The 57,671-nt window shown below is 32.1% G+C and carries 58 protein-coding genes and 1 pseudogene (2 of these 59 running past the window's edge); 42 read left to right on the top strand and 17 right to left on the bottom strand.

What is annotated here, in order from left to right:
- On the top strand, positions 1-340 hold the end of the coding sequence (locus BM319_RS19025; protein WP_091024182.1) for an acetyl-CoA C-acetyltransferase. 851 nt of this gene lie to the left of the window's left edge; the window shows 340 of its 1,191 coding nt (coding positions 852-1,191); its start codon lies beyond the left edge, outside the window; it ends in the stop codon at positions 338-340.
- A gap of 221 nt (positions 341-561) precedes the next feature.
- Here BM319_RS19025 and BM319_RS19020 read toward each other — a convergent pair whose 3' ends face one another.
- Together BM319_RS19020 and serC are read right to left on the bottom strand one after the other, a co-directional pair.
- Positions 562-1,722 (bottom strand): phosphoglycerate dehydrogenase, encoded by a 1,161-nt coding sequence (locus BM319_RS19020; RefSeq protein ID WP_025568524.1) that lies wholly within the window; start codon positions 1,720-1,722, stop codon positions 562-564.
- Complete coding sequence (serC, locus tag BM319_RS19015; protein ID WP_025568525.1) at positions 1,719-2,813, bottom strand: 3-phosphoserine/phosphohydroxythreonine transaminase; 1,095 nt, start codon at positions 2,811-2,813, stop codon at positions 1,719-1,721. Before serC ends, BM319_RS19020 begins: the two co-directional genes overlap by 4 nt.
- Positions 2,814-3,072: 259 nt before the next feature.
- Here serC and BM319_RS19010 point away from each other — a divergent pair, with 259 nt between their 5' ends.
- The 9 genes from BM319_RS19010 to BM319_RS18970 all read left to right on the top strand — a co-directional run bounded on the left by BM319_RS19010 (position 3,073) and on the right by BM319_RS18970 (position 11,597).
- On the top strand, positions 3,073-3,957 hold the full coding sequence (locus tag BM319_RS19010; RefSeq protein WP_025568526.1) for an HD-GYP domain-containing protein: 885 nt from the start codon (positions 3,073-3,075) through the stop codon (positions 3,955-3,957).
- Between the two features lie 864 nt (positions 3,958-4,821).
- Entirely contained in the window at positions 4,822-5,238 is a 417-nt protein-coding gene (locus BM319_RS19005; protein WP_025568527.1) for a MerR family transcriptional regulator, read from the top strand.
- 163 nt (positions 5,239-5,401) lie between these two features.
- Entirely contained in the window at positions 5,402-6,718 is a 1,317-nt protein-coding gene (locus BM319_RS19000) for a hemolysin family protein (RefSeq protein WP_025568528.1), read from the top strand.
- A 381-nt stretch (positions 6,719-7,099) separates the two neighbouring features.
- Positions 7,100-7,981 (top strand): hemolysin family protein, encoded by an 882-nt coding sequence (locus BM319_RS18995; protein WP_025568529.1) that lies wholly within the window; start codon positions 7,100-7,102, stop codon positions 7,979-7,981.
- Between the two features lie 667 nt (positions 7,982-8,648).
- Positions 8,649-9,446: an amino acid ABC transporter substrate-binding protein gene (locus BM319_RS18990; RefSeq protein ID WP_025568530.1), complete on the top strand. Its 798-nt coding sequence runs from the start codon at positions 8,649-8,651 to the stop codon at positions 9,444-9,446.
- Positions 9,433-10,119 carry an amino acid ABC transporter permease gene (locus BM319_RS18985; protein ID WP_025568531.1) on the top strand — a complete coding sequence of 229 codons (687 nt, stop codon included), beginning with the start codon at positions 9,433-9,435 and terminating at the stop codon, positions 10,117-10,119. Before BM319_RS18990 ends, BM319_RS18985 begins: the two co-directional genes overlap by 14 nt.
- Positions 10,120-10,133: 14 nt before the next feature.
- Entirely contained in the window at positions 10,134-10,868 is a 735-nt protein-coding gene (locus BM319_RS18980) for an amino acid ABC transporter ATP-binding protein (RefSeq protein ID WP_025568532.1), read from the top strand.
- A gap of 190 nt (positions 10,869-11,058) precedes the next feature.
- On the top strand, positions 11,059-11,268 hold the full coding sequence (locus tag BM319_RS18975) for an alpha/beta-type small acid-soluble spore protein (RefSeq protein ID WP_025568533.1): 210 nt from the start codon (positions 11,059-11,061) through the stop codon (positions 11,266-11,268).
- A 77-nt stretch (positions 11,269-11,345) separates the two neighbouring features.
- The gene (locus tag BM319_RS18970; RefSeq protein WP_025568534.1) at positions 11,346-11,597 is read left to right on the top strand and encodes a hypothetical protein; all 252 of its coding nucleotides are present in this window, start codon (positions 11,346-11,348) and stop codon (positions 11,595-11,597) included.
- Positions 11,598-11,645: 48 nt separating this feature from the next.
- On the opposite strand, the gene BM319_RS18965 is transcribed toward BM319_RS18970, so the two are convergent.
- The 6 genes and pseudogenes from BM319_RS18965 to BM319_RS18935 form a co-directional block, all read right to left on the bottom strand.
- Positions 11,646-12,743, bottom strand: a complete 1,098-nt coding sequence (locus tag BM319_RS18965; RefSeq protein WP_025568535.1) for an ABC transporter ATP-binding protein — start codon at positions 12,741-12,743, stop codon at positions 11,646-11,648.
- Between the two features lie 131 nt (positions 12,744-12,874).
- On the bottom strand, positions 12,875-13,804 hold the full coding sequence (locus tag BM319_RS18960) for a PucR family transcriptional regulator (protein WP_091024176.1): 930 nt from the start codon (positions 13,802-13,804) through the stop codon (positions 12,875-12,877).
- A 237-nt stretch (positions 13,805-14,041) separates the two neighbouring features.
- Complete coding sequence (locus BM319_RS18955) at positions 14,042-15,217, bottom strand: YheC/YheD family protein (protein ID WP_069033857.1); 1,176 nt, start codon at positions 15,215-15,217, stop codon at positions 14,042-14,044.
- Positions 15,214-16,251, bottom strand: a pseudogene (locus BM319_RS25260) (YheC/YheD family endospore coat-associated protein). Before BM319_RS25260 ends, BM319_RS18955 begins: the two are co-directional and overlap by 4 nt.
- Positions 16,252-16,568: 317 nt before the next feature.
- On the bottom strand, positions 16,569-17,654 hold the full coding sequence (locus tag BM319_RS18940; RefSeq protein WP_069033856.1) for a YheC/YheD family endospore coat-associated protein: 1,086 nt from the start codon (positions 17,652-17,654) through the stop codon (positions 16,569-16,571).
- A gap of 18 nt (positions 17,655-17,672) precedes the next feature.
- Complete coding sequence (locus BM319_RS18935; protein ID WP_091024169.1) at positions 17,673-18,767, bottom strand: YheC/YheD family endospore coat-associated protein; 1,095 nt, start codon at positions 18,765-18,767, stop codon at positions 17,673-17,675.
- A 173-nt stretch (positions 18,768-18,940) separates the two neighbouring features.
- Between BM319_RS18935 and BM319_RS18930 the strand changes: the two genes are divergently transcribed.
- From BM319_RS18930 to BM319_RS24830, 6 genes are all read left to right on the top strand, one after another.
- Entirely contained in the window at positions 18,941-19,297 is a 357-nt protein-coding gene (locus BM319_RS18930; RefSeq protein WP_069033854.1) for a YlbF/YmcA family competence regulator, read from the top strand.
- Positions 19,298-19,505: 208 nt separating this feature from the next.
- Positions 19,506-20,375, top strand: coding sequence for a Cof-type HAD-IIB family hydrolase (locus tag BM319_RS18925; protein WP_069033853.1), 870 nt, complete (start codon positions 19,506-19,508; stop codon positions 20,373-20,375).
- A gap of 124 nt (positions 20,376-20,499) precedes the next feature.
- A complete protein-coding gene (locus BM319_RS18920; RefSeq protein ID WP_069033852.1) occupies positions 20,500-21,987 on the top strand; it encodes a coproporphyrinogen III oxidase in 1,488 nt (495 codons plus the stop codon).
- Positions 21,988-22,059: 72 nt separating this feature from the next.
- Positions 22,060-22,848 carry an enoyl-CoA hydratase gene (locus tag BM319_RS18915; RefSeq protein ID WP_091024167.1) on the top strand — a complete coding sequence of 263 codons (789 nt, stop codon included), beginning with the start codon at positions 22,060-22,062 and terminating at the stop codon, positions 22,846-22,848.
- A gap of 373 nt (positions 22,849-23,221) precedes the next feature.
- Complete coding sequence (locus BM319_RS18910) at positions 23,222-23,770, top strand: YrrS family protein (protein WP_286143830.1); 549 nt, start codon at positions 23,222-23,224, stop codon at positions 23,768-23,770.
- Positions 23,771-23,802: 32 nt separating this feature from the next.
- Complete coding sequence (locus tag BM319_RS24830; protein ID WP_175403491.1) at positions 23,803-23,970, top strand: hypothetical protein; 168 nt, start codon at positions 23,803-23,805, stop codon at positions 23,968-23,970.
- Here the strand turns inward: BM319_RS24830 and BM319_RS18905 are convergent.
- On the bottom strand, positions 23,956-24,141 hold the full coding sequence (locus BM319_RS18905) for a YhzD family protein (RefSeq protein WP_069033849.1): 186 nt from the start codon (positions 24,139-24,141) through the stop codon (positions 23,956-23,958). The genes BM319_RS24830 and BM319_RS18905 overlap by 15 nt on opposite strands.
- A 338-nt stretch (positions 24,142-24,479) precedes the next feature.
- Here BM319_RS18905 and yhaM point away from each other — a divergent pair, with 338 nt between their 5' ends.
- Positions 24,480-25,418: a 3'-5' exoribonuclease YhaM gene (gene yhaM, locus BM319_RS18900; protein ID WP_069033848.1), complete on the top strand. Its 939-nt coding sequence runs from the start codon at positions 24,480-24,482 to the stop codon at positions 25,416-25,418.
- A 68-nt stretch (positions 25,419-25,486) separates the two neighbouring features.
- Positions 25,487-25,690, top strand: a complete 204-nt coding sequence (locus BM319_RS18895) for a sporulation YhaL family protein (protein ID WP_056472082.1) — start codon at positions 25,487-25,489, stop codon at positions 25,688-25,690.
- Between the two features lie 27 nt (positions 25,691-25,717).
- On the opposite strand, the gene BM319_RS18890 is transcribed toward BM319_RS18895, so the two are convergent.
- The gene (locus tag BM319_RS18890; RefSeq protein ID WP_069033847.1) at positions 25,718-26,539 is read right to left on the bottom strand and encodes a peptidylprolyl isomerase; all 822 of its coding nucleotides are present in this window, start codon (positions 26,537-26,539) and stop codon (positions 25,718-25,720) included.
- A 430-nt stretch (positions 26,540-26,969) separates the two neighbouring features.
- On the opposite strand from BM319_RS18890, the gene BM319_RS25255 reads away from it, so the two are divergent.
- Positions 26,970-27,053: a YjcZ family sporulation protein gene (locus tag BM319_RS25255; RefSeq protein WP_084006891.1), complete on the top strand. Its 84-nt coding sequence runs from the start codon at positions 26,970-26,972 to the stop codon at positions 27,051-27,053.
- Between the two features lie 98 nt (positions 27,054-27,151).
- Positions 27,152-27,241, top strand: coding sequence for a YjcZ family sporulation protein (locus BM319_RS18880; RefSeq protein ID WP_097973758.1), 90 nt, complete (start codon positions 27,152-27,154; stop codon positions 27,239-27,241).
- 283 nt (positions 27,242-27,524) lie between these two features.
- Here the strand turns inward: BM319_RS18880 and BM319_RS18875 are convergent, their stop codons facing one another.
- Positions 27,525-28,085: an HTH-type transcriptional regulator Hpr gene (locus tag BM319_RS18875; protein WP_069033846.1), complete on the bottom strand. Its 561-nt coding sequence runs from the start codon at positions 28,083-28,085 to the stop codon at positions 27,525-27,527.
- Between the two features lie 353 nt (positions 28,086-28,438).
- Positions 28,439-28,876, bottom strand: coding sequence for an HIT family protein (locus tag BM319_RS18870; RefSeq protein ID WP_069033845.1), 438 nt, complete (start codon positions 28,874-28,876; stop codon positions 28,439-28,441).
- 1,898 nt (positions 28,877-30,774) lie between these two features.
- Here BM319_RS18870 and BM319_RS18865 point away from each other — a divergent pair.
- From BM319_RS18865 to BM319_RS24405, 4 genes are all read left to right on the top strand, one after another.
- Complete coding sequence (locus tag BM319_RS18865) at positions 30,775-31,512, top strand: ABC transporter ATP-binding protein (RefSeq protein ID WP_069033844.1); 738 nt, start codon at positions 30,775-30,777, stop codon at positions 31,510-31,512.
- Complete coding sequence (locus BM319_RS18860) at positions 31,509-32,729, top strand: ABC transporter permease (protein WP_091024163.1); 1,221 nt, start codon at positions 31,509-31,511, stop codon at positions 32,727-32,729. The genes BM319_RS18865 and BM319_RS18860 overlap by 4 nt, the downstream gene beginning before the upstream one ends.
- A gap of 12 nt (positions 32,730-32,741) precedes the next feature.
- On the top strand, positions 32,742-33,470 hold the full coding sequence (locus tag BM319_RS18855; protein WP_069033842.1) for an EcsC family protein: 729 nt from the start codon (positions 32,742-32,744) through the stop codon (positions 33,468-33,470).
- A gap of 397 nt (positions 33,471-33,867) precedes the next feature.
- The gene (locus tag BM319_RS24405; RefSeq protein ID WP_175495652.1) at positions 33,868-34,041 is read left to right on the top strand and encodes a hypothetical protein; all 174 of its coding nucleotides are present in this window, start codon (positions 33,868-33,870) and stop codon (positions 34,039-34,041) included.
- A gap of 16 nt (positions 34,042-34,057) precedes the next feature.
- Here BM319_RS24405 and BM319_RS18850 read toward each other — a convergent pair whose 3' ends face one another.
- A complete protein-coding gene (locus BM319_RS18850) occupies positions 34,058-35,257 on the bottom strand; it encodes a M20 family metallopeptidase (protein ID WP_091024161.1) in 1,200 nt (399 codons plus the stop codon).
- Between the two features lie 197 nt (positions 35,258-35,454).
- On the opposite strand from BM319_RS18850, the gene BM319_RS18845 reads away from it, so the two are divergent.
- The 4 genes from BM319_RS18845 to hemY all read left to right on the top strand — a co-directional run bounded on the left by BM319_RS18845 (position 35,455) and on the right by hemY (position 41,441).
- Positions 35,455-37,590, top strand: a complete 2,136-nt coding sequence (locus BM319_RS18845) for a transglycosylase domain-containing protein (protein ID WP_069032932.1) — start codon at positions 35,455-35,457, stop codon at positions 37,588-37,590.
- Positions 37,591-37,992: 402 nt separating this feature from the next.
- Positions 37,993-39,036: a uroporphyrinogen decarboxylase gene (gene hemE, locus BM319_RS18840; protein WP_091024159.1), complete on the top strand. Its 1,044-nt coding sequence runs from the start codon at positions 37,993-37,995 to the stop codon at positions 39,034-39,036.
- A 23-nt stretch (positions 39,037-39,059) separates the two neighbouring features.
- Positions 39,060-39,992 carry a ferrochelatase gene (gene hemH, locus BM319_RS18835; RefSeq protein WP_069032934.1) on the top strand — a complete coding sequence of 311 codons (933 nt, stop codon included), beginning with the start codon at positions 39,060-39,062 and terminating at the stop codon, positions 39,990-39,992.
- Positions 39,993-40,019: 27 nt separating this feature from the next.
- A complete protein-coding gene (gene hemY, locus BM319_RS18830) occupies positions 40,020-41,441 on the top strand; it encodes a protoporphyrinogen oxidase (protein ID WP_069032935.1) in 1,422 nt (473 codons plus the stop codon).
- Positions 41,442-41,583: 142 nt separating this feature from the next.
- On the opposite strand, the gene yhfH is transcribed toward hemY, so the two are convergent.
- Positions 41,584-41,703 carry a protein YhfH gene (yhfH, locus tag BM319_RS18825; protein ID WP_407920504.1) on the bottom strand — a complete coding sequence of 40 codons (120 nt, stop codon included), beginning with the start codon at positions 41,701-41,703 and terminating at the stop codon, positions 41,584-41,586.
- A gap of 192 nt (positions 41,704-41,895) precedes the next feature.
- Between yhfH and BM319_RS18820 the strand changes: the two genes are divergently transcribed.
- The 7 genes from BM319_RS18820 to BM319_RS18790 all read left to right on the top strand — a co-directional run bounded on the left by BM319_RS18820 (position 41,896) and on the right by BM319_RS18790 (position 51,056).
- A complete protein-coding gene (locus BM319_RS18820) occupies positions 41,896-42,627 on the top strand; it encodes an MBL fold metallo-hydrolase (protein WP_091024157.1) in 732 nt (243 codons plus the stop codon).
- A 13-nt stretch (positions 42,628-42,640) separates the two neighbouring features.
- Positions 42,641-43,630, top strand: coding sequence for a lipoate--protein ligase (gene lplA, locus BM319_RS18815; RefSeq protein ID WP_091024155.1), 990 nt, complete (start codon positions 42,641-42,643; stop codon positions 43,628-43,630).
- Positions 43,631-43,778: 148 nt separating this feature from the next.
- Entirely contained in the window at positions 43,779-45,311 is a 1,533-nt protein-coding gene (locus BM319_RS18810) for a fatty acid--CoA ligase family protein (RefSeq protein ID WP_091024152.1), read from the top strand.
- Between the two features lie 543 nt (positions 45,312-45,854).
- Positions 45,855-47,132, top strand: coding sequence for a M48 family metallopeptidase (locus BM319_RS18805; RefSeq protein WP_069032939.1), 1,278 nt, complete (start codon positions 45,855-45,857; stop codon positions 47,130-47,132).
- 413 nt (positions 47,133-47,545) lie between these two features.
- Entirely contained in the window at positions 47,546-49,132 is a 1,587-nt protein-coding gene (gene aceB, locus BM319_RS18800) for a malate synthase A (RefSeq protein WP_091024150.1), read from the top strand.
- Between the two features lie 18 nt (positions 49,133-49,150).
- Positions 49,151-50,440 carry an isocitrate lyase gene (gene aceA / locus BM319_RS18795; protein ID WP_091024148.1) on the top strand — a complete coding sequence of 430 codons (1,290 nt, stop codon included), beginning with the start codon at positions 49,151-49,153 and terminating at the stop codon, positions 50,438-50,440.
- Between the two features lie 292 nt (positions 50,441-50,732).
- Positions 50,733-51,056: a competence protein ComK gene (locus BM319_RS18790; RefSeq protein WP_091024146.1), complete on the top strand. Its 324-nt coding sequence runs from the start codon at positions 50,733-50,735 to the stop codon at positions 51,054-51,056.
- Here BM319_RS18790 and BM319_RS18785 read toward each other — a convergent pair.
- The 3 genes from BM319_RS18785 to BM319_RS18775 all read right to left on the bottom strand — a co-directional run bounded on the left by BM319_RS18785 (position 50,982) and on the right by BM319_RS18775 (position 53,596).
- Positions 50,982-52,424 (bottom strand): recombinase family protein, encoded by a 1,443-nt coding sequence (locus tag BM319_RS18785; RefSeq protein ID WP_091024144.1) that lies wholly within the window; start codon positions 52,422-52,424, stop codon positions 50,982-50,984. The two genes, BM319_RS18790 and BM319_RS18785, sit on opposite strands and share 75 nt — an antisense overlap.
- A 162-nt stretch (positions 52,425-52,586) precedes the next feature.
- Positions 52,587-53,258 carry an ImmA/IrrE family metallo-endopeptidase gene (locus BM319_RS18780; protein ID WP_091024142.1) on the bottom strand — a complete coding sequence of 224 codons (672 nt, stop codon included), beginning with the start codon at positions 53,256-53,258 and terminating at the stop codon, positions 52,587-52,589.
- On the bottom strand, positions 53,255-53,596 hold the full coding sequence (locus BM319_RS18775; protein ID WP_091024140.1) for a helix-turn-helix domain-containing protein: 342 nt from the start codon (positions 53,594-53,596) through the stop codon (positions 53,255-53,257). The genes BM319_RS18780 and BM319_RS18775 overlap by 4 nt, the downstream gene beginning before the upstream one ends.
- A 194-nt stretch (positions 53,597-53,790) precedes the next feature.
- Here BM319_RS18775 and BM319_RS18770 point away from each other — a divergent pair, with 194 nt between their 5' ends.
- The 7 genes from BM319_RS18770 to BM319_RS18750 all read left to right on the top strand — a co-directional run.
- Entirely contained in the window at positions 53,791-53,988 is a 198-nt protein-coding gene (locus tag BM319_RS18770; RefSeq protein WP_091024137.1) for a helix-turn-helix transcriptional regulator, read from the top strand.
- A 143-nt stretch (positions 53,989-54,131) separates the two neighbouring features.
- Positions 54,132-54,269 carry a hypothetical protein gene (locus BM319_RS24825; RefSeq protein WP_175495649.1) on the top strand — a complete coding sequence of 46 codons (138 nt, stop codon included), beginning with the start codon at positions 54,132-54,134 and terminating at the stop codon, positions 54,267-54,269.
- Positions 54,269-54,937, top strand: coding sequence for a Rha family transcriptional regulator (locus BM319_RS18765; RefSeq protein WP_091024135.1), 669 nt, complete (start codon positions 54,269-54,271; stop codon positions 54,935-54,937). Before BM319_RS24825 ends, BM319_RS18765 begins: the two co-directional genes overlap by 1 nt.
- A gap of 65 nt (positions 54,938-55,002) precedes the next feature.
- The gene (locus BM319_RS24820; RefSeq protein WP_175495648.1) at positions 55,003-55,152 is read left to right on the top strand and encodes a hypothetical protein; all 150 of its coding nucleotides are present in this window, start codon (positions 55,003-55,005) and stop codon (positions 55,150-55,152) included.
- A gap of 127 nt (positions 55,153-55,279) precedes the next feature.
- The gene (locus tag BM319_RS18760; RefSeq protein ID WP_091024133.1) at positions 55,280-55,489 is read left to right on the top strand and encodes a hypothetical protein; all 210 of its coding nucleotides are present in this window, start codon (positions 55,280-55,282) and stop codon (positions 55,487-55,489) included.
- 12 nt (positions 55,490-55,501) lie between these two features.
- A complete protein-coding gene (locus tag BM319_RS18755; RefSeq protein WP_091024131.1) occupies positions 55,502-57,031 on the top strand; it encodes an AAA family ATPase in 1,530 nt (509 codons plus the stop codon).
- Positions 57,024-57,671: the 5' portion of a RecT family recombinase gene (locus BM319_RS18750; protein ID WP_091024129.1), read on the top strand. It continues 231 nt past the right edge of the window; only the first 648 of its 879 coding nucleotides appear in the window; it begins with the start codon at positions 57,024-57,026; its stop codon lies beyond the right edge, outside the window. Before BM319_RS18755 ends, BM319_RS18750 begins: the two co-directional genes overlap by 8 nt.

Here is a 57,671-nt window from a genome sequence, read left to right as displayed (position 1 = left end):
CGTTGATCCGAGCATAATGGGAATTGGAGCAGCATTTGCAGCAAAAAAAGCACTTGAAAAATCATCGATTGAATTAAGTGAAATAGGCTTGATTGAAGCAAACGAAGCATTTGCTGTGCAATCGCTTTCTGTCATGAAGGAATGCGGATTTGATGAAAATATTGTCAATGTAAATGGAGGTTCGATTGCACTCGGACATCCAATTGGTGCAAGTGGAACTCGAATACTAGTTACATTGATACATGAAATGAAGAGAAGCGAGACACAGTACGGACTTGCAACCCTATGTATTGGTGGAGGAGAAGGCGTTGCGACAATTATTGAAAATTGTTTTGAATAAATAATAAGTAAAAGGCGGTAGGACTCTTGTAATGAGACCTACCGCTTCATTGTGTAGACAAAAAACACAAAAACACAAAAAATCTGAGTTTCAGACTGATTGCAAGCGCTTGTCTTTCGAGGCGCGAAGCCTGGTGAGGAGCGGAGTTACCCTAGACGGTAATGAGCACCGCTCAACAGGCGAAGTAACGAAGAAAGCGAGCGTTTGTCAACAGTCTGAGGTTAGATGATTCTTACTGAAATAACACCCTCAATATCTTTTAACAGCTGTTCAACTGGACCATTGATCGTTTCATCAAGGTCAATCATTGTATAAGCAAAAGCACCTTTACTTCGGTTAAGCATATCAGCAATATTTACTTGATAGTTTGCTAGTAATCCTGTAATTTGACCGACCATATTTGGAATGTTTTTATGCGCAATCGTAATACGTTTTTTGCCTGTATAAGGTAATTCTACATTTGGAAAATTAACAGAGTTCTTAATATTACCTGTTTCCAAATAATTTTTTAATTGTTTTGCAGCCATTCGGGCACAGTTTTCTTCTGATTCAGCTGTTGATGCTCCTAAATGAGGAATTGGAATGACATTCTTCATGCCAATCACTTTTTCATTTGGAAAATCTGTCACATAAACTCCTACAGTCCCATTATTCAGCGCATATTCAAGCGCAGCATCATCTACTAATTCAGAGCGTGAGAAATTAAGTAATCTTGATCCCTTTTTCATGCCTGATAAAAGTTTTTCATTCACAAATGCTTTTGTTTCAGGTGTTAAAGGCACATGGATTGTTATATAATCGCATGTTGAAAAAATCTGCTCTAAATTATCGATTCGCTGCACATTCCTAGATAATCGCCATGCAGTTTCGACTGAAATATAAGGATCATAACCATATACTTCCATATCTAATGCAAGAGCGTCATTTGCTACAAGTGCACCAATTGCACCTAAACCAATAATACCTAATTTCTTTCCTGCAATCTCTGCTCCTGCAAATTCTTTTTTACCAGCTTCTACAATTTTGGATACATTTTCTTCACCAAATAAAGAACGTGTCCATTCAATTCCTTCAATAATTCGTCGTGAAGAAAGAAATAAACTTGTCAGAACTAGTTCTTTAACTGCATTTGCATTTGCACCAGGCGTATTAAATACAACAATTCCTCGTGAAGTACATTCATCAATTGGAATATTATTTACACCAGCGCCAGCTCTTGCGATTGCTTTAACACTGTTTGGTATGTTCATTTCATGCATACTATGGCTTCTTAAAAGAATTCCATCTGGTTCATTTAATTGATTGTTAATTGAATAGTTTTCCAAAGGAAATTCTTTTATTCCGTGCTCAGAAATATTATTCAATGTTTGAATTTTTATCATCTTACAATCTCCTCTACTATTTTCTTTTCAAATTGACTCATAAAATGAACTAATTTCTCAACGCCTTCTAATGGCATCGCATTATAAATACTAGCTCGCATTCCCCCAACTGATCGATGACCCTCAAGGTTCACCAAGCCGGCTGAATTTGCCTGAGCAAGAAATTGCTTATTTAATTCATCAGAAGTTGATGTAAATGGAATATTCATAAGTGATCTGTTCTCTTTCTTAACTGGTGAAGAGAACAAGTCAGATTGATCGATAAAATCATATAACAATTGAGCTTTTAAAAGATTAGTTTGATAAATAGAATTTAATCCACCTGATTCTTTAATCCATTCTAAAACTAGCTTCGCTACATAAATGCTGAATGTAGGAGGTGTATTATAAAGTGAAGAAGCTTCTACATGTGTTTTGTAGTCGAGCATTGTTGGACAATTTTTATCTGCACTTCCAATGAGATCTTCTCTAATAATGACAATTGTTAATCCTGCTGGACCGATGTTTTTTTGAGCACCAGCATAAATTAAACCAAATTGAGACACATCAATTGGTTCAGAAAGAATATTTGAAGAAAAGTCTGCAACTAATGGAGAATTTGTTTTAGGGTAAGTTGAGTATTTTGTCCCCTCAATCGTGTTATTCGTTGTAATATGTAAATAATCGTATTGTTCAAAAAGGGCTAAATCTTCTAAATTAGGAATATATGAAAAATTTTCATCCTCAGACGAAGCGATTACATCAACATCTCCATATTTTTTTGCCTCAGAGATTGCTTTCTTTGACCAAGTTCCTGTATTAATATAAGCAGCTTTTTTATACTTACTTAATAAGTTCAATGGAATCATTGAAAACTGAGTTGATGCTCCACCTTGTAAAAATAACACTTTATAATTTGATGGAATTTCTAAAAGTTCACGTAATAAGCTTTCACATTTCTTAATAATTCCTTCAAACTCAGCCGAACGATGACTCATTTCCATAACTGACATACCAGAAGTACCATAAGAAACTAGTTCTTTTTGTACTTTTTCCAATACTGGAACAGGCAAGACAGATGGACCAGCGGAGAAATTAAAGACGCGTTCCATAATAATCATCCTCACTTGTTATTTTTATAATATTCTTACTTTAAACCACCGATATACGTTGGTCAATAAAAGATGAAATAAAATAATAAAAATTTCACAAAAAATTTTAATATTCTAATTAGTGAAAAGGCAATGGTATTGATCGAAATGAATAAAAATAAAAAATTAAGTTGGTTAATACTTTGATTGATAAATAAATATGCATGTTCTAGAAGATAATGGAAAAATTAATAGGTATATTGTATTTAAGGGAGTTTAAATGATTTCTAAATGGTTTAACAATCCAGTTTATTTTCGTTATGCTTTTTACATTTCTTTTGTGGTTAGTGTCTTATTCAATCTAATTTCTTCTGTAAAAAATGATAGTTTTTACTTTCTGTACATGCTTAATACTGTAATATTTGGTCTCGGTTTTTATAACCGTCCTCATTGGTTTATCATTTTGGTTTCTACAATAATAGTGCTTGCTAGATACTATTTAGTTCCCCAGGCAGGGCACATTATTAGCTATCTAATTACATACTACTTGATCGCGTACATATCAGTCGGTTTAATGAAACAATATCAGAAAGTTAAAACAGGATCGATTGAGTTAATATTAGCTCTTTCAAAGGCGTTAGATTCCAGAGACAACTACACTGCACATCACTCAGAATGTGTTGCCAATATTGGTTATAAAATTGCAAAGAAAATGAAGTTATCTCAAAGTCTATGTGCAGTCATCCATCAAGGGGGGCTATTACATGATATTGGTAAAATTGGAATTCCGGAGCATATTTTACTGAAGGACGAGAAATTAACTGAGGATGAATATAATACAATTAAAAAACATCCTGTGATTGGATATGACATTATTAAGCATATTGATATTTTTAATGAAAATGGCATTTTTGATATCGTTTTATATCATCATGAACGATACGATGGAAAAGGATATCCGGAAGGGTTAAAAGGTAATCAAATTCCTTTAACTGCTAGAATTGTAGCAATAGCCGATAGCTATGATGCAATGATCTCAAATCGATTATATCGTAAGGGGATGTCTTTAGACGACTGCTTAAAGGGAATTGAAAAGAATAAAGGAATCCAATTTGATCCTGAAATTACGGATGTTTTCCTTAGCTTATTTGATTTAAGAGAATGAAATAATACATAAAAATGGAGGGTGTCCCAAAAGATGGGGACACTCGTTTTTTGGTATATCAATATAGATTTGAAAAAATTTATAGAAGGAATCATACGAATTAAAGGCTGAGTTGAAAATAAGGAGAATATTTGTGCAAATAAAAGATGAAAAGGTACAAAAAAAGAAGGGACTGCAATTAAAATCTGAGAATCGCAATTAAATTTAGGAAAACTGCAATTAAAATTAGAAAACCGCAAATAAAATTAGCAAAACCGCAAATAAAATTAGCAAAACAGCAATTAAATTTCAATGAATCGCAAATAAAATAAAAAATTACCCATACCAGTTAAGGTATTATGTGTTGGGAAATGTTCATTAGTAGATACTTTCAAATGGAATTAGCAAATATACCTCTTATTCGAATAATAATCTGATAAAAATCTGCTTAATATCAATAAAAAAGATTAATCATAACGACTGCAAATGACAAGATACCCCGATAAAAGAGAGTAGTCTAATTAAATTAGACTACTCTTTAATTATTTTTACCACTTGTATTATTAATGTTGTTTTTCATTGGTATTATCAATCAACAAAAAAGGTTAAAAAGATTGGAGTGTAAGGTGCTCGACTCCTATGGGAAAAGCGGGAAGCTTGAGACCCCACAGGCTTGCAGAGGAGGCTCAAGTCTCGCCCTATGGAAAGCGAGCATCCTGAAGCGGAAATCAACGTACAAACTTCTTTAAAACAACAATGATTATTCAAAAATCTATAATAATATGTATTTCAATACCATATTTATGACTTTATTTGTAGAACTGTAACGTTTGACTGTATACTTTCTAAATTATATAATAGAAATATTATTTAAAATGGGGAGGGTTGTCACTTGGGATCGAGTATCGCATTGGTGAGTTAGCTGAAATAGCTCAAGTTTCAAAAAGAACAATTGATTATTATACAAAATTAGGGTTACTAGAAGCAAAACGATCAGAATCAAACTATCGATATTATTCCAAAGAGGCAATTGAGACTCTCAGATTTATTGAACATTGTAAAAAAATGAGAATATCCTTAGAAGAGATAAAAGATTTACTGCAAACTAATTATAATCAAAAAAATTGTGTTTTTGAACAAATTCAACAAATATCAAATCAAATTATTGAGCTTGAAGCTAAATTAGCTCAATTAGTACCAGTGATATCAGATATGAATGATTGTGAAAAAAATGCTTTAGTCGATTCATTATCACATCATACATTTCCGTTATTTGAAACATTGAAACATTTTGTAAAATAATGACTAAATTAATTTTAAAACTTAACAATTTATTAAACCTATAAAATATGTATGTTTTACTAAATTATGGTAATCTATTAAGTAAGTAAAATAATAATTTTATATTTTTGTAGATTGAAATTCTCAGGAGGTGAATACTCGAGTAATATACTCGAGTTCGTCATTGGACATAGTTAACTTGTTTATGATTGCAGTTTTAATCGCACTTACAGCTTTTTTCGTAGCAGCAGAATTTGCGATAGTGAAAGTTAGATCAAGTAGAATTGATCAACTAGTAGCCGAAAAAAAGCGAGGTGCAGTAGCTGCTAAAAAGGTTACGACGAGTTTGGATGAATATTTATCAGCTTGTCAATTAGGTATTACGGTTACAGCTTTAGGATTAGGTTATTTAGGTGAGCCAACGTTTGAGCATCTTATACACCCAGTCGTAGAATTTCTTGGATTAAACGGAACAATCGCTACAACTATTTCGTTTATTTTAGCTTTCTCATTTATGACATTTATTCACGTTGTAATTGGTGAGCTAGCACCTAAAACGGTTGCTATTCAAAAAGCTGAATCGATCACACTAATACTTTCTACCCCACTTATTGTTTTCTATAAAATAGCTTATCCATTTATTTGGGCATTAAATAGTTCTGCAAGATTTTTTACAGGATTATTTGGAGTTAAGCCAGCATCTGAATCAGAAGAAGTTCATACTGAGGAAGAATTGAGAATTATTTTATCAGAAAGCTTTGAAAGCGGAGAAATTAATCAAGCTGAATATAAATATTTAAATAATATTTTTGAATTCGATAACCGTCTTGCAAAAGAAATTATGGTCCCTCGTACTGAAATTATCGGTTTATATGCAGAAGACCCAATTGAAGAACAAATTGAAATAATTAAAAACGAAAAATATACACGTTACCCAGTTTTTGGTGAAGATAAAGATGATATATTAGGTATGGTTAATGTAAAAGACTTTTTTATTCGCTATCTTGATGGAAAAGTTGAAAAAACATACGATTTCGCAAACTATACTCGCCCAGTTATTCAAGTAATTGAAACAATCGCTATCCATGATTTATTATTGCTAATGCAAAAGAAACGTATTCCACTTGCAATACTGTATGATGAATATGGTGGAACAGCTGGATTATTAACAATGGAAGATATTCTTGAAGAGATTGTTGGGGAAATACGTGACGAATATGATGATGATGAAAAACCAGCTGTTCAACATATTTCAGAATCACATAAGATTGTGGACGGAAAAGTATTAATTACTGAAATTAATGATTTATTCGGTCTATATGTTGAGGAAGATGATGTTGATACAATTGGTGGGTGGATTTTAACTCAAAATCACGACATCCAACAAGGTGAATCTGTTATATTTGAGGACTTTGAATTCAAAGTTGTTGAATTGGATTCACACCAAGTTAAATTGGTTGAAATAAAAAAAAATGAATTAATTCAAGCAGTAAAATCATAAAGATCAGATGAAAAAGAAGGATAAAGGCATAAGTCTTTATACCTTCTTTTTTTGTTATCCGCTAGAGTGTTATACTTTGTACAATAATTCACAAAACGTTAACAACTTACAACTCCAATTCAATTCATTTTATTATAAAATAAGGTTGTAAGGTTGAATTGAGCAGAAGTTCAAATTCTTCTACTAGTTATGTTATTAACTATTTCATTCAGCTTATTTTTTAATCGTTTCGTACAAAACCTCATTTCCCCCCTCTACTTTCTAAAGTAAGAGGCTTTTTTTTGCATAATTTTACCTTTATTGAATACATATAAATTAAATATTTGTAAAGGATTGTCGATAGTTAATAATTTAAAAATTTGTTATAGGGGTGTGAAGTGCTTGTCAGATGCTCCCTCGGGAAATAGTATAAAAGATTTTTTTAACTTTATTAACCGACTTTTTTTAAAGGAATCAAAGGATCGAAAAAATGTAGATTCAAAAGAAAAACATCTTTTAACTCATAATTATTTGTTTGATGTTGTTGAAGAGGAACAATTTAACTTGTACGAAGATGAATTATTTTTAAGAACAATCACTTTTAAAGAAAAAAAAGTAAATGACATTTTGACACCCCGAACAAATGTGGTAGCGATTGATATAAATGAATCTGTAGACTATATATGTAATTTGTTTTTACAAGAACGGTATTCTAGAATCCCGGTTTATGAGCAGGATATTGATCATATAATTGGTGTAATTTCTGAAAAGGAATTTTTAACTCAACAAATACAAAAGCAAACAGTTAATATTCATGAACTGATTAGAGAGCCGATTTTTGTTATGGAAACAATGAAAATTTCTACAGTGTTAAAAATTCTTCAAAAACAAAATGCACATCTAGCTATTGTTATGGATGAATTTGGAGGAACTTCTGGTATCGTCACGCTTGAAGACATAATAGAAGAACTCGTTGGCGAAATTAGAGATGAATTTGACGAGCAAGAGGATGATTTTTTCCAAATAAATGAGAATGAATACCAATTCCAAGCCTCAATTGACTTATCGAGTTTTTTTAATCGATTTAACATAAAAAAACCTAGTAGTAGATATTTAACATTAGGTGGATGGTTATTTGAAAGTTTTAAACATATACCAAAAAATGGAGAATTACTTCAATATAAAAATTTAACCTTCATCATTAAAGAAGTTCAAAATAGAAGAATACAAAGTGTAATTGTAAAAATAAACCAACAAAATTTGCAAAGTAAACTCGGGTCTTAAGAGCCGAGTTTTTTATGTGTTGAAATACAGTCATTATTGAAAAATAGAACAATAGGTGAAATTGGATCAAGTTTTGAACTTTATTGGTATAAAAATGAGTTTTATATATGTGACGCTAAAAGTATGAGTAAAAAGTTTGAATCGTTCTTTGACCTTAATATTTTGAAGAGATTAATGTATATTAATTTTTTATCTTTCTTTTACTCTATTCCATCAAGATTCGTGAAAACTTATTTGAAGAGTGTAATACACTTCCTCTTAATGGAATTTTTAAACGTTTTAAATTTTACACTTTTTTTGATGAATAAGTTGATTGGAACGAAGGGATGCTCGACTCCTATGGGATATGCGGAAAGGCTAAGACCCCGCAGGCTCGCCGAGGAGGCTAAAGAATCTCGCCCCATGGAAAGCGAGCATCCCGTAGTGGAAATCAACCACATATACTTATTTGTATATGATTAATTTTTTCGAACTAAAAACAAAGTGAAATACTCAGTTTTTAGAAATTGGGCTTTTCAGTTATAAAAATAGAATTAAAATGGCAAAAAGAAAAATAATAAAAATATAAGATTTTTTTGTTGTAATTTTTTAATACATGCAATATATTTAAGACACACAATTCAAAACAAACAATTCCGATAAGGTTAAGGGAGATTAAAGAATGAATATTAAGAAAATTGGTTTAACATTAGGTTCGTTATTTTTAGCAGCAGGTGTTATGGCAGGCTGTAATACAAATAAAAAAGAAGAAACTGCAAAAGGAAAAGATTTATTAACTCAAGTGAAGGATAGCGGAGAGTTAAAAATTGGTACTGAAGGTACATATGCACCTTTCACGTTCCATGATAAATCTGGTAAATTAACAGGCTTTGATGTTGATTTAGCAAATGAAGTTGCAAAACGTCTAGGAGTAAAACCAAAATATTTTGAAACTCAATGGGATGCAATGTTTGCAGGTTTAGATGCAAAACGTTTTGACATCATTGCAAATGAAGTTGGTATTAGAGCAGATCGTGAGAAAAAATATTATTTCTCTGATCCATATATCACTTCATCAGGTGCATTAGTTGTAAAATCAGATTCAAAAGTTAAATCATTTAATGATATTAAAGGTTTAAATGCTGCTCAATCTTTAACAAGTAATTATGGCGATTTAGCTAAAAAATATGGAGCTAAATTAGTTGGAGTAGAAGGATTTAGCCAAGCAATTCAATTAATTGAATCTGGCCGTGCTGATGCTACAATTAACGATAAATTATCAATTCAAAACTATTTAAAAGAAACTGGTGACAATAAAGTTAAAATTGCAGCTTTAGAAAATGATGCTTCTAACAGTGGATTTATGTTCCGTAAAGATGATGATTCATTAGTAAAAGCAGTGAACAAAGCACTTGCAGATATGAAAAAAGACGGAAAGTATGATGAAATAGTACAAAAATGGTTCGGTAAAGATGGACTTAAATAGTATATTCAGCCAAGAAAATTTAACCATTGCGAAGGATTCTTTCCTTCCAATGGTTAAAACTGCTTTAATCGGTACTATTCCATTAACAATTATTACTTTTATAGTTGGTATAGTTTTAGCATTTATTACCGCTCTTTTCCGTCTATCAGGTAATAAATTCTTAAATGGTGTAGCCAGATTTTATGTTTCAATTATTAGAGGAACACCTCTTTTAGTACAATTATTTATTATTTTTTATGGATTACCTTCAATAAATGTAACAATATCACCTTATATTTCTGCTATTATTGGTTTTTCATTAAGTGTTGGTGCATATGCATCTGAAATTATTAGAGGATCAATCCAGTCGATTGATAAGGGGCAGTGGGAAGCTGCTTCATCAATAGGCATGACATATAATCAAACATTAAAACGAATTATTATTCCTCAAGCGGCGAGAGTTTCATTACCGCCATTATCAAATACCTTTATAAGTTTAGTAAAAGATACTTCTTTGGCTTCCTTAATATTAGTAACTGAGATGTTTAGAACAGCTCAGGAGATAGCTGCAACTAACTATAAATTCTTAGTTGTTTATACAGAAGCTGGAATCATCTATTGGATAATCTGCTTCTTCCTTTCAATCATTCAAGGTCGATTAGAAGCACGAGTTGCACGCTATGTTGCTAAGTAAGGGAGGAAGAACTTATGATAAAACTAGAAAACATTAAAAAAAGTTTTGGTGAATTAGAAGTATTAAAAGATGTAAGCTTAAATGTAGAAAAAGGTACAGTTACAGCTATTATTGGCCCTTCTGGTTCTGGGAAAACTACATTTTTAAGATGTATTAATATTTTAGAGCAACCGACAGATGGAAAAATAACAATTGATGAACAGACAATTGATTTTTCAAATAAGGTATCAAAAAAAGAAATTATTTCTTTAAGAAGTAAAACAGGTATGGTTTTTCAACAACATCATTTATTTCCTCACTTAACAGCGTTAGAAAACGTTATGGAAGGTTTAGTAACAGTACAAAAAGTAAAAAAAGATGTTGCAAAAAAGAAAGCAATTGACATACTTACTAAAGTTGGATTAGAAGAGAAAATAAATTTATTACCTCATCAACTTTCAGGTGGTCAGCAACAGCGTGTAGGGATTGCTAGAGCGTTAGCCTTAGAACCAACAGTCATTTTATTTGATGAACCAACTTCAGCATTAGATCCAGAGCTTGTACAAGAAGTTCTAAAGGTAATGAAGGAGTTAGCCGAAGAGGGAATGACAATGATTGTCGTTACACATGAAATGAAATTTGCTCGAGATGTAGCGGATGAAGTCATTTTTATGGACGGTGGTTATATTGTTGAACAAGGTCATCCTAAAGATGTTTTAGAGCATCCTAAACATGCAAGAACAAAACAATTTTTACAATTAATACAGTAATTTTTAGATAAAATATTTTATAAAGTAGTGTAGAAAACTAGTACTAGATGTTGATCTAGTGCTTTTTTTTATGTAAAAAAGTAGAAAAACAAATTAAATTGTTTTTTCCAAAATTTACATTAGCTAAACATACATATGTTAATCGATTAGAGTCATACTATCATTACACTACTTAAGGAGGTGAGACAACATGGCAAACAACAACAGCGGAAACAGCAACAACTTAGTAGTACCTGGTGCTCAATCAGCATTAGATGCAATGAAGTATGAAATCGCTTCTGAGTTTGGAGTAAACTTAGGTCCTGATACTACAGCTCGTGCTAACGGTTCTGTAGGTGGTGAGATCACTAAACGTTTAGTTCAAATGGCTGAACAAAGCTTAGGTGGTTATTCAAAATAATATCTATGGCTAATAAGGGATGGAGATTAATCTCCATCCTTTCTTAATGAAGTAAATGAGATTGGAGTGAGCTTTTTATGGATGGTATTTGTCCACTTTGCAATGGAATTGAACAGTATAAACTAAAATGCCCTATTTGTGAAAATCATTGTGAAGATAAAGGCAGAGCTGTTGATTACGAAGATAAATATAGTCCATATTTAGATTATGATATTTCAGCAAAAGCTGATGGATTAACTGAGCAAAATTCAAATCAGTATTGTACTCATATGTTTAATTGTCCAGATTGTAACGAAGGTTTTCTTAAAATTATTGAGAAAATAAAATAACGCAGTACCAATTAAAATGGTACCGCGTTATTTTAATTCATTTTTAAATTATCGGATACGAGACTCTGTATCTTTATCAAAGAAATGAACTTTGTTCATATCTACTGCTAATTTAATTACTTGACCATGTGTAAATGTTGAACGTGCATCTAATCTTGCTACTAATGTATTTCCTTCAAAATTAGTGTAAAGCATTGATTCTGCTCCTAAAAGCTCAGCTACTTCAATTTTTAAATCAAGAACTGTACCTTGAGATGCTTCGATAAAAACAGGTTCGTCATGTAAATCTTCAGGTCGTACACCTAAAATAACTTCTTTTCCAATATATCCATTATCGCGTAATGTTTTCATTTTTCCTTCAGGTATAGCAACTTTTTTGCTGCCTAAGTTAAAGTGACCATCTTCAACTTTACCAGAAACAAAGTTCATTGCAGGAGAACCAATAAATCCACCAACGAATACATTTTCAGGGCGATCATAAACTTCCTTTGGTGTACCTACTTGTTGAATAATACCATCCTTCATTACTACTAAACGTGTTGCCATTGTCATTGCTTCTGTTTGATCGTGTGTTACATAAATTGTTGTCGTTTGAAGACGTTGATGTAATTTTGAAATCTCAGAACGCATTGCAACACGTAATTTAGCATCTAAGTTTGATAAAGGCTCGTCCATTAAGAATACTTTTGCATCACGTACAATTGCACGACCAAGAGCTACACGTTGACGTTGTCCACCAGATAAAGCTTTTGGTTTACGATTTAAATATTCCTCAAGACCTAAAATACGTGCAGCATCTTTTACACGGCGATCAATTTCTGCTTTGTCAAACTTACGTAATTTTAATCCGAAAGCCATGTTATCATATACTGTCATATGTGGATATAATGCGTAATTTTGGAATACCATTGCAATGTCACGATCTTTTGGTTGAACATCATTTACACGCTTACCGTCAATAAAGAAGTCACCTTTTGAGATATCTTCTAAACCAGCGATCATACGAAGTGTTGTTGATTTACCGCATCCAGAAGGACCAACGAATACGATAAATTCTTTGTCTTCAATGTGTAGATTAAAATCTTTTACAGCTGTTACGTTATTATCATAAATTTTATAAATGTGATCTAATTTTAATTCTGCCATTAGTATTACCTCCAACTATTTGTAATCGGTTTCATTGATTAAATTGTAAACATTTAAACGTTTTTAAACAATGGCAAAGGTTCACAAAAAAATTAGCCTACTTTGTACAAGGTGCACAAAATAGGCGTAAATTAATTTTCATTCACGTTCTCAAGTAGATGAATGGCTAAAAATATAACTAATCCATCCTCAAAATGCTTTAAATCTATACCAGTTTGTTCCGAAAACTTATCAAGTCGATATTGAACAGTATTTCGATGTAAAAAAGCTTTTTTTGAAGTAGCAGTAACATTTAAATTTTGTTGAAGAAAGATTTTTACCGTTGAAAGAATTGGGTCATCAATTTTCATATCATTCAAAAATAAATTAGGTAATTCCTTTTGTAAATCATCTGGTATAAAGGAAAGGATATAATAAAGCATTTCTTTTGAAAACCAAAGTATATTTTTTTGCTTTTTTACGGATAATGCTTTTTTAAAACATTGATGTTCAATATCAAAATAAAGGCTTAGATTCGCTAATGGTGAATAGCGTTTTCCTACAAAAAAGGTAACGTCATGGTACAAGTCAGCTGCAATGATCTCTTGCATATGCTCTAAAAATTCTTTGTTAAATGGTTGATCGATTATTTTTTCAATAATGACGCCTTCCTTAGCAGAATTCCAAACCACTATTACTTCTTTATGAAAGAATGCATTAATTGCTTCCTCAAACTCAGTTTTACTAGAAAATAACTGATTGCTGTAAAAGTGAATAAAACGTATTGAAGTAGGGAGAAAAATATCGGTTTCGAAAGAGAAAGGATTATGTCCTTTACTGAAAAATAAATATTGAAACCATTCGGTTTGTGCTGATGGCATCAGAATTGTATCTGATTCTAATTTTGTAAAAAGACATTCCAGTAGGTTATTCTGTTCTTCTGATATTGAATTTTTTCTAATCCCGAAAATTTCTTGATTCTCAGTAGAAAACCAAGAATAATCCATATATGTACTTTCATCAGGCGTGATTGAAACAGACTCACTCCCAAATAATGTCTTAATTTTATCAATCATTTTCATTCATTACCTTCCGAAGCATTTTTCATTTTAGTTTATCATTGTTGGTAAAAATAAAAAAGAACAGTAGCTCAGACTGCCCGTCAAACGTTCGCTTTCTTCGTTGCTTCGCCTGTTGAGCGGTGCTCATTACCGTCTAGGGTAACTCCGCTCCTCACCAGCCTTCGCGCCTCGAAAGACAAACGCTTGCAATCAGTCTGAGACCTAAGTTTTTTGTACATTGATAGAGTTCCTTATAAACTACTGTTTAAAATTCGAAAGTTCATAAAATAGTCGAATTAAGTTTTCGAGTCCTTGTTCTTTTATCGCAATTTCGTCAAAGACCATTGGTTTAGAGTTAATTTCAAAAATATAGTAATGATTGTTTTGAATTCCGATATCCATTGAAAATTCATAAAAATGCGCATCATCCATATTTAAAGCAGTTCCTGTTTGTGTGACTAATTCTTGTAATAATGAAAAATTTAATTCGATCGGTAGTTCTTCAATCGTAATAATGCTACCACCTCTAGGTACATGAGTTGTAATAGCATTAAATGTTCCTACTCTTACACCGATACCGGAAAGAATATAATTATTTTCATTTTTATGTGCAAGAATTCGTAGATCAAACTTTCTTCCATCTGGTAATTCGCTCAGTATCCCTTGTTGACAAATAAAATCCTCGCTTAATGAACAAAGAAATTTCCAACAATCACTAATTGATTTCACCAGTTCTACATGAAATGCATTTCGGATTATGACTTCTTTATCATTTTTCAAGGAGAGCTTAAACACGCCAAATCCCTTTGAAGAATTATGCTTCTTTATATATAGAAATTTCCATTTTTTTAAATAGAAATATAAATCTTTTTCGCTAGATAAATCGATTGATTTTGGTATATAACTTTTTAAAAAGTCGTTTGAAGATAATATTGACGCTGTTTGTATTTTTGAGAGATATGATTCGTTAAAAAATGGAATGTTTAGTTGTGAGATTTTATCTCGGAAATTTTTATAATCATCGTTAGATTCGTACTGTACAGATGGGATCCGATTATAAATTACGTCTGGTAATGGGGAATATAGCGTAAGCCATTTTTTTGTTTTAAAACAAAACGTATAACATTTAACCGAATGACCAGAAAGGGCGGTAGGGGTTAATATGATAGGTATACCGCCATCAGATAATACCTTCTTACAAATTCTTTTAAAGGTTTTAATGTTTCCACTAAAAGGTAGCCGATCTTCGTTTGTTAAAATACCGATAATAGGACCTAAATGTGTTCCGGTTTTTTTTACCTGAAATTGTATGGAATTTAAACGATCGTCTTGTGATGGTAATATAGTAAGCCGATTATGGCCTATGGAATATCTTGATTCACTATGGTCATGTGACCAAGTATTTTTATCAAGATGATAAAAAACAGAGATCATTTCATTGAAACCTCGAGTTCATTACCCTTCTTGGAAAGATGAGTAGCATATTCCAAAAATAGTTTTTTAATCTGTTTGTCATTTTCTTGGAAACTAGGATTTGAAAAGATTGATCTTCCAGGTTTAGAATTCGCTTCGAACAGCCAAATTTTTTCATCCTTATCAACCCCTAAATCAAATCCAATTTCTCCGATATGACCATCTACTTGACGATCTAAAGATTCACTAATTTTTAATGCTGCTGTAGATAATTTATCATGTATTCTTTTCGCTTTTTCCTGATCAAATAATTCTTCAAGAGTTTTCACTCGACCACCGTTATTTAAGTGAGTAGTTGTGCTACCTTTTCCTGCTACTTTTGCAGCAATAACCGTTACATGCCATTTTCCTAAAGCATCCTTGTTTGTATGAACTCGGAAATCGACAGGCTGATGCTCGTAGCGTGTTAGTGAAATACCTTGTTGTACAATGAAGTCGTGTAACTTGGTGCTACGAAAAACATGATTAATTAAAGATTGGAGTGATGAGAATTTTTGAAGTTTATTTGTTTCAAAATCACGATATCTACAATAATAAATTCCTTCTTCTCGGTGGTAACGAATTCAATTGACTCTTGAACCGAGGCTACCATTTTCAGGTTTAACGTATACAAATTGGTATTTCGATAATAATTCTTCAATCGTGTCAAAATTATGGAACTTTACTGTTTTCGGAAGATAATGTGCAACTGATTTTTCATTTTTTAATTTTACATATAAGTCCCATTTATTGAAGAATCCAGGATTAAACCATGGAATTTTGTATTCTTTTTCAAGTTTTTGACGTACGCGTTTAATTGATTTATGAACCTCAACTTTTCGATTTGGTAATCTATTATAAATAACCGTTGGAAAAGGAACTACTTCTTTAGTCCATCGCTTATTCGTAAAGAAATAACCTTGAATGGTTTCAGATTCCCAATCGATCCCGTGAGTACCAAATACAAATATAAAACTATTTTTGTGATTGTTTTCTGCAATTAAGTTTGCAAACATAAAGCTACGATCTCCGATAGGGCGAAGTAATGACTCAGTAAAGCCAGCAGTGAAAATTCCGACAAGTGGCCCAAGCTGTAAAGTATTTCCGATAATAATGGGCTCAATAGAACCTTCAAAAGGTATACAGAGCATTTCGACTAAATGCTCTGATATCGAAATAATATTGTGAAGTGTATTCATCGTAACTAGTTGACAAGGATATTTTTTTTGACCAAAAGCAATATATTCAATATCTCTAGAAGTAGTAAGCTCTTCAGGTATACATACTAGATTCTTACTCTGTCGATGAGTAACGATTTTATAAACTTCATTCATTATTTAATTTCACTTCTTTCACTTTTAGATTTCGATTGTAAATGTAAACAATACTGAATAGGTGCTGAGTAAAGCTTTTGTTGGATAGAAGGGTCGGTTTGAAGTAAAACTTTTCTACCAGGCTTTGAATTAACATCTAAAATCCAGATGGCTTGATTTGAATCGATGCCTAAATCTAAACCTATTTCAAATAAAGGAAGAAAATTCTTTTCAAGTGTGATAGGTAATTGTTTACAAATTGTCTCAATATCTTGCTGTAATATTAAAGCAGTTCTTTGATTAAATTGAGTAATCCATTCTTCAAATGGAACTGCATTACTTCCCGCACTTAAATTTGCAACAATTGAATTAGGCTGACCAATGCGAATGCCTTTTCCAACAGCTTGCCACTCGCCTTTTTCATTTTTTTGTAAAAGGATCCTTAAATCAAATGCTTCGCGTGATTTTGTTTGGAGGTCTAGATAATTTTGATAAACATATCCTTTTGATTCAACAATTGGTTGAAGCCACTCAAAAAATTCATCTCGTGTTTCGTAAACAGTTTCAATTACTTCCTTTTGTTTTTGTGTTGAAACACTAATTGAGTAGGCACTTAACGTAATAAAATAAATATTAATTCCTCTTGAACCATGAATCGGTTTAATGACGAGCTTGCGCGTTTTTCTAAGTTCTTCAAAAAATACAGCTAAATGTAATAGTTTCTTTGTTTTAGGGATATATGGATTTAAGCTTTCATCAGTTGCTAGAGCCTGGTAAGTTTCCCATTTACCTGGCAGTCCATATCCTAAAAAAGTGATGTCTTTACGCTTTTTTAGCCAGTCAACAATAGGCTTTGCCTGCTTACTTTTAATACTTGGGGAATAGAAACAACGATCATAAATATAATTCGGTATTTCAAATGTTGTTTTCTCCCATTGTTCTGTTTCTGCTATATACTTCCAGCCCATAATTTCTTCAGTAGCTGGTTGAATATTGAAAGGGGTAAATTGAACGAATTCGTAACCAAGTTTACTTGCTTCTTTCGCCATATGCTGAACGTATTCACCTTCTTGTCTTTCTTTAAGAGATAAATAACCTATTCTCATTCTTTTCACTCCTTGTACTTATAAATATGATTGAACAAGAGAAAAAATAGCTTTTGTTGAGGGTCTAATTTTTTGAATTGGGTCTGAAACATGTAAATCCTTAGATGGCTTTGAATTTATTTCGATAACCCAAGGGTTAAATTGATTGTCTATAGCGAGATCTACACCAAACTCTGCGAATAATCCATCAAAGGAGGAGTCTATACATATACAGCATTCGATGGCTAATTCAATCATTAACTTTTTAAAGTGAATTCGCTCTTTCTTTGGTAAATAGTGACTTAAAAATTCATCAATTTTTTGAAGGTCTCCTCCGCGGGCTAAATTGCTTACAAACTGCGTAGGGTGACCAATCCTTGCTACAGTTGAAGTTACTTCCCATTTATTAAATTTATTTTTATGACATAGAAATCTAAAATCAACAAGTCGATCATCCTTACTGATTAAAGGTAAGCCTTCTTGGATGATAAAAGTCCGCTTACTTAATTGCTGTTTAATTGGATTAAATAGTTGAGAAATTGATTTATATTCAACTTCTACTTCGGAGTTTTGGCTATTTTTCAAACGATACAAATCTTTATCTTTTGTAACCTTAAAAATGTTTCTACCTTGGCTACCATGAACTGGTTTAATAAAAACCGTTTCATATTTTTGAATAAAATTCTCTAATTGTACGACTGAGCAGCATTCCTCAGTGTATGGAACGTATGGCTTTATATAGGCTGAATCAATCAGAGCTTTAAATACTTCAAGCTTATTTAAGAAGCGAGCATTAAAAAAAGGTATTTGCTGACTTGTTAGCGAAGAATTAAGTAATTTAAACTCTTTCGTTCGTTCAAGTCTTCTTGAATGAATACGATTATGAATGATTGAAGGGGCAGGTACATTCATTAAAGTCCAGCCATTTTCTGAACGTTTATATCCCTTTAATTCATTCGTTAGTAGCTTTTTAAATGTAGTTACATAGAAATCAATTTCAGAATCTCCGCATAACTCTGATAGTTCCTCACAAAGTGTCGTTATTGAACCGAGCGGATTTAATGACTCCTCATTGATTGAATCAGTTACTACAACAAAAGATTGGGGTTCTTGATTTTTAGGAAAAGATTGCAATGATTCTCCTCCTTTCCAAAATAATTGTCGTTGTATACTATGTGATATTCGCCTAGTTGGTGAATGACTTTATGAAATTTTTAGGGAAGAAAGTTTGATTTGTTTTAGAAAGACTGACATATAATAGAATGTTTGCTATAGTGGAGATACAAAAGTTTATAGGAGGTAGTAACATGGCTGTAAATATTTATGATATTGCATACTCACTACAAAACGCTTTTAAGGAGCAACCAGAATTTAAAAACTTACAATCACTTTACTCACAAGTATTAGCTGATCCAAATGCAAAACCATTATTTATGGAGTTTCAAAATTTCCAAAAGGCGATGCAACAAAAAATGTATCAAGGTGAAGCGGTTACACCTGAAGAAAATGCAAAAGGACAAGAAATTGTTGCAAGAGTGTCTCAAAACCCTTTAATTGCAAACTTAATGCAAGTTGAACAAAGACTAAATTTAGTCATTCAAGATGTAAATAAAATTGTCATGAGTCCATTAGAAGAATTTTATAAATCTTTACTTGAACTTTAATACTTAAAAGGCAGGATAAGAAGAGGATCATTCATTCTTTTACTTTTTCCTGCCTTTCTTAAAACCCTTTTATCATAAGAGAGACTTCATTGAAATGGAGTCTTTTTTAGTATAAGAATGGATATAATAACAGCCTATAATGTTCTAATTAAATGAAGCATGTCATATATTATAGTAAGGTATTTCTTCGCGAAATGGGGGAGATTAAGTGATTTATAAGTTACTTGCAATTAATATAGATGGTACTTTATTGCAATCCAATGGAAAACTCTCAAAAGAATCGAAAGAAGCTGTTGAATACGTTCAAGACAAAGGGATTTATGTAACCTTATATACAAGTAGAAATTTCCAAGCTACAAAAAAAATCGCAAAAGCTCTTAAGGTTAATAATCTTTTGGTCTCTCACTCAGGTGCCTTTATCTCTTCAAAGCTTGATGAACCATTATTTGAAAAGAGAATTGAAGAGGAAGAAGCTTATGACATCGTTAAAAAACTAGAAAAATATGATTGTAATATTCGATTGTCACATGAACATTTTTCAATTGGAAATCGAAAAAAATTACAATCTAATTTAGTGGCAAAAGCAGTTTTATCAAATGCTGATCCTGTCTTTTATCCAATCCAATTTGTTGAATCACTTTCAGATAGCATTCTGGAAAATTCAATATCACCGTTAAAAATCGAATGTTATTTCTCTGATGAAGTAGAGAAAAATAAAGTGAAAAAAGAATTGAATGCAAAGTATCCACATCTTGATTATTTATGTGATGAAGATCGTAAAATTGAAATCGTCCGAAAAGGAATTTCAAAATATTCAGGATTAAAACGATTAGGAGAGCATTTAGGAATTTCTTATCACGAAATGGTTGTAATCGGAGATAATTATAGTGATTTACCATTAATCGAGCATGCAGGTTTAGGAGTTGCTATGTCAAATGCTCCTGTAGAGATTAAAAAAGTTGCAGACTGGATTACAAGATCAAATGATCAAAATGGTGTTCCATATATGATCAAGGAGCATTTCAGGAAACAATTTCCACTGCCATTCTTAAAAACACATTTAAAAATCGAAAAATAAATAAAAGCCTGGTTTTCAAGAGAATCCTCTTCGAAAACCAGGCTTTTTCAGTGAATTTTAAATAATTGACCTCGCTACTCTTTAATTTTATACTTAAGTGATAACTTAAAAAGGTGATAAAAAAATGAAAATATATATTAAAGGCTTAGAGGATATTCGTTTTCAAAGACCGTTAGAGCTATTAGCTCAATTATTTTTTGAAGACTGTGATGTATCGTTAGAAAAAATAGATGCTGATATAGAAGTAAGTTTTGTACTAGATGAAGTTAATAAAAAAGTATCAGGTAAGTTAGATCCGAATTTCGAAGCAAATACAAGCTATGTAGATGGTAAAGATGATCGAGAATCATTTAAATTTAAAAAGAAAGCAGTCAACTTTGTCTTTTTATCATTACTACAAGAGCATACTGGAATACAGCAAAAGTGGGGAATCTTAACTGGTATACGACCAACTAAGCTCCTTCATTCAAAACTTAAATCTGGTATGTCAAAGGAAATGGCGCATGAAGAGTTACGGAATGACTATTTAATCCATGACGAAAAAATTGAATTAATGCAATCAATCGTTGATCGTCAATTAAAAGTAATACCAGATTTATATAACTTACAAAATGAAGTTAGTCTTTATATTGGTATCCCTTACTGCCCTACTAAGTGTGCTTATTGTACATTCCCAGCTTATGCTATTCAAGGGAAACAAGGTGCAGTCGATTCATTCTTATATGGATTACATTACGAAATGGAAAAAATCGGCGAATTTCTAAAGGAACGTGGAATTAACATTACAACGATTTATTATGGTGGAGGGACACCTACTAGTATTACAGCAGAAGAAATGGACTTACTGTATGCTAAGATGCACGAATCATTTCCAAATATGAAGCAGGTTCGTGAAATTACGGTAGAGGCTGGTAGACCTGATACAATTACACCCGAAAAATTAGATGTTTTAAATAAATGGAATATTGATCGAATTAGTATTAATCCACAATCCTATATTCAAGAAACTTTAAAAGCGATTGGTAGACATCACACTGTAGATGAAACAATAACAAAGTACCATTTAGCCCGTGAAATGGGTATGAATAATATAAATATGGATTTGATTATTGGTTTACCTGGAGAAGGGTTAAAAGAATTTCAATATACTTTAGATGAAACCGAAAAGTTAATGCCTGAATCATTGACTGTTCATACACTTTCATTTAAAAGAGCCTCAGAAATGACGCAAAACAAACAAAAATATAAAGTTGCAGATCGAGATGAAGTGCAGCAAATGATGAATGAAGCAACGGTATGGACAAAAAATCATAACTATCATCCTTACTATTTATATCGCCAAAAAAATATATTAGGTAATCTTGAGAACATTGGTTACTCTGTTGATGGTCAAGAAAGCTTGTATAATATATTAATTATGGAAGAAGAACAAACAATTATAGGTTTAGGTTGTGGTGCATCTAGTAAGTTTGTAAATCCAGAAACCCGTCAAATAACTCGTTTTGCTAATGCGAAAGATCCTAAATCATATAATGATGGTTATGAGCATTATACAAATGCCAAAATTAAGATTTTAGATGAATTATTTTCGAAAACTAATCAATCAAATTAAAGAAAAATAAAGGAAATTCCCCTTGCGATGTTTAATGTTTAAATTAACCATGAAAACAAGGGGGATTTTTTTATGTCTATTTCGAACACGGCAGAACATGTTTTATTAAGAAAAGAGGGACGAGTTGCGACTGTTGTTTTTAATCGACCTGAAGTATTGAATGCAATGAATGAAGATACATTCAGACAATTTCGAGATGTACTAGATGAAATTGCTAGCTCAGACGTTGATGTAGTCGTTCTATGTGGAAATGGAAAAGGTTTCTCTTCAGGTGGAGATTTAAAATCAATGCTAAGTAACACAGATGAGTCTGCCTTTGGTCCAGTAATGGATTTAATTTCAGATGTAGTAGTTAAATTATATACTTTACCTAAAATCGTTATTAGTGCTATTCATGGGCCAGCTGCAGGTATAGGACTTAGTTTTGCTCTTGCTAGTGATTTCGTTCTTGCTCACGAATCAGGTGTATTGGCAATGAACTTTATCGGAATTGGCTTAATTCCTGATGGTGGTGCACATTATTTCTTAGAAAAAAGACTAGGTGAAACAAAGTCTAAGCAACTAATCTGGGAAGGTAAAAAACTAAATGCAGCGCAAGCGCTAGAAATCGGTTTAATTGATGAAGTAATTAGTGGGGACTTTGAACAAAAAATTAATGAACGCGTGAAGTCTATTCTTCAAAAACCAGTAAGTGCGATGATCCAAACAAAACAAATCTATAGTAACGGTAACTTAGAGTCCTTAAAAAATGTACTTTTATTTGAAAAAGAAGGACAAAGTGCAATGAGAAGAACAGCAGATCATCAGGAAGGTGTACAGGCCTTTTTACAAAAGAGACTGCCGGTTTTTACTGGTAAATAAGGATTGTGAAATCGACTGGATTCGGTCGATTTTTTTGATTAGAGGAAAAGAAAAGATGTACAAATAAAATTAACAAAAGTACAATTAAATAACCTGAAATGTAATTAACAATCCAAAAAAAAATATAGTATTGAATATCACACACTATTTTCTTTCTGTAATCCAATGTTTTAAATATAAAAAAGAATAAATCATTAAAAATTAGATTGTCTATATTCTATTATGCACTAGTCTTTGTTGTTAAATTGTGTCTGACAATGAAAAAAACTTAACAGTTGTTTTACGAAATGGTTAATTTTAAAATACAAGACTATAAGTTTTTCTCCACTCATGGTAGAATGTTGACATTCTCAGTTTTGGGAGAGTGGTTAGATTGAAAAAGATTCAAAGCAATTCACGTACAACGTCAAGAGCGAAAAGAAAAAAAACAAAACTCATTTTATTTGGATCAATTGGAATCGTACTAATACTAATAGCGTTTATTTCGTATTCCATTTTTTCGCCGAATGATAGTAAGGCAGGATCTAAAAAAAGTGACTATGCATCGGCCAAAAACAGTGAAAAGAATGATGATAACGGTGTTAAAGAAACATCAACAACGGTTCAAACAATTGATGATGAAGATTCAGATGGCACTGCACCGGAAACACCAGAACAAACGGGTGCACAAACTGGTGGGAAGCATGTTACAAGTTATGATCGAAATTCTCAAGACTGGCAGGCAATGCTACAAACAATCTCTTCTGCTGCTGGAATAGATTCAGGCAATATGACTGTATGGTTTTTAGGAAGTGACAAAAGCAACCCAGGTGGCTCAGTCGGGACTGTATCAGCAAAGATAAAAGGCTCGCAAAAATATCGAGTATATCTCATGTGGGATGGCTCTGGCTATAAAGCTACAAAAGTTGAACCTGCTTCATAAAATGTAAATAGGATGCACTTAGAGGTAATCCTATGGCTGTCGAGAAATTCCCGACAGCTATTTTCTTAAAAGGATCGTTCCACGCCAAGCAGAAGTTGGAAAATGTTGAAACTTTGATTGGTACTTTAAACATTAATTTAGATCAAAAACAAACAAGCTGCGATCAATTTTCGCAGCTTGTTTTATTATGGATGAAATAAAAGAAGTTTACCAGTTTGGTTAATGCAACGGTGTGTTTTATCAAGTGCACCGAGTGTAGTAAGTTTTTCTGTACCAATTTTTTTTGCTTCTAAGTCAGAATTAGCTTCAAATTGTTCATCGACAATTGATTCGCCACTTTTTTCAAAAGCAGTAATTCGATATGTTGCCATGTCCTAGACCTCCCTAAAGTAGTTGCGATATTACTATTTTGGCATAGATTGAAAAGCTGTGTAAAGTAATAATTTGAATTATAAAAAAATTCAGTGCAGATATATAATTTTGACATTTGTAGGTTCGAACAGATTTTAAGAAATGTTAGATTATGTCTTAATTTTTTGTATGAACATTGTTGGGCTAAGCATCTATTTTAACGTATAATAGGATAAGTAAAACGACTAATACATAATTTGATTTTCCTTTTTTTATTTTGTGAAATTAATTTTCCAAAATATTTTAAGCTATTTACTTAAGTAGAGCTTAAGGAAGCATATACAAAATGGAGGTACTTATGGATAAAAAAGTATATGATCATGAAGTTGGCGAACGTTTTGTAACATTTTTATTTGTCAAAGCTGTTACTAAAGGTGTAGCAAGTAATCAAAAAACATTCTTATCTTTAACTTTACAAGATCAAAGTGGAGATATTGAGGCGAAGCTTTGGGATATTTCTTCAGAGCAAGAAGAAGCATATGTAGAAGGTACTGTTGTAAAAGTTGAAGGGGAGCTACACGACTATAGAGGAAAACTTCAACTTAAATTACGCCAAATTCGTCCAACTAAAGATACAGACGAAGTTAATCCAGAAGATTTTTTCGCAAGAGCACCAGTTTCTAAAGAAGAATTATATGAGAAAATTACTTCATATATAAATAATATGACCAATGAAAAACTTAAAAAGCTTACTGAGTATCTAGTATTAAAAAATCAAGAGGATTTTCTTGATTATCCAGCGGCAACTAAGAATCACCATGAATTTGTTTCTGGTTTAGCATACCATGTTTTTTGTATGTTGAAATTAGGTGAATCAATTGCGAATTTATATCCTTCGATCAATAAGGATTTACTGTATGCTGGAATCATCCTACATGATTTAGGAAAAGTTAGAGAATTATCTGGTCCAGTTTCAACAAAGTACACTGTAGAAGGTAATTTGTTAGGCCATATCTCGCTTATGGCAATTGAAATTGGAAACGCCTCAATTGAACTAGGTATTGAGGGAGAAGAGGTTACTGTTCTGCAGCATCTTATTTTAAGTCATCATGGTAAGTATGAGTACGGTAGTCCAAAACTACCTTTAATTAAAGAAGCGGAAATTTTACATTATATTGATAATATTGATGCAAAAATGAATATGTTAGACCGCGCACTTGAAAGAGTCGAACCAGGAGAATATACAGAGCGTATTTTCCCATTAGAAAATCGTAGTTTTTACAAACCAAAATTTTAAATTAATCATACTTCCTCTTTATTAGCCATATAATAAAGCAAATGCTTGTCTACTAAGGAGGAAAATCAATGCCAATTTTACCATTTTGGATGTATATTGTGATTTTAGGAATTTTTGTAAGTGGATTTATGGTGCTTTATACCTCGAAACAAGAAAGAGATGCTGATGAAGCATTCATTGAAAAAGAGGGAGAAATTTACTTACAAAGAATTAAAGAAGAAAGAGAACGAAGAGAACAATTGCTTATTAACTCTGAGATTTCATCTAATTAAAAAACCTGCCATTAAGGCAGGTTTTTTTTATGATTTTTTCTCTTGGCTTTGTAAGTCTTTATCTTTTACTTTAAATTTAGCTTTTTTAAGAAGTTCATCAGAGAATGCTTGGAAGTTTTCTTGACTTAACTTAGACTCAGCAATTTTTTTGCGAGCATCTTTTTCGTTAGCAGTCTTTTTGCCAGTTAATTTAATAACATGGTATCCAAATTGTGATTTAACTGGTTGGCTAATTTCTCCAACTTTTAATTTATAAGCAGCTGCTTCGAATTCAGGTACCATAGCACCTTCTCCAAAATAGCCTAAATCTCCACCTTTATCTTTTGAACCAGTGTCAGTAGAATATTTTTTTGCTTCTGCTGCAAAATCTGCACCTTTAGCTAATTCATCTTCGACTTTTTTAGCTGTAGCTTCATCTTTTACTAGAATATGGCTAGCTCTAATTTCTGGTTTGTATTTTGCAAGGTCAGCTTTTGTTACTGAAGCTTCAGCAGCTTTTTCAGTTAATAAATCGATTTTAACACGATCTTTAAATGCTGCTTCATCTTTAAATCCGTACTGTGCTAAGAAAGCTTTAAATTGGTCACCATTTTGTGTTTTATACTCATTGAACTTAGCATCAACATCTTTATCACTAACTTTGTAGTTTTTCTTTAAATAATCTTCAATAGCCATTTGCTTAAGCATTGCTAATCCTGCTGTATCCTTCATCTTATTATATAAATCTTTAGATGTGATATCTCCAGCATTAGATGTAGCAACAACATCGTTACTAACACCAGCAGATCCACATGCTGCTAGTCCGAATACTGAGGTAGCTAAAACTGCAGATACGATTAACTTTTTCATTTAAACATCTCCTAATAAAAATTTAAAATGATTTCTTATAAAGAAAAATTTTACATATTAAAGTATGGAGCTTAAATCTTAATTTTTCCTGTATTTAGACATACCTTTTACTGGAAATTACTTCACTTAATATAACATATTTTTCTACAATGTGACAAAGTTTATCCAAAAAAAGAATAATTTGGTATGCTTTTTAATAAAAAATTAATTAATTTTAAGGAAACTTGAACTAGTTTTAAATGAAATGTAGGCACTATGAGATGAGGTAATAAATGAATGGAGATTTCTATTTTTTATATTTTAACACCTGACTTTGCCTAAAAACCATGCTTATCCAGCAAATTAAAAACTTGTCAATCGTGACATTCGCCCAATCATTTAAGGCATTCGTCTATATATTATTATGGATTACTGTTAGGAGGGTGGAAAAATGGAGGGGAAAGCATCGCGTGAATTTGTATTAATCGTGATCCTGTTTATTTTGTTAATCATTATTGGGTGTTCATTTATATAAGTAGTATGAATCTTCAAAAATGAAGGTTATTTATACATTTGCCCAGACCATTTTTTACTACACGCATAAGATAAGATATGTAGCAAAAGGAGGTGTGAATGATGGGCGTAGGATTCCATGGTGGAGGATTTGCGTTAATCGTTGTATTGTTCATCTTATTAATTATCGTAGGAGCAGCTTGCATCTAATTTGTAAATAAGACAAATATTCGACCGGAGGTATTGTACCTCCGGTTGAGTTTTTATTCCAGATTGAAATAATTAATGATGTACATATTCTTTGTCTATTGAAATTTAGAAATAAATGAAAAGGAAAATGAACCTGAGGGTTTCAAAGAGGTATTTATGTGAAATTTTGAACAAAAGTGGCCGAAATAAAAAGCGGAAGGATTTAATTAATCTTACCCCGCTTCTATTTATTTGTACAATTTCAAATGACATATAAACTGAAATTGTAGCTTTAAAGAAGATATTAAGGTTTCTTAATTAAACGATTATCTTCTTCGATGAATTCTTTATCTATGTTACCTAACGTTGTTTCAAATATATCCATAAAATCTTTTCCATAAATATTACGTAAAATAGCCATAATTTCCATATTTTCTGGAAATTTACCATAAAATTCTTTTAATGGTAAGGTACCTTGAAAAACTGAATTTGTCTCTGGATCAAATTCACCTAGAATCTCTAATAGCATTTCTTTACCTTTTTCTGTTAATTCAATATACGTATTACGTTTATCTTCTACTTTTTTAGAAAACACTAATAAACCACGTTCTTCTAGCTTTTTAGAGAAGTTAAAAGCAGTTGATACGTGCATTACACCAAATTTAGCAATTTCAGAAATAGACGCACCCTTTAAGTGGAAGGCGATCATTAAAATATGATGTTCATTGATATTTAAATCATAGGGCTTAATCCATTGTTGCCAGTCCTTTTCAACTGACTTCCATAATGCTTTGGAAATTTGGGCAATTCTTTGACTAAAAATCAAAGCTTCTTTCATTGTGTATAATTTTTGTTCAGTTTTCATCAATTCACCTTCTTTTCTATTTAACTATCTATTTATTATTATGCCAATAATATGTGAAGAAATAAAGAACTTTTAGTTAGAATTTTTAAAAATTTTCACAAAGTAGTTGATAAAATTCTACATTTTTATATTATAATTAAGTGTTGCGGGTTGTAAAAATTATGTTTATATAATAATTTTAACGAAACTATAGAGTGATTGTCGATAAAATATTATTGGTAATATAGTAAATATATAATATAAATCTATAAAAATATAGTGTAAAATGCAGGATTTAGATTAAAATTACATAAAAAAAACAAAAACAGGAGATATGCACTCTCCTGTTTTCGCATTTAAAAGGGATGGTTTTATTATTTTTTAATAATGTTATTTTCGATAGATTTTGCAATCTCTTGTAGCGTTTCATTTGTGTATTGATTTTGGTTTGAAAGCCATTTTACATCAAAGCCATCATTATTTCCGTATCGTGGTAAAATATGCATATGATAATGAAATACAGTTTGACCTGAAACTTCACCACTATTATTTAAAATATTTACTCCTTGAACATTAAAAGTTTCTTTCATTGCATTAGCAATGTGAGGTACTTTTCGGAAGTATGTACTAGCTGTCTCTTCACTCATTTCGAATATGTTTTCAACATGATCCTTTGGAATGACTAATGTGTGTCCTTTTGTAACTTGACTTAGATCTAAAAAAGCTAAAATATCATCATCCTCGTATACCTTTGATGCTGGAATGCTACCTTCAACAATTTTACAGAAAATACAATTAGCGTCATGTGCCATTTTTTATACTTCCTTTCACTTTTTTCCTTATTTTAACATAGGCGTATGTTAAAGGGGAAATAGGGGCAGGTAAAAATAAACAAGAAGCAACCTATGTTGCTTCTTGATGAAGGGGAAAACTAATGGAGTAATTATAAATTGTCTTTAACAGACACCTCATTTGCTTAAATGTTCAATAAATTGGTACACCTTATAAGAAATTTATATGCTCTGGTCGAGACACCTCATTTACAAATTGGTATACTAAAACCTTTGTTTAAAAGTGATAATGTTCAAGCTTACCATCTCCTTTGATGTTTTCACTGCTGTTTTATACAACGATGTTTTATCTATGGAGAAATTTCACTTCAACAACTACCCTTGCATAGGTTTGAACGCAAATTAAATTACCTTTAACACACACCTCATTTCAAATTTTGAACTGGAAAGTGTGTTGCTTTCCCTTCAAGAATTATGATGCCCTGTATTAAAGAAAGTATGCAAAAACAATAAAAAACTTTGAAAAGCAGAGAGAGAATATTAAAGATCAGGAAATTTCAGAAACAAAACAAAAACACAAGCTTAATAATGAGGATTTAAGTGGAAGTTAAGACTAAATTTATTTTGGATCATCAAGAGTATAGATAATTGAAGTTATATTTTTAAAAAATGTTTTCAGGGGGAACGGGAAGGCCGAGCGCTCGTAGGAACAAACCTAGGTGGAGCAATCATCTTGACATTACTAATTTAAATTACAACTTCTTTTCAACAACATAAAACAAGAAGCAACCTAAGTTGCTTCTTGATGAAGAGGAAAGATTAATGGAGTAATTATAAATCGTCTTTAACAGACACCTCATTTGCTTTAATGTTCAATAAATTGGTACACCTTAAAATAAATATATATGCTCTGCTCGAGACACCTCATTTACAAATTGGTATACTAAAACCTTTGTTTTTAAGTAATAATGTTCAAGCTAACCATCTCCCTTGATATTTTCACTGCTGTTTTATACAACGATGAATTATCTTGTGAGACAATCACTTTAACAGTTACCTTGCACAGGTTTGAACGCAAATTAAATTACCTTTAACACACACCTCATTTCAAATTTTTGAATTAGAAAGTGTGTTGCTTTCCCTTCAAGAATTATGATGCCCTGCGGTAAAGAAAGTATGCAAAAACAATAAAAAAATTTATAAAGTAGTTAAGACAGGGAGAGATAATTAAAACAGGAAAGTAGAAGATGTTTGGAAGAGATCCCAGTTAATGTGGAAATTGGGACCATAAAAAGTATAGATAATAGAAGGAAGTAGTTAAAAAAAAGATTAACTATGGGCGAGATACAAGAAGTTAATGACCACGTGACATCAACAAAATAAAACAAGGAGCAACCAATAGTTGCTCCTTGATGAAGGGGAAAGATTTTAGAAAAGATTTTAGGTTAATAAGTTAAATTGTCTTTAACAGACACCTCATTTGCTTTAATGTTCAATAAATTGGTACACCTATAAATAAATTATATGTTCTGCTCGAGACACCTCATTTACAAATTGGTATACTAATGACCTTTGTTTTTATAGATCCTGTTCAAGCGCACCATCTCCTTAGATTTTTGCATTGCTGTATATGACAACGATGTTAATCTTTGGAGATACCTCATTTCACTTAAACAATTATCCGACTTAGGTTTGAACGCAAATTAAATTTCCTTTAACACACACCTCATTTCAAATTTTGAACTAAGAAAGTGTGTTGCTTTCCCTTCATGAATTATAATACCCTTAACCTAAAATAGTATTCAAAAAAAGAAGGATTTTTTTTTAGTATTCCATAAATAGGATAATAAGGAAGTTAAGAATATTATTTGATACAATAAAATTTATAGGAAAAGTACATTTGAAAGGATTTGTAAAGAATGACTTTATTGCATGTAAAAGATGTCACAGGTGGATACACTAGACAGCCTGTCATTAAAGATGTCTCATTTACGATTAATAGAAATGAGCTTGTTGGGTTAATCGGGTTAAATGGTGCCGGTAAGAGTACGACTATAAAACATATATTAGGACTTTTGAAACCATCTAAAGGCGACATATTAATTAATGGTGAATCATTTGAGAAAGATCCAACTGCATATCGTGCTAGCATATCATATGTTCCTGAAACACCGATGATTTATGATGAATTAACTTTACAGGAACATCTTGAAATAACAGCCTTGGCATATAATATTCCAGAAAAAGATTTTAAAAAACGTAGTGAAGAGCTATTAAAAACATTTAGATTATATGACAAAAGAAAATATTTTCCTTCGACCTTCTCTAAAGGGATGAAACAAAAAGTAATGATCATTTGTGCCCTTATTGTCCAACCACAGTTATACATAATAGATGAACCTTTTTTAGGACTAGATCCAATCGCGATAAATGATTTACTTGAGATTTTGAACAATGAAAAAGAAAAAGGAGCAGGCATTTTAATGTCTACTCATATTTTATCGACTGCTCAAATTTATTGTGATTCATTTATTATTTTGCATGAAGGAGTAATTATTGCAAAAGGTACATTAAACGAATTACAAACTCAATATAATATGCCAAATGCTTCATTAGATGAAATTTATATTTTTGCAACGAAGGAAAAAGAAATATGAGTACGATAAAAGAATTATGGTTAGCACGGTTTAGGAGCTTCATTAAAGAAATGAGTAAATATGGTCGGTATATCTTTAATGATCATATAAAATTTGTAATTGTTTTTGGATTTGGAGGAGGAGCATATTATTATCAACAAATGCTAAAAACAATTTCTCCAGACTTTCCAGCTATTTTACTAATCGCTATTCTTTTTAGTTTTCTTGTTGTAACAGGTCAAGTAACTACTTTTTTTAAAGGACCTGATTTACATTACTTATTACCATTAGAAAAAAAGATGAAAAGTTACTTTGTCCGCTCCTTTTTAATTACGTACATCTTTCAAGTATATTTAATGTTAATGATGTTAGGTGTGATTTATCCAATTTATAAGAAATTTTCACTAGGACAAACAACAAGTTTTATCGTCTTTATGGTAATAATTTTCTTATTAAAAGGATACAATCTCTTTGTTTCATTCTTACACCTTACAAATAGCGATGTTTTAAACCGAGCATTTGATTATTGTTTTAGGTTGCTAGGTACTTTCTTATTTATTTATGGTTTATTAAGTAAATGGAGCAGTTTTTTCCTTGTAATAATCATCGTAATCTTAGCAGTTTATGCATTATCTATTCAAATAGGTAGTAAAAATAAAAGAGTGCAATGGGAAAGAAATGTTAAACTTGACACTTCAAGATTAGCGACTTTTTATCGATTTGCGAATATGTTTACTGATGTGCCGTCTATTCAACAACAAGTTAAGCGAAGAAAATGGGCGGATCCAATCATTAATAAAATTAAAATGAGAAATGCTGCGAATTATTTACTAGTTCGTACATTCATCAGGAATGGTAACTTTTTAAGTATGTTTTTAAGACAACTGTTCGTAGGAGGATTTGTAGTTTACTTAGTGCCAACTACAATTGGGAAAATATTGATTGGCATTTTATTTCTTTATGTAATTTCCTTACAGAATATGTCAATTTTAAAACAGTATAACTATCATTTGTTGTGGAAAATTTATCCTTATACAAATGAAGAAAATAAAAAATCTATTTCGACACTTTTGTATATACTACTGATAATATGTAGTCTAGTTTTTAGTATTATTGGTTTAATAAAGGGCTTGTCAATTTTTAACTTTATTATGGCAATTGTTGTGTATACTTTATTTTCAATGTGGTTAATTAAATTTTATGTGCATAAAAGGTTAAGTAAGCCACAAAAATTGTAAAGGGTGGACAAAATGGATTCTTATGAACTTCGTATTCAGTACGAACTATCTAGATGGAAACAAAAAGTAATGTCCGATTCAAATATTTTTCAAACTTCTGCAAAAAAAGTTCAATTAAAGCTTCAATCATTATTACCAGAACAAATCCAAGATTTGCTTACAAAAACCGTTAAAAATATGATGGTTTTATTTATGGGAGGGTCTACTGTATTTAATGGCAGTGGTGAGGAGTATGAAGCATTAACACTTAGAGAAAGAGATTTAATTTTAGATAAAAAGTTAAACGAGTACAAAAAGATTTCAGCTGTAGAAGGTGCTGGTACAGGAGCGGGTGGAATTTTACTCGGTCTTGCCGATTTTCCGTTATTACTTGGAATAAAAATTAGATTTTTAGTTGAGGCAGCCAAAATATATGGTTACTCACCTAAAGATGAGCTCGAAAGACAGTTTATGCTGTATATTTTTCAACTTGCTTTTTCAAGTGATAGCCATCGGAAAAAAGTATTTCAAGTTATTGAAAAGTGGGAAGATAAAGTAGATGAAAATCCCCAAGTCAATTGGGAGCAATTACAACTAGAATATCGAGATCATATCGATTTAGCAAAACTTTTGCAATTAGTCCCTATTATTGGAGCACCGGTTGGAGCTTATGTAAATTATCAACTTCTTGAACAATTAGGTGAAACAGCTAAAAATGCTTATCGAATGAGGTATATGAAGAAAAAGGAAGATATCATCTAAGAAGTTACACTCTGAAAAGGAGAACTAAAAAGTTCTCCTTTTCAGAGTGTTGAAATATAAAATGGTAGGGAAAACGGACATTAAATGAACATTTAATAATGATGAAATTATCATTTTTCTGGATGTTCTTTTAATGATTTTAAATGTTAATATGTTCGAGCAATTTTATGATTCCAATAACACTAGACATGTTTTTTTCAGAAGTTGAAAATTAAGAGCTTATTCTTAGAAAAACAAATTCATTTGATTAATTTAGTTTAATGTTAGATATTAATAGAACTACAAAATGATTAATAAAAACTGCTAGATTACTCTAAGTAAAGGCTATTTGATTAGAATTTATTGCATACTTTTTTTGATGAAAAAGTTGATTGGAATGGAGGGGTGCTCGACTCCTATGGGATTAGCGGGAAGGCTGAGACCCCGCAGGCTTGCCGAGGAGGCTAAAGAATCTCGCCCCATGGAAAGCGAGCATCCTGTAATGGAAATCAACATCATTCTACTCCTTTTACGAAAATTTGGTAATTTAATTGACAAGGTTGTTTTTCAACAGCGTGAAAAGGAGAACTAAAAAGTTCTCCTTTTTTTTATTTTTGCTCAACTAATTTTTGTGATTGTTTTAATGAAGCTAATGTCACAGACCCTAGTGTTTTTGCTGCAATTAGCATTGCTTTTTCGTCAAAATCAAATTTTGGATGGTGATGAGGGTATGCATCTGTAACATGAGGAGGTTTAGCTCCTGTGAAGAAGAACGTTCCTGGTACTTTTTGTAAGTAGTATGCGAAATCTTCTCCGCCCATTTTAGGGTCCATTTCTTTTAATAGATTAACTTCATCAATTGATTCGGCTACTTTAACTAATAAATCAGTTTCTTTTTCATGATTTACTACTGGCGGATATCCATCATCGTACTTATATTCGTATGTAACATCATTTGCTAGACAAATCCCTTTAATGATTCTAGCTATTTGTTTTTTTACTTTTTCCTGTGTTTCCTTTTTGAACGTACGAACCGTTCCTATTAAAGTTGCTCGATCGGCGATTACATTAAAAGCATTTTTAGCTTCGAAACTTCCAATAGATAACACTACAGTGTCAATTGGATTTGTTTCTCGACTAACAACTTGTTGAAGTGCCATAACAAGTTGACTAGCAATTACAATGCTGTCCTTTGTTCGATGGGGTTCTGCACCATGACCGCCTTGGCCCTGGATTGTGATTGAAAAGCGATCAGCTGCTGCCATGATTGGTCCTTTACGATAACCAATTGTACCTAATTCTTCAATTGCCCACAAATGGGTTCCATAAACCTCATCAACACCGTCTAAACAGCCATCAGCAATCATAGAAATTGCTCCACCTGGTGCATATTCCTCTGCATGTTGGTGGAGTAACACTACCTTACCGTCCCATGAATCTTTTTGCTCATGAAGTGCCTTTGCTAAATATAAAAGTGTAGAAGTGTGACCATCATGACCACATGCATGCATAACGCCAGGCACTTTTGAGGAATAAGGAACATTTTTCTCATCTTGAATAGGTAGTGCGTCAAAATCAGCTCGCAGTGCGATTGTTTTTCCAGGGTTACGACCATTAATTGTGGCAACAACACCATTTCCACCGACATTTGATTTGAATGGAATATTTAATTTTTGATAAAAGTTTTGAATGAATTTTGCTGTCTCGTATTCTTTAAATGAAAGCTCAGGATTTTCATGTAGGTATCTACGTGTAGATATCATTTCCGGATAATATGAATCTAATAAAGAAAATAAATCTGCCATTATTTCACCCTCCTACTTACTATCTATATAACCTATTCAAGAAATGTAATTGATATCCTTCAAAATTAACTTCAATTAAGAAATGACGAAAAATGTATTTCCAAGGAAATATACATCGAAAAAAAGGAAATAATGACTTATTCATGGGAATAAATGGATATACTATTTGTTATATGGTAAGAGAAATGAAGGTGAAATAATTGAAAAAATGGGGATATTTAGCAATAGGACTGTTAAGTGTCCTGTTAATTAGCTTTGTTGGATTTTTACTAATCGTTTTCTTAGGTAATTATGTGATAGATGAAGATAAGTTAGTCGTCCATTCATCATCGGAAATGGTGGATTTAGAGGGGAATTTTGTATCAAAGCTATATAATGAAAATCATCAAATCGTTTCAATTAATGATATACCTGATTATACTAAACAAGCAGTCGTTTCAATTGAAGATGAACGTTTCTATAAGCACCATGGAATTGATACACAATCAATCTTTCGGGCTATAGTAAATGATATAAAAGCATTTAGTAAAGTACAAGGTGCGAGTACGCTTACTCAACAACTTGCAAAGAATGTTTTTTTGACGAACGACAAAACATTTATGAGAAAAACAAAGGAAGTAATTATAGCAATTAATCTAGAAAGAAAGTATACAAAAGATCAAATACTAGAAATGTATTTAAATCAGGTTTATTTCGGTCACGGGGTATATGGCATAGGCGGAGCGGCAAAATATTATTTCGGGAAAGATGTTAAAAATTTATCTATTGAGGAAAGTGCTTCGTTAGCAGCCTTATTAAAAGCACCATCACATTATGATCCTGTCACACAACCAGTGCGATCTTTAGAGCGTAGGAATCTAGTTCTTTATAAAATGCTAGATACGCATTATATAACTGAATCAGAGTATCAGAAAGCCAAAAGCAAACCAACAGTATTACATATTACAGAACAAAAATTTGAAAACGGATACGCTACATATATTGATATGGTTATAAAAGAAGCAAAAGAGAAATATGGCATATCATATGACCAACTTTTAAATGGTGGATACAAAGTTGTTGTACCAATTCATAAAAAGACACAATTAACCGCCTATAAATATTTTAAAAATGGAAACTATTTTCCGGGAACTGATCAAAATGCTGAAGGAGCATTTGTATTAATAAACTCTGAAACAGGCGGTGTAGAGGCGGCAATTGGAGGCAGAAATTATTATTTTCAAGGTTTAAATCGTATTAACGTGAAAAGACAACCTGGTTCAACAATGAAGCCTTTACTTGTCTATTCGCCAGCGCTTGAAACAGGAAACTACAATCCGTATTCTTTATTACCAAATGAACAGAGTGCGTTAGGAGACTATAAACCGAAAAATTATAATGGCGTTTATACGAAAACGATTTCGATGTTTAATGCATTAATACAGTCAGCAAATGTGCCGGCAGTTTGGTTATTAAATGATATTGGGATTGATAATGCAAAAGAGTATCTAGAAAAAATGGATTTGAATATCCCCGATCAAGGTTTAAGTATGGCGCTAGGAGGACTTAAGATTGGTTTAACACCATTAGAGCTAGTAAAAGCATATAGTGCTTTTGATCATGATGGAGATGCATTAGAACCTTTTGTTATTAATGCAATTTATGATCGAAACAATGAATTAGTTGCCGAAGCGAAAATTAAGGAATATAAAGTGTTTTCATCACAAACCTCTTGGTATATGACAAAAATGCTTAAAGGTGTTGTAAATGAAGGGACTGCTAGTAGAGGAAGTTTTACTGGCGATTTAGCTGGTAAAACAGGATCTACAAATATACCTGGCCAAACAAATGGAAACAAAGATGCATGGTTTGTAGGCTATACACCAGACGTTGTAGGCGCAATTTGGATGGGATATGATAAGACAGATTCAAACCATTTTTTAAGAAATGGTAGTACATATCCAACCATTTTATTTAAAAAGATTTTAAGTGAAGCAGGAAGAGAACCATCTACCAAATTTAAAAAGCCAAAAAATATAGACGATCTAGAATCACCGATAAATTTAGAGCCTATTTCAAATGTTCAATCAAAAGTATCATTTTCTCCATTTGGATTATTCACTGTCGTCATTAATTGGAATGCACCAACTGACCACAGACAACAATATCGAATCTATCGAGTGAAAAATGGCAAAGAGAAATTAATAGATACTGTTACTGGTTTAGATGAGTACAAAGATTCCTTTGTAAATGTATTTAATGTCCCTTCTTATTATGTAGTACCGTACAATCCTCAAACAAAAGAAGAAGGTGATAGGTCTAAACTTGTCAAACCCAACATAAGAAATAAGGAATAGACATTTTAAGGCTCTCCTTCTTATCAAATGATTTGAAGGGGAGTTTTTTATTTCCTATTAAAACTATGAGCGTAAAAACTGTATCTCTTAAAAAAGAATAGTAAAGAGATTAAGAATTTCGAACGATTAGATAACGATTAATCAAACATTAAAAAAGAATAATAAAACTCCTTTATTTAATAAAAAGTATTAATAAATAAAGATTATTAATTCGATATTTTAGACATATTTTGATATAATTTTTAATGGGAAAAGTCTGGTAGTAAAATAGGCCTATTAATTGAGAAAAATTGTAAAATCAGTGAACATTATGTGTCAAAATTCGAGTTTTCTATACAATTAATGGTTCAATCAGTATATTTAATAGTAGAGTTTGGAAAAGTGAAAGGGAGACTTTGAAGGATGAAAAAAGATTTTAACGATACATTTCTTAAAGCGATTAGAGGAGAAGAAGTAACGCATACACCAGTTTGGTATATGAGACAAGCAGGGCGTTCTCAGCCAGAATACCGAAAAATAAAAGAAAAATATTCTTTATTTGAAATTACTCATCAACCTGAATTATGCGCTTACGTAACAGCGCTTCCAGTAGACCAATATAATGTTGATGCAGCTATTTTATATAAAGATATTATGTCTCCACTTCCTGCAATTGGAGTAGACGTAGAAATTCAATCAGGAGTAGGACCGGTAATAAGCAATCCTATTCGTTCATTAGCAGATGTAAAAAAGTTAACTGATATTCATCCAGAAGAGCAACTTCCATATATCTATGAAACGATTAAATTATTAACAACAGAGGTTCTTTCTGTTCCATTAATTGGATTTGCAGGTGCACCTTTTACAGTTGCTAGTTATATGATCGAAGGTAGACCTTCTAGAAACTATAATAAAACCAAATCATTTATGTACGCAGAGCCAGAAGCATGGTTTGCTTTAATGGATCATTTAGCAGACATGACAATCAAATACGTAAAAGCACAAGTTAAAGCAGGGGCAAGTGCAATTCAATTATTTGATTCATGGGTTGGTGCTTTGAATGCAAATGATTATCGCATTTATATTAAACCTTGCATGGAAAAGATTTTTGCAGCACTTAAAGCAGACCATATTCCAACAACGATGTTTGGAATTGGAGCAAGCCATTTAATTCATGAATGGAATGAACTTCCTGTAGATGTAATTGGTCTTGATTGGAGAACTTCTATTGCTGAAGCTCGCTCTTTAGGGATTACGAAAACACTTCAAGGTAATTTAGATCCTGCATTTTTATTAGCACCATGGGAAGTTATTGAGAAACGTGCGAAAGAAATATTAGATGAGGGTATGGCAAATCCAGGTCATATTTTCAACTTAGGTCATGGGGTATTCCCTGAAGTAAATCCTGATACTCTTAAACGATTAACAAGTTTTGTACATGAGTATTCATCAAGGGTTAAAGCTTAATATAAAAGGACTATGGTGATGACATGAAAGAAAAAATCGGTTTATTAGTTATGGCTTACGGCACGCCATATAAAGAATCAGATATTGAGCGTTATTATACAGATATTCGTAGAGGTAGAAAGCCTTCACAAGAGGCGCTGGAAGAACTGACAGAACGATATCGTGCAATTGGAGGTATCTCTCCTTTAGCAAAAATAACAATTGAACAAGCAAAAGCATTAGAAGAAGATTTAAATAAGATCCAAGACAAAGTAGAATTCAAAATGTACATTGGATTGAAGCATATTGAACCATTCATTGAAGATGCAGTAGATGAAATGAAAAAAGATGGTATAACAAAAGCAGTTAGTATCGTACTTGCACCACATTATTCTACGTTTAGTGTAAAGTCATATAACGAACGTGCTACAAATCATTCAGAAAAAATTGACGGACCAACAATTATCCATGTAGATGATTGGTATAAAGAAGAACGATTTATTCAATATTGGGTTCGTGAAGTAGAAGCAATTCTTGAACCAATGAATGAAGAGCAACGTGTGAAAACGGCGTTTATTTTTTCAGCGCATAGTTTACCTGAAAAAATTCTTACTTATGGTGATCCATACCCAGAGCAACTTAAGGAAACTGCCGAGTTAGTCGTTCAGCAGTCTGATATTCGTCATTATTTTCTAGGATGGCAAAGTGCTGGTAACACACCAGACCCTTGGCTTGGACCTGATGTACAAGATTTAACACGTGAGTTAGATGAAAATTATGATTTTGAAACTTACGTCTACTTACCATTAGGATTTGTAAGTGAGCATTTAGAAGTACTGTACGATAATGATATAGAATGTAAACAAGTAACGGATGAAATTCAAAAAGCATATGTTCGTCCACCGATGCCTAATACGGATCCATTATTTATTAGTGGACTTAGTACGGTTGTATTAAGAAAATTAAACGAACAATAATATGGTTTTGAAATAGGAGGTAAAGAAGTGAATAAGAAGGTTGTCATTATTGGTGGCGGTATTACTGGATTGACATCTGCCTACTATTTAAAACAAGAAAAATTAAAAAATAATCTTCCAATTGATATTCAATTAATTGAAGGTTCTTCAAGGCTTGGAGGAAAAATCCAAACAATTCGAAAAGATGGATTTGTTATAGAGCGTGGCCCTGACTCATTTTTGGCAAGGAAAAAGAGTGCATATAGATTAGCTGAAAACTTAGGTATCCAAGATCAAATTGTTTTTAACTCTGCAGGAAAATCATATGTATTAGCCCATAATAAATTACATGGTATGCCAGAAGGTTCAAACATGGGGATTCCTACACAAATCAAGCCTTTTATTTTTTCGGGTCTATTTTCACCAGCAGGAAAAATCCGTGCAGGTTTAGATTTTGTTTTACCAAAAACGCATGTCCAAGGGGATATGTCACTAGGTAAATTTTTTAGAAGAAGACTAGGTAATGAAGTAGTTGAGAATCTAATTGAGCCCCTTTTATCAGGTATTTATTCAGGCGACATTGACCAAATGAGTTTAATGGCAACGTTCCCTCAATTCTTCCAAATTGAACAAAAACATCAAAGTATTGTTCTTGGTATGAAAAAAGAGATGCCTGTGAAGAAATCAAAAGGTCCGAGAAAAGGAATTTTCCAGACTGTAAGTACAGGTCTTCAAACAATTGTAGAACGAATTGAAGAAGAGTTAGATCAAGAGGAAGTTTTAAAAGGTGTACAAGTAGTTAATATAAATAAAATTGGAAAAAAATATGAGTTACTACTTAGCAATAATGAAAAGATCGAATCAGATTCAATCATCGTTACTGTACCTCATCGTTTCATTCCACAACTATTTAATAATAAACCTGTATTTGAGCCTTTCAAAAAAGTTCCTTCTACATCAGTCGCGAATGTTGCACTTGCATTTCCAGAGCATGCAATTAAGAAGGATATAAATGGTACAGGCTTTGTTGTTTCACGTAATAATGACTATAATATAACAGCATGTACTTGGACACATAAAAAATGGGCACATGCATGTCCAAAAGGTAAAGTTCTATTACGTTGTTACGTTGGACGACCTTACAATAAGGAAATAGTCGATAAGACGGATGAAGAACTTGTTGAAATTGTTTTAGAAGATTTAAGAAAAACGATGGATATCACTGAGAAACCAGAGTTTTATATTGTTTCAAGATGGAAAGATGCTATGCCTCAATATACGATTAATCATAAAGAGCGTACGAAAAATATGGAACAATATTTACAAAAAGAAATGCCTGGTGTATCGGTAATCGGTTGCTCATTTTATGGGTCCGGCTTACCAGACTGTATAGATCAAGGTGAAAAAGCAGTTTCAGATACAATTGAATACTTGTTCTCACATGAAGAACAAGCTGTTCGGAGCTATTAAGGCTTTTAAAACAATTAGTAAAGAATAGAGCAACCAAAAAAGTAGATCGATACTTTTAGGTTGCTCTTTTTATTATGTTTCTGTACTAATACTATGTTTAATAATTTCGTTAAGAAAAATTGCTGATCCTAAAAGACTTCACTTAAAAACTATCTTTTAAGCAATTTGAACAAGTGTTACTGTAGCAATCATGTTGTTCTTCAATCGTCGAATTACAGTGTTTACATAATTTCTTTGGTAATAGTTTCAAAAATTCGGACATTTTTACAAGCATGTTACCATCTCCTTTAGTTAACTTATTAGTATTGTATTACTACAACTTATTTTGTGTCAATCTGTATTAGTACAATTTTTAAAAAATAATCTAAACGCCTATTTTTTTAAAACAGTATGGACAAGCTTATAAATTTAAATTTTCATAGAAATAATAAGTATAAAGGAGTGTGTTTGTTTTATGAAAGTAACCGTTATTGGTTATTGGGGCGGCTATCCAGGTAAAGGTGAAGCAACTTCATGTTATTTATTTAAATCCAAAAATTTTAATCTATTGGTTGATTGTGGTTCAGGAGCATTAGCTACATTACAAAATTTCATAGATCCTAATAGCTTAAATGCTGTAATCCTGTCACATTATCATCATGATCATATTGCAGATATAGGAGTACTACAATACTTCAAACTTGTAAATGCTGGAAAGGATAAGTTTGCTTTACCTATATACGGACATAACTTTGATAATGTAAAATTTAATTCGTTAACATATAAAGAAGCAACAAAAGGATATGAATATCATCCAAATGAAGCTCTCGACCTAGGTCCATTTACGATCCGATTTATTAAGACAGTTCATCCTGTAGATTGTTTTGCCATGCGAATTGAAACAGCAACTCACTCAGTAGTTTATACAGCTGATTCAAGCTTTACAGAAGACTTCATACCGTTTTCTTCCAACGCGGATTTGCTTATAAGTGATTGTAATCTGTTTGAAAATCAAGATGGAGCTAAAGTGGGTCATATGAGCAGCAAAGATGCAGCAACAATTGCAAATGAGGCGAATGTAAAAGAATTATTATTATCACATCTACCTCATAGCGGAAATACAAAAGATTTAATAAATGAAGCCCAAAAGTATTATAATGGACTTGTTCATTTAGCTTATACAGGATTTGAATGGAAATCGAAATGATAGGAGGATACACATGCTATTTTTAGATAATAGGGGAATAACGGATCCAACATTAAATTTAGCGATGGAAGAATATGCGCTAAAAAACCTAGATCCTGAAAATACATACTTTTTATTTTATATTAATGAACCATCAATCATTATTGGTAAAAATCAAAATACAGCCGAGGAGATTAATGCTTCATATGTAAATGAACATAATATTCATGTAGTACGTAGATTATCTGGCGGTGGAGCGGTATATCATGATTTAGGAAATCTTAACTTTAGTTTTATTACAAAAGATGATGGTGACAGCTTTCATAATTTTAGAAAGTTTACTGAGCCGGTAATCGAGGCATTAAAGGAACTCGGTGTGAATGCTGAACTAAGTGGGAGAAATGATATATTAGCAGAAGGTAGGAAAATCTCAGGTAATGCACAATTTTCTACTAAAGGTAGAATGTTTAGCCACGGTACATTATTATTTGATAGTGATATAGATGAAGTTGTCAATGCATTAAACGTAAAGCTAGAAAAAATCCAATCTAAAGGAATTAAATCAGTCCGAAGTAGAGTCGCGAACATTAAGGAATTTTTAAAAGACGATTTAACAATCCTAGAATTTAAAGATTTAATTTTACAATCTATTTTTAAAGAACATGGAAAAATAGAACGATACGAATGGACAGATGAGGATTTAAAAAATATTAAAGAACTTGCTGAAAGTAGATACCGAAATTGGGATTGGAATTTTGGGAAATCTCCTAAATGCAATATTCAACAAAGTAAAAGATTTACAGCTGGTTCAATTGACATTCGTCTAGATGTAAACAAAGGAATCATTGAGAACGTTAAAATTTATGGTGACTTCTTTGGGGTAGGGGATGTGTCTGATATAGAACAGCTTCTGATTGGTAGTAAATTTGATCAACAAGAGATTGAAAATAAACTAAATGAAGTAAATTTTACCCATTACTTTGGTAATGTAACGAAAGAAGAATTTATGAGTTTATTATTTTAAAAAAGGAGTAGGGAACTACTCTTTTTTTGTTTGTTAAAAAATTAGAAGTCTAAAAAGTGCTAGTTTTCTCACTTGTCAGAATTGTATTCTAGCAATATAATATATTTAGAATATTTTAAATTTTTATATTTAAAGGGGGTAGTTTTTATTGAATTTAGTTGAAACACTGTCACAATCAGCTTTAAGGCATCCTGAACATTCTGCTATTATCTTTGAAGGGCAGACATTTTCATACTCAAGACTTGAGGCTTATATTACAAAATTTGCGAGTGGCCTCTCAAAATTAGGGATTGAAAAAGGAGATAAAGTAGCTCTAGTTGTTGGTAATTCTCCTCATTTTATTATAGCACTATATGGTGCCCTGAAGGTTGGAGCGGCTGTAATACCGGTCAATCCTCTATATGCACCAGATGAATTAGTATACATATTAACAAACGGCGACGCAAAAGCAGTTATCACCTTAGACTTATTTCTTCCACTAGTAGAAAAAGCTTCACCGATTCTTCCTAATATCGATCACTTCATTATTTGTGAAACAAAACAAGAAAATCCTTATGAATTTGAGAACAATAAATTGAAATCGTTTACAAATGTAGTTGGACTTGGAGATATAGACTTCAAAGGACCTGCATTACATGAAGATGATTTAGCAGTCATTTTATATACTTCTGGTACAACAGGAAAACCAAAAGGAGCTATGTTAACGCATAAAAACTTATATTCGAATGCTATGGATGCTGGACACTTCTTAAGTTTTTCAAATACAGAAAAGGTTATTGCAACTTTACCAGCTTTCCATGTATTTTGTTTAACTGTAGCTTTAAACGCGCCTTTAATGTATGGAGCTACTGTTATTTTAGTGCCTAAATTTAGCCCAAAAGAAATATTTGATATTATTCGTACATACAAAGCAACTGTATTTGCAGGTGTGCCGACAATGTATAATTTCTTATATCAATTCCCTGAAGGAAAGACAGAAGACTTTGAGTCAATCCGACTATGCGTTTCAGGTGGTTCATCTTTGCCGGTTGCATTATTAGAGAATTTTGAGAAGAAATTTAAAGTTATTATTTCTGAAGGTTATGGATTATCAGAAGCCTCACCTGTTACGACGTTTAATCCATTAGACCGTCCTAGAAAAGCAGGATCAATTGGGACAAATATTAGCAATGTAGAAAATAAAGTTGTAAATGCTCTTGGTGAAGAAGTAGCAGTTGGTGAAGTGGGTGAATTAATCGTCCGTGGACCAAATATAATGAAAGGCTATTATAATATGCCAGAAGAAACGGCAATGACCATTCGAGATGGCTGGTTATATACTGGTGACCTAGCAAGAATTGACGAAGATGGTTATTTCTATATCGTCGATCGAAAAAAAGAATTGATTCTTGTTGGCGGCTATAATGTATACCCTCGTGAGGTCGAAGAGGTAATTTACAATCATCCAGATGTTGTTGAATGTGCGGTGATTGGGCTACCAGACGATAATTTTGGAGAAAGTGTAAAAGCCTATGTTGTTTCAAAAAATCCATCATTAAGTGTGGAAACCTTGGCAGAGTACTGCAAGGCGCACTTAGCAAAATATAAAGTACCAAGATCAATAGAGTTCATTCCGGAGCTACCAAAAAATGCAACTGGTAAAATACTTAGAAGAGCATTGAAAGATTCCGTTAGACAATAAATCGTGGTATAGAGGAGAGAGCACTTTTTGATGCTCTCTCTTTTTGCATTGGAAATTAGTACATAAAATCTAAATTGCAAATAAACAAGTAAATACTGCAAATAAAAGGCAACTGCAAATAAAAATAGGAAATCTGCAAATAAAATTATTAAAACTGCAAATAAAAATAGTAAATCTGCAATAAAAATTGTCAAAACAGCAATTAAAATCAAGAAAACCGCAATTAAGATAAACGATAACCCATACCAGTAAAGGTATTACACATTAAAAATGGGACATAAGTTGATCCTTTCAAATGAAAATCTAGCAAATAGCAATAATTCTTCTAAAATTAAATGAATTGATACAGGACTATTCATCACCTAACTCTGAAAGAATATAACTCAAACTTTCACCCAAGAACTGGACGAATCTTTGTACGTCTGATAAAGGACACATCTTTAATTTAATAGAGCATAAGAGAAAGAAGTATTTAAAAAATATAATAGGTTGAAGTTCTAAAAAATTGGACAAAGTTGATAATATAGAATGGGGGGAGATTTTATGAAAAAAGCAACTAAATCTAAATTAACAAAATTCATCTGTCTAGGTTATCTCATTTATATCATTTTAGTCCTGTTATACTTTTATGTTTTTACGACTTCTGACCTACCTTCAAAATATAAAGGAACATTCGTTGATCCACATACATTCATGAATCATAAGGAAGCTAATTTAAGCTCTAGTTATAGCACTTTAAAAAATGTACTTTACTTTATTAGCTTACCAATTGATTGGATTGTATTATCACTTTTATTATTAAGTGGATCAATTGAAAGATTAGGTGACTCATTATCTAAATTGACTAGATTTAAGTTTATACAAGTTTTTTTATATTTCTTCTTTGTATCGGTCGCTACATATATCGTTTCATTTCCAATTGATTTATATCGTTTTAAATTATCGACGAAATACGGATTATCTGTTCAATCATTTAATGCGTGGATGAAGGATGAAATGATTAGTTTTTGGATAAATTTTGCAATGATGTTTTTTGTAATGTATGTTGTATATTTATTAATCAAGAAACAACCAAAGAAATGGTGGCTAACTGCATGGCTATTAAGTATTCCTTTTACGATTTTCTTAACGTTTATTCAGCCTGTAGTAATTGATCCCTTATATAATGATTTTTATCCACTAAAAGATAAAAATTTAGAAAAGAAAATTATTACCCTTGCTAAAGAAGCAAATATTCCTGCACATCGGGTATATGAAGTAAATATGTCCACTAAGACAACTACATATAATGCATATGTTACTGGTATAGGTAAAAACGCTAGGATTGTATTATGGGATACAACTCTCAAAGGGCTTACTGAAGATGAAATTATGTTCATCATGGCGCATGAAATGTCACATTACGTCCATAAAGACATCTATAAATCAATGTTTGGTATATTAGCAGGTAGTTTAGTCGGTCTATATATCATTCATTTATTAATGAAGTATGTACTATCAAAGAGTAGGAGCAGTCATTCAAACGAAAAAATGGCGGTCATCCTAACCTTATTTTTAATCATTAGTGGAATTGTAAGCTTTATTTCTGATCCGATATCAAATGCATTTTCTAGAAGTGCCGAGAAAAGAGCAGATTTATATGCAGTTAAGCTAACACATGATCCAGAGGCAGGGATTATAGCGTTTCAAAAGTTATCCAAAAACAGTTTGTCTCAAGTAAATCCACCATTTTTAGTGAAATTGTTTAGATATGATCATCCGACAATGTTGGAAAGAATGCAGTATTTAGAAGCTGCTGAAAAAAGAAACAATAATAAATAGATTAAAATTAGCTTGTAGATTGATTGGTATTGTACCAATATCTACAAGCTTTTTTTGTATTATAGAAAAGCCCTTCATTTGTCTTAATTATAAATAGGATCAACACTATAAATGTGTCATATTCATTTATTATACTTTTACTAAACTTTATTAAAGACAATGGGTGGGACCTCTCGATTTAAATAAAATAATTTGGGTATCAGTGGATTACCGAGATAAGATAGACACTCGTCTAAAAACATCCTTAAGGGGTGTTTTTTTAAATAATTAATATAAACATCCATTATTTAAATAGTTGAGCTGTCGAAAATTCTTTTGGAAATATTTTCAGAATTTAATATCAAATCCGAATATACTGTTATATAATAACATAAGTAAACAATATCTGTTATATAACTGAATGGAGGGATCATATGACAACTGAACTTTCAAAAATCAAAGTTTTAGGTAATCATGTAGAGGGTTCAACTGACATTCTTACGACCGAAGCATTAAGTTTTTTAGAGCAATTACATCTGAAATTTGATCAACGTAGAAAACAGCTGTTATTAAACAGAAAAGAAAGAATGAGTTTTTTACAAAATGGGGGTAAGCTCCAATTTTTAAAAGAGACAAAACACATTCGTGAAAGTGAATGGACAATTGCACCTATTCCAGCGGATTTACAAGATCGAAGAGTAGAGATAACAGGACCAGTTGATCGAAAAATGATTATTAATGCATTGAATTCTGATGCGTTTGTTTTCATGGCTGATTTTGAAGATGCTACTTCTCCAACTTGGGAAAATATCATTTCAGGTCAGGTTAATTTAAGAGATGCTGTGAACCGAACAATTTCACTTCATTCAAATGGAAAAACATATAAGTTAAAAGAGAAGCCAGCTGTACTATTAGTACGACCAAGAGGCTGGCATTTAGAAGAAAAACATATCACTGTAAATGGTGAAAATATGTCTGGTAGCTTAGTAGATTTTGGACTTTATTTCTTTCATAATGCGAAACAAGCAATAGAAAACGGCTCAGGACCTTATTTTTATTTACCAAAAATGGAAAGTTATTTGGAAGCAAGACTATGGAATGATGTTTTTTTATTTGCTCAAAATGAATTGAATATACCTGTTGGAACGATTAAAGCAACTGTATTAATCGAAACAATTGCAGCTTCATTTGAAATGGATGAAATACTTTATGAATTAAAGGATCATTCAGCAGGATTTAATTGCGGCAGATGGGATTATATTTTTAGCTTTATCAAAATGATGCGATACGACAAATCAATTATTTTACCTGATCGATCTGTTGTGACGATGGAAGTACCTTTTATGCGTTCATATTCTCAAAAAGTTATTCAAACTTGTCATCGTAGAAATGCTCCAGCAATTGGAGGAATGGCAGCTCAAATTCCAATTAAAGATGATAAAGAGCGAAATGATGTTGCGTTTGAGAAGGTAAGAAAAGATAAAGAGCGTGAAGCAAAGGATGGACACGATGGTACTTGGGTAGCTCATCCTGGTTTAGTAGCTGTAGCTCTTGAACAGTTTAATCGATATATGCCTACACCAAACCAGATTCATAGAAAACGTGAGGATGTTAATGTAACGGAGGCCGATCTTTTAGAGATTCCTAGTGGGGTTATTACTGAACAAGGTCTCAGAACAAATATAACAGTTGCGATTCAATATATTGAAGCATGGATAAGTGGTCGAGGTGCGGTGCCGCTATACAATTTAATGGAGGATGCTGCGACTGCTGAAATTTCGCGTGCGCAAATTTGGCAATGGGTGCGTCATGAAAAAGGTGTATTAGAGGATGGTACAAACATTACTTTACAGTTAGTGGATTCATTAAAAAATGAAGAAATGATGAAGCTTCAACTAGAAATTGGGAAAGAACAATTTGAAGCAAAACGATTTAATGAAGCAATTGAATTATTTGATGAGTTAATTAGCAAAGATGAATTTGCTGACTTTCTGACTTTAAAAGGATATAACTTTTTATAAAATTAGGAGGAATTGAATATGACGAAAAATCGTGAAAAGCGTATTGCTGAATTACAAGAAAGCTGGGAGCTTGATTCTAGATGGAATGGCATTACAAGAACATACACTGCTGAAGATGTAATTAAATTAAGAGGATCAATCGATATTGAACAAACACTGGCAAAAAAAGGCGCGGAAAAATTATGGAAGCTTTTAAATGAAGAAAGTTATGTTAATGCACTTGGAGCATTAACTGGAAATCAAGCAATCCAACAAGTAAAAGCAGGTTTGAAGGCTATTTATTTAAGTGGTTGGCAAGTAGCTGCTGATGCGAATCTTTCCGGTCAAATGTATCCAGATCAAAGCTTATATCCGGCAAATTCTGTACCAGCAGTTGTAAAACGAATTAATCAGGCTTTCCAACGTGCAGATCAAATTCAATATGTTGAAGGTGGAGAAGAAATCGACTACTTCGCACCGATTATGGCAGATGCAGAGGCTGGCTTCGGTGGGCAATTAAATGTATTTGAACTAATGAAAAGTATGATCGAAGCGGGAGCAGCAGGTGTACATTTTGAAGATCAATTGTCTTCGGAGAAAAAATGTGGCCATTTAGGTGGGAAAGTATTATTACCAACACAAACGGCGGTTCGTAACTTAATCTCTGCGCGTTTAGCAGCGGATGTAATGGGAGTCCCTACACTTATTGTTGCACGAACTGATGCAGATGCAGCAGATTTAATTACAAGTGATATTGATCCAGTCGACAAACAATTTATTACAGGTGAAAGAACACCTGAAGGTTTTTATCGTACGAAAGCGGGGTTAGATCAAGCAATTGCTCGTGGTCTTGCTTATGCACCGTATGCAGACTTAGTTTGGTGTGAGACGTCAGAGCCAAACCTAGAAGATGCAAAACGTTTTGCAGACGCTATTCATGCTAAATTCCCAGGTAAATTACTAGCTTATAACTGTTCACCTTCATTTAACTGGAAGAAGAAACTAGATGACGAAACAATCGAGACATTCCAACAACAAATTGCAGCAATGGGTTATAAATTCCAATTCGTTACCCTTGCTGGTTTCCACGCGTTAAACTTTGGCATGTTTGAATTAGCTAGAAATTACAAAGATCGTGGAATGGGAGCATATTCAGAACTTCAACAAGCTGAATTTGCAAGTGAACAATTTGGATACACTGCAACAAGACATCAACGCGAAGTTGGAACAGGATATTTTGATCAAGTAGCTCAAATTATTACTGGAGGAACTTCTTCAACAACAGCTCTTAAAGGCTCTACTGAAGAACAACAATTTTCATCTAATTAATTAGTAAAAAACCACTTTTTTCACTTGTGAGAAAGGTGGTTTTTCTATTGGCTTTTATCCTAAAATTTAGTAAACAATGACACTTTTGTTAAAGTATTTAAAAAATGATTTTACAAATAAAGATTTATGATATTATTTCTCTAACATCAATGTTGCTACTATACTTCATGTTAAAAATTTCTTTATCTGATGTTGTTAAACTTAATTGTTGGTCTTAAATTAACTTTAAAAAATATTCTTGAAGCCAACAAAATTTAACATTTCAATACTAATAACAGAAGGAGTTGTAAAGATGAATCATGTGAAAGGACAAGTTAAAGTATTAAATGAGTACGAGATTAATAAGTCAACAATGGCAATCATTCCGGAATTTACGGTCGATTTAGTTGTGATTTCAAAGGTATACGAAACAGATGATAATTTTTATGTTTTAATGAAACCGATTGAAATTATTGAAAGAAGCTGTGCTTACTTCGGAAGTAGTTACCGGGGACTAAAGCTAGTAATAGACCTAAATAAAAATATTAATATAAATAGAACATCAATTAAATTCAATGCTCTCTATAAAGAATTCATATCTAGTCTTTTTTCCAGGTTTTCTAACAACTACAAATGACTTTACCAAAATATTAACTAGTGTTTTCTTCTCATAATCGGTCATATCGTACCAATTTTCTTTTATATTTAATAAAATCTCTTGGATTTCTTCATTTGAATGTAATTCAATTGGTGTAGCCACATTACTTAGTTTTTCCTTTAAATATTTCTCTTTGTCATTTTCTTCTTTCATTCGTTCGGTAAATTCTTTATCATTAATATGATCATTTGCCCAAGCGAATTGCCATTTCTTTCTACGTTTAACGATTGATTTCAATTCTTGTTCAATTTCTGCTCTTTCATCTAAGATTGGAGTGGAATCTAATGAGCTGCTAACTTGATTCATTGTTTCATTAACTTCATCATAATATTTTATGTTACCTACATAATCTAAAAACAATGCTTCGACAATCTTGTCTGAAACGTTCATGTTGCATTCTTTAAAATACCTAGCTCTACAACGATAGTTTTTATATGTTTTCTTTCCTGTTTTAATTGTAGATGTAATTTTACTTCCAACTAAAGCTCTTCCACATATACCACATCTTAAAGTGCCAGAAAATACATAATCACTAGTTGCTTGTCTTGGATGTTTGGGTTTTCTCATATCAATATGAAGCTGAACTTTATCCCATACTTCTTCTGGTATGATAGCAGGAACTGCTTTATCTACTTCGAAATAATTTTCTGTATTTTTCCCCCACCATAATGAACCTTTATAAAGTGGATTACGTATGATTCTAAATATTGCATTATCATTCCACACTATACCAGGTGCATTATCTTTTATCATATTTAAACATATTTTGTTAGTGCTTAAACCTTCTAGATATTGATTGTAGATTTTTTGCACTACTTTTGCTTCTTCTGGAATGATCGTTAATTCTCCAGTTGCATTATCTAATGAATAACCAAATGGTTTAACATGAGCAGCATACTTACCTTGTCTAACTTTTTCCTCTAATCCTATTTTGATTCGTTCACCAGTATTTTCGCGCTCCCATTGAGCAAGTGCAGCTACAATGGTTATAAATAGTCTACCCATTGCTGTTGTAGTATCATAAACTTCTGTAGCTGATTTGAATTTACAATCATGCTTATCAAAATGTTCTAGTAATTTATATAAATCCAATACAGATCGTGTTAAACGATCTAGACGGAATACTAATACACATTCAATTAAACCCATTTCAATGTGTTCGTTCATTCTTATTAATTCTGGTCTTTCCATATTTTTTGCAGAAATACCTTCATCTACATAAAAACCAACAATTTCCCAATCTTGGGAATCACAATATGCTTGTAATCGGTTCTTTTGTGCTTGGATAGAATAACCTTCTTGAGCTTGTTCCTCTGTAGAAACACGGACGTATATTGCAGTTTTCATTGCACCAATCCCTTTTCAAATTTTCTTTATTTTTTATTAACGATATTTTGTTATTAACTTGTTGTTAGATAAAAGCTAATTTAATTTCAAATTACTTTCTTTTTCCCTTTAACACGCAAGGATAGTACATATGTTCTGTTTTATTTAGTAAAAAAATGACTACTAATTAGTCTTGGATAATTCTATTGATTCTTCTTCATAAAAATCATCATCTAAAGTTGTTCCCGAATAAAAACCTTCTGTATATTCCTGATAAGTAGTGTTGTTAACTCTGTATCTAAGTTTTTTATAGTAGTAAGGAAAATACAGCATTAGTTCTTCATTGTTTTTTAATATATTTTTTTCAATTAATCTATTTATCAATGCTTCTTTAGAAACCCCAAATAACTTAGTGATCGCATTCACTTTGTTATATTGCGGGTACAATTTCCAATAGTGCTTTAACCATTTATAAGGCATCAGAAGTTCAGCAGCAAAAATATGAGCTTCCCTTTCAATGATTGCATGTTCGAAATCTGACAAATCATCTATATTAAAGGTTTCTAAATGTCTTAATTTGATGTGTCCTAATTCATGTGCAAAGGTCCAATTTGTTCTACCTTCACATTTAGATGGATTAATAAAAATAACTGGTTTTTTCAAACCAGGTCTATTGTATATCAATCCATCTTCAATAACTTCTGAATACTTTATTTTAAAATGTTGACCAAGTAGAGTTCTTACATCTACTGGTGGATGTAGTATATTCATGTCTAGTAAAGTTTTATTTGCTAATTCTTTAATCAAATCACAACGTACATACATTTCCCCGTCACCCTTTTTAAACTTTATCAATCTTCATCTTCATCTTCGTCTAATAAAGCTTCAATCATTCGAATCATTCTTGCTTTTTCTTTAGGTGACAGCTTTTTGTTTGCTCTTTGAAGTATTTGTACACCTTCAATCCAATCTAAATCATCTATAGTATTAACTGTTTGCGAGTCTACTCCTAACAAGTAATCTGTTGAAACTTCAAATACTTTTGCTAAATCAGTTAACATTTCATTAGATGGTGTGCTGTAACCAGTTTCGTAATTCGAAATTGTAGTCTTTTTGGTGTTAACCTTTTTAGCAAGTTGATCTTGAGTTAGTTTACTTCTTTTTCTCAATTCTTTCAGTCTCTCTGATAACATGACATCTCCCTCCTTTTAGGTGATTATCCAAGGTATAAGGACCGAGTACAAGTAAATTGTACTTCATTACTAAATAAAATGAAATATAGTACAAGAAAATTGTGATATTATTGTTGACATCCAAGTAACTTGGATTTATAGTAAAGGTATGGAATCCAAGTTACTTGGACAATGGGTTCAGAAAGGAGGATAACATGGAAAAGAATCATGCTTTAATTTTGGCCAGAAAAAGAAAAGGTTATACGCAAAAACAACTGGCAGATTTTCTTGAAAGAGAAAAAACGACTGTTTCAAATTGGGAGAATGGCTATTCAAAGCCAATGTTATCAGATGCTTTTAAATTAGCAGAGATTCTAGAAACATCAATAGAGTCACTTTTTTTTACAGGTTAAGTCCAAGAAACTCATACATATTCCAGGAGGAACAATATGAAGAATCAACCTTCGAAAGAAGCTTTAAGGTTAATGATTTTACACATGGCTAGTACTTCGCTTCCAAGAATATTAGCTAAAAAAGAAAAGAAAGGAGCTTGATTATGCTTTCTTTATACGGTATGGGTCTGTTAATCGCTGGTGGCTTTACAGGAATCTTGATTGTAGTAGCATCTGGTCCACAATGGCTTAAAGATAAATTCACATCTTTTTTATGGGAACCAGGGGAGGATGAAATTTAATGAGTACTTTGCAAGTAGTTAATCACAACGGAGTAAATGTTATTAGTTCGGTAGAAGTTTCGGAAATGGTTGGGAGAGATCATAGCGATTTAATGAAATCAATTCGTAAGTATGCAGAAACGCTTCACTCGGCAAATCTTCCTAGTGAAAATTTCTTTTTATCAAGTGAATACCTAAATTCAAGAAAACAAAAACAACCATGTTTCTTACTTACTAAAAAAGGTTGCGATATGGTAGCAAATAAAATGACTGGTGAAAAAGGAATCTTATTCACAGCAGCTTATGTAGATAAATTTCATGAAATGGAAAAGGTAGTAACTCAACTATTACCACCAATGACACCATTACGAATGATCCATACCATGACAAATGAAATGATGAAACAAGATGAAAGATTAGTTTCATTAGAAGAAAAGGTGAACAACCAACTTACATTAGATTTCGGCCAACAAAGAATGGTCCAAAACGCTAAAAATAAGCGAGTTTATCAATTATGGAATAACGGAACAATTAACAAAGATATTTTAGATACTGTTCCAAAAGTTCATGCTGCTATTGGTAGAGATTTAAAAAATGCTTTTGCTGTAAATAGTTTTAGAGATATTCGCAAACATGAGTACGAAGAAGCGATCAATTACATAAATGCTTGGAGAGCTAGCTTAGTTTAAATTTTAGATCCTTCGCGAAATTTGATGATTGAAAACTGTCATAACTTTGAAGGGGGGTGAAGACAATGGAAATCGTCGGTGAATGCATAGGATGTAAAGAAAACATCTATAAAGGTGATGAAATACTTAGACATCCAAATGGTGAAAAGATTCATGATAATAACGATTGTTTTGAAGAGTACATTCGTGAAATTTGTTTTAGTACAAATGCATAAAAAACAGCTAACCAAAGGTCAGCCATTTAATAAAGCGTAGGAACTTTAATTATATGCGTTGACTCCTGGAATATGCAATAGGAGGGAGAAAATTGGAAGAGGTTATGTATACGATGAAAACTATCGAATGCAATATCATCCAGAATTCCATCAGAAGCATGGCAAAAACTTCACTGAAGACGAGCTTGAGTATCTATGTAAATACTACGAAGCTGACGATCTACAGACGGTAGCTTTTGCACTTGAAAAAACTGAAGCAGCTATTCAAATGAAAGTCAGTAATTTAAGAAAATCAGGACTGTTCGAGTTCTATAAAAATAGAGGTTTTTACTACTAAACGGAGGGAACTATGAAAATTTCATTCGAGTTTATACAAGTAATTAATTTTAAAAACCATAAGGATTTAGCTATCAATCTTAAAGACATTACAAATATTGAAGGTCGTAACGGTGCTGGTAAATCAACAATAGGTGATGCGCCAACATGGTTATTATTCGGTACTGATATCAATGGCAATAAATTAGATCCTAAACCGATTGGTGAAGATGATGCAGAAACTACGGTTTTACTAGTTCTAAATGTAGACGGAAAAGAATTTCAGTTAGCTAAATCACAAAAGAAAACAGCTAAATACTTTATCAATGAAGTGCCAGAAAAAGCTACAAAATTTAATGAACTTGTCAGTGAGTTGTTTGATAAAGATTTATTCTTATCGATTTTCAATCCTACTTATTTTTCTAGCCAAAATTGGCAGGACCAAAGAAAACAGTTGCTACAGTACGTTCCAGAACCATTAAACAAAGAAGTATTTGCGGAGCTTCATGAAATGTCCGTAAGCATATTAGAAGCGGAATTTAAAAAACATAACATAGATGATTTAGAAAAAATACATCGTGATCAATACAACAAATTGGACAAGTCTTCCGAACGTGCTGGAGAAAGAGTAGTTACATTACGCGAGCAATTAGAAAAATTTAAGTTCGATAACTTAGATCGAGTAAACGAAAAGACATTACAGCAATTAGAAGTTCAAAAATCTGAAATTAATAAATTACAATCTCAAAATCAACAAGTTACTAACAAGATATCCACAATTAGAGCAAAGATGTCTACTTTATATACTCAGTTAAAAAGACAAAGAGAAAAAGTGATGGACATTAAAAACGAAGAAATCAATATAAATTGTAGTACTTGCGGTCAATCATTAAATGAAGAATCCATCGGAAAAGTAAAGAAGAATAAACAACTGGTTTTCTCTAAAGAAGTTGAGTACGGAAAAGAGCTATCAGCTGAATATTCGCAATTTAAAATGGAGTTAGAAGAACTTGAAAACACTAATCAGATTCCAATTGACCAGGACTTATTAGAGCAAATCAACAATGAAATTATTCAAATCAAAACTCAATTAAATCAAGTGAATCAGGTGGAACGACTTAAAGCTGAATTAATTGATGCTGAAGCTAATAAAGAAGATATCCGCACCAAGCGAAACAAGTCATTAGCAATCATCGATGCAATTAAAGAATTTAGAACAAAGCGTTCTGAATTGATGGTTAAAAAGATTGATTCATTATTTACGAATATCTCAGTTAAGTTGTTTGAGCAATTGAAGAACGGTGAAGAAAGAGCAACTTTTGAAATCGAAATGCATGGTAGACCTTTCAGTAAGTTATCAACTGCAGAACGCATTAAATGTGGTTTAGAACTTAGTGAAGTTCTATTGAAGCAATCTGAATTGATCGCTCCAACATTTGTAGATAATGCAGAATCGATTCTTAAATTCTCAAAACCTACTGGTCAGCTGATTGTAGCAAGAGTAGTAGACACAGATTTTAATATAAAAACTATTCAATTAGAGGAGGAAGTTGTAAATGTCTAATCAAGTAGCAGTTTCAAACACACAAGCAGTAGTAGGTACCTTCACACAAAACGAGCTGGATACTTTAAAGCACACAATCGCGGTAGGTACATCAAATGAACAGTTCGCTTTATTCGTTCAAACATGTGTTAATTCAGGTCTTAATCCTTTCTTAAATCAGATTTACTGCATTGTATACGGTGGAAAAATGAGCATTCAAGTAGCAGTTGAAGGTGTGCTTGCATTAGCTCGTAAACAACCAGGATTTAAAGGTGTAGATGTTGAGCTAGTTCATGAGAATGATGATTTCAAATACAATCCAGCTAGTAAAGAAATTACTCACTCAGTTGGATTCCCACGCGGAAAAGTTATAGGTGGATATGCAATTGCAAAGAAAGAGAACTTTACTGATGTTGTAACGCTAATGGAAGTAAGTGAAGTTGAACATATGACAAAAGGTAATAACAAAAATATGTGGACTAACTACTTTAATGACATGTTCAAAAAGCACATTATGAAACGTGCAGCAAAGCTTCAATACGGTATTGAAATTGCTGAAGACGAACAAATCGGTTCAAGTTCAGTAGATGAAGCTACATCTGGTTATCGTAAAGAAATTACTCCTAATCAGATTCAAATTGCTGAAGGTGAAGTAATTGAT

The organism is Bacillus sp. UNCCL81 (genome assembly GCF_900112535.1).
GTDB classification, from domain to species: domain Bacteria; phylum Bacillota; class Bacilli; order Bacillales; family Bacillaceae_G; genus Gottfriedia; species Gottfriedia luciferensis_B.
Note: the sequence above shows the minus strand (reverse complement) of the source record. Positions and strands in the feature narration are given on the sequence as shown.

Bases quoted from the DNA above. Each gene is read 5' to 3' on its own strand.
- BM319_RS18905 (WP_069033849.1), bottom strand. From the start codon at position 24,141: ATGGCAACATATCGAATTACTGCTTTTGAAAAAAGTGGCGAATCAATT.
- BM319_RS18965 (WP_025568535.1), bottom strand. From the start codon at position 12,743: ATGGCAGAATTAAAATTAGATCACATTTATAAAATTTATGATAATAAC.
- BM319_RS18760 (WP_091024133.1), top strand. From the start codon at position 55,280: ATGCAATATCATCCAGAATTCCATCAGAAGCATGGCAAAAACTTCACT.
- BM319_RS18755 (WP_091024131.1), top strand. From the start codon at position 55,502: ATGAAAATTTCATTCGAGTTTATACAAGTAATTAATTTTAAAAACCAT.
- BM319_RS18890 (WP_069033847.1), bottom strand. From the start codon at position 26,539: ATGAAAAAGTTAATCGTATCTGCAGTTTTAGCTACCTCAGTATTCGGA.
- BM319_RS24820 (WP_175495648.1), top strand. From the start codon at position 55,003: ATGGAAATCGTCGGTGAATGCATAGGATGTAAAGAAAACATCTATAAA.
- BM319_RS18970 (WP_025568534.1), top strand. From the start codon at position 11,346: ATGGATGGTATTTGTCCACTTTGCAATGGAATTGAACAGTATAAACTA.
- aceB (WP_091024150.1), top strand. From the start codon at position 47,546: ATGACAACTGAACTTTCAAAAATCAAAGTTTTAGGTAATCATGTAGAG.
- hemH (WP_069032934.1), top strand. From the start codon at position 39,060: ATGAAAGAAAAAATCGGTTTATTAGTTATGGCTTACGGCACGCCATAT.
- BM319_RS18920 (WP_069033852.1), top strand. From the start codon at position 20,500: ATGAAAATATATATTAAAGGCTTAGAGGATATTCGTTTTCAAAGACCG.
- lplA (WP_091024155.1), top strand. From the start codon at position 42,641: ATGCTATTTTTAGATAATAGGGGAATAACGGATCCAACATTAAATTTA.
- hemE (WP_091024159.1), top strand. From the start codon at position 37,993: ATGAAAAAAGATTTTAACGATACATTTCTTAAAGCGATTAGAGGAGAA.
- BM319_RS18790 (WP_091024146.1), top strand. From the start codon at position 50,733: ATGAATCATGTGAAAGGACAAGTTAAAGTATTAAATGAGTACGAGATT.
- BM319_RS18865 (WP_069033844.1), top strand. From the start codon at position 30,775: ATGACTTTATTGCATGTAAAAGATGTCACAGGTGGATACACTAGACAG.
- BM319_RS18880 (WP_097973758.1), top strand. From the start codon at position 27,152: ATGATGGGCGTAGGATTCCATGGTGGAGGATTTGCGTTAATCGTTGTA.
- BM319_RS18805 (WP_069032939.1), top strand. From the start codon at position 45,855: ATGAAAAAAGCAACTAAATCTAAATTAACAAAATTCATCTGTCTAGGT.
- BM319_RS18765 (WP_091024135.1), top strand. From the start codon at position 54,269: ATGAGTACTTTGCAAGTAGTTAATCACAACGGAGTAAATGTTATTAGT.
- BM319_RS19010 (WP_025568526.1), top strand. From the start codon at position 3,073: ATGATTTCTAAATGGTTTAACAATCCAGTTTATTTTCGTTATGCTTTT.
- BM319_RS18915 (WP_091024167.1), top strand. From the start codon at position 22,060: ATGTCTATTTCGAACACGGCAGAACATGTTTTATTAAGAAAAGAGGGA.
- BM319_RS19020 (WP_025568524.1), bottom strand. From the start codon at position 1,722: ATGATAAAAATTCAAACATTGAATAATATTTCTGAGCACGGAATAAAA.
- BM319_RS18980 (WP_025568532.1), top strand. From the start codon at position 10,134: ATGATAAAACTAGAAAACATTAAAAAAAGTTTTGGTGAATTAGAAGTA.
- BM319_RS18955 (WP_069033857.1), bottom strand. From the start codon at position 15,217: ATGATCTCTGTTTTTTATCATCTTGATAAAAATACTTGGTCACATGAC.
- serC (WP_025568525.1), bottom strand. From the start codon at position 2,813: ATGGAACGCGTCTTTAATTTCTCCGCTGGTCCATCTGTCTTGCCTGTT.
- BM319_RS24825 (WP_175495649.1), top strand. From the start codon at position 54,132: ATGCTTTCTTTATACGGTATGGGTCTGTTAATCGCTGGTGGCTTTACA.
- BM319_RS18975 (WP_025568533.1), top strand. From the start codon at position 11,059: ATGGCAAACAACAACAGCGGAAACAGCAACAACTTAGTAGTACCTGGT.
- BM319_RS18770 (WP_091024137.1), top strand. From the start codon at position 53,791: ATGGAAAAGAATCATGCTTTAATTTTGGCCAGAAAAAGAAAAGGTTAT.
- BM319_RS18870 (WP_069033845.1), bottom strand. From the start codon at position 28,876: ATGGCACATGACGCTAATTGTATTTTCTGTAAAATTGTTGAAGGTAGC.
- BM319_RS18960 (WP_091024176.1), bottom strand. From the start codon at position 13,804: ATGAAAATGATTGATAAAATTAAGACATTATTTGGGAGTGAGTCTGTT.
- BM319_RS18875 (WP_069033846.1), bottom strand. From the start codon at position 28,085: ATGAAAACTGAACAAAAATTATACACAATGAAAGAAGCTTTGATTTTT.
- BM319_RS24405 (WP_175495652.1), top strand. From the start codon at position 33,868: ATGGGATTAGCGGGAAGGCTGAGACCCCGCAGGCTTGCCGAGGAGGCT.
- yhaM (WP_069033848.1), top strand. From the start codon at position 24,480: ATGGATAAAAAAGTATATGATCATGAAGTTGGCGAACGTTTTGTAACA.
- aceA (WP_091024148.1), top strand. From the start codon at position 49,151: ATGACGAAAAATCGTGAAAAGCGTATTGCTGAATTACAAGAAAGCTGG.
- BM319_RS18775 (WP_091024140.1), bottom strand. From the start codon at position 53,596: ATGTTATCAGAGAGACTGAAAGAATTGAGAAAAAGAAGTAAACTAACT.
- BM319_RS25255 (WP_084006891.1), top strand. From the start codon at position 26,970: ATGGAGGGGAAAGCATCGCGTGAATTTGTATTAATCGTGATCCTGTTT.
- BM319_RS18895 (WP_056472082.1), top strand. From the start codon at position 25,487: ATGCCAATTTTACCATTTTGGATGTATATTGTGATTTTAGGAATTTTT.
- BM319_RS18930 (WP_069033854.1), top strand. From the start codon at position 18,941: ATGGCTGTAAATATTTATGATATTGCATACTCACTACAAAACGCTTTT.
- BM319_RS24830 (WP_175403491.1), top strand. From the start codon at position 23,803: ATGGCTGTCGAGAAATTCCCGACAGCTATTTTCTTAAAAGGATCGTTC.
- yhfH (WP_407920504.1), bottom strand. From the start codon at position 41,703: ATGTCCGAATTTTTGAAACTATTACCAAAGAAATTATGTAAACACTGT.
- BM319_RS18940 (WP_069033856.1), bottom strand. From the start codon at position 17,654: ATGAGAATAGGTTATTTATCTCTTAAAGAAAGACAAGAAGGTGAATAC.
- BM319_RS18785 (WP_091024144.1), bottom strand. From the start codon at position 52,424: ATGAAAACTGCAATATACGTCCGTGTTTCTACAGAGGAACAAGCTCAA.
- BM319_RS18985 (WP_025568531.1), top strand. From the start codon at position 9,433: ATGGACTTAAATAGTATATTCAGCCAAGAAAATTTAACCATTGCGAAG.
- BM319_RS18855 (WP_069033842.1), top strand. From the start codon at position 32,742: ATGGATTCTTATGAACTTCGTATTCAGTACGAACTATCTAGATGGAAA.
- BM319_RS18860 (WP_091024163.1), top strand. From the start codon at position 31,509: ATGAGTACGATAAAAGAATTATGGTTAGCACGGTTTAGGAGCTTCATT.
- BM319_RS18820 (WP_091024157.1), top strand. From the start codon at position 41,896: ATGAAAGTAACCGTTATTGGTTATTGGGGCGGCTATCCAGGTAAAGGT.